The organism is Dellaglioa algida DSM 15638 (assembly GCF_001434695.1).
Classification (GTDB): Bacteria; Bacillota; Bacilli; order Lactobacillales; family Lactobacillaceae; genus Dellaglioa; species Dellaglioa algida.
In genome coordinates, this window is sequence record NZ_AZDI01000007.1 from 1 (window position 1) to 57,671 (window position 57,671).

General features: G+C 35.5%; 54 protein-coding genes and 1 tRNA gene (1 of these 55 running past the window's edge). 16 read left to right on the forward strand and 39 right to left on the reverse strand.

The genetic code is table 11. The features are described from left to right. Together FC66_RS05395 and FC66_RS05400 are read right to left on the reverse strand one after the other, a co-directional pair. On the reverse strand, window positions 1-622 hold a 622-nt coding region (locus FC66_RS05395), incomplete at its 3' end, for a glucosaminidase domain-containing protein (protein WP_191978438.1). Window positions 623-762: 140 nt separating this feature from the next. After that, window positions 763-1,614, reverse strand: a complete 852-nt coding sequence (locus tag FC66_RS05400; RefSeq protein WP_057974370.1) for a competence protein ComK — start codon at window positions 1,612-1,614, stop codon at window positions 763-765. Window positions 1,615-1,879: 265 nt separating this feature from the next. Here FC66_RS05400 and FC66_RS05405 point away from each other — a divergent pair, with 265 nt between their 5' ends. The 4 genes from FC66_RS05405 to FC66_RS05420 all read left to right on the forward strand — a co-directional run bounded on the left by FC66_RS05405 (window position 1,880) and on the right by FC66_RS05420 (window position 4,405). Further along, the gene (locus FC66_RS05405; RefSeq protein ID WP_057974371.1) at window positions 1,880-2,443 is read left to right on the forward strand and encodes a sigma-70 family RNA polymerase sigma factor; all 564 of its coding nucleotides are present in this window, start codon (window positions 1,880-1,882) and stop codon (window positions 2,441-2,443) included. A 100-nt stretch (window positions 2,444-2,543) separates the two neighbouring features. Further along, window positions 2,544-2,744, forward strand: a complete 201-nt coding sequence (locus tag FC66_RS05410; protein ID WP_057974372.1) for a DUF1659 domain-containing protein — start codon at window positions 2,544-2,546, stop codon at window positions 2,742-2,744. A 22-nt stretch (window positions 2,745-2,766) separates the two neighbouring features. Continuing rightward, window positions 2,767-2,994, forward strand: a complete 228-nt coding sequence (locus tag FC66_RS05415) for a DUF2922 domain-containing protein (RefSeq protein WP_057974373.1) — start codon at window positions 2,767-2,769, stop codon at window positions 2,992-2,994. Between the two features lie 118 nt (window positions 2,995-3,112). Further along, the gene (locus tag FC66_RS05420; protein WP_057974374.1) at window positions 3,113-4,405 is read left to right on the forward strand and encodes an APC family permease; all 1,293 of its coding nucleotides are present in this window, start codon (window positions 3,113-3,115) and stop codon (window positions 4,403-4,405) included. A gap of 47 nt (window positions 4,406-4,452) precedes the next feature. On the opposite strand, the gene FC66_RS05425 is transcribed toward FC66_RS05420, so the two are convergent. From FC66_RS05425 to map, 22 genes are all read right to left on the reverse strand, one after another. Then, entirely contained in the window at window positions 4,453-5,265 is an 813-nt protein-coding gene (locus FC66_RS05425; protein ID WP_057974375.1) for a TIM barrel protein, read from the reverse strand. Window positions 5,266-5,425: 160 nt separating this feature from the next. Then, complete coding sequence (gene rfbD, locus FC66_RS05430; RefSeq protein ID WP_057974376.1) at window positions 5,426-6,286, reverse strand: dTDP-4-dehydrorhamnose reductase; 861 nt, start codon at window positions 6,284-6,286, stop codon at window positions 5,426-5,428. Window positions 6,287-6,326: 40 nt separating this feature from the next. Next, window positions 6,327-7,382 carry an acyltransferase family protein gene (locus FC66_RS05435; protein ID WP_057974377.1) on the reverse strand — a complete coding sequence of 352 codons (1,056 nt, stop codon included), beginning with the start codon at window positions 7,380-7,382 and terminating at the stop codon, window positions 6,327-6,329. A 32-nt stretch (window positions 7,383-7,414) separates the two neighbouring features. Next, a complete protein-coding gene (gene rfbB / locus FC66_RS05440) occupies window positions 7,415-8,443 on the reverse strand; it encodes a dTDP-glucose 4,6-dehydratase (protein WP_057974378.1) in 1,029 nt (342 codons plus the stop codon). A gap of 18 nt (window positions 8,444-8,461) precedes the next feature. Further along, window positions 8,462-9,043: a dTDP-4-dehydrorhamnose 3,5-epimerase gene (gene rfbC, locus FC66_RS05445; protein WP_057974379.1), complete on the reverse strand. Its 582-nt coding sequence runs from the start codon at window positions 9,041-9,043 to the stop codon at window positions 8,462-8,464. Between the two features lie 2 nt (window positions 9,044-9,045). Next, window positions 9,046-9,918: a glucose-1-phosphate thymidylyltransferase RfbA gene (rfbA, locus tag FC66_RS05450; protein WP_057974380.1), complete on the reverse strand. Its 873-nt coding sequence runs from the start codon at window positions 9,916-9,918 to the stop codon at window positions 9,046-9,048. A 181-nt stretch (window positions 9,919-10,099) separates the two neighbouring features. After that, complete coding sequence (locus tag FC66_RS05455; RefSeq protein ID WP_057974381.1) at window positions 10,100-11,503, reverse strand: MATE family efflux transporter; 1,404 nt, start codon at window positions 11,501-11,503, stop codon at window positions 10,100-10,102. A gap of 117 nt (window positions 11,504-11,620) precedes the next feature. Continuing rightward, on the reverse strand, window positions 11,621-12,514 hold the full coding sequence (locus FC66_RS05460) for a glycosyltransferase family 2 protein (protein WP_162253176.1): 894 nt from the start codon (window positions 12,512-12,514) through the stop codon (window positions 11,621-11,623). A gap of 32 nt (window positions 12,515-12,546) precedes the next feature. Then, entirely contained in the window at window positions 12,547-13,815 is a 1,269-nt protein-coding gene (locus tag FC66_RS05465; RefSeq protein WP_057974383.1) for an O-antigen ligase family protein, read from the reverse strand. 12 nt (window positions 13,816-13,827) lie between these two features. Further along, window positions 13,828-14,523: a glycosyltransferase gene (locus FC66_RS05470; protein WP_057974384.1), complete on the reverse strand. Its 696-nt coding sequence runs from the start codon at window positions 14,521-14,523 to the stop codon at window positions 13,828-13,830. A gap of 20 nt (window positions 14,524-14,543) precedes the next feature. After that, window positions 14,544-15,377 carry a glycosyltransferase gene (locus FC66_RS05475; protein ID WP_057974385.1) on the reverse strand — a complete coding sequence of 278 codons (834 nt, stop codon included), beginning with the start codon at window positions 15,375-15,377 and terminating at the stop codon, window positions 14,544-14,546. Between the two features lie 30 nt (window positions 15,378-15,407). Beyond that, complete coding sequence (locus tag FC66_RS05480; protein WP_057974386.1) at window positions 15,408-16,238, reverse strand: NAD-dependent epimerase/dehydratase family protein; 831 nt, start codon at window positions 16,236-16,238, stop codon at window positions 15,408-15,410. A gap of 15 nt (window positions 16,239-16,253) precedes the next feature. Further along, window positions 16,254-17,294 (reverse strand): WaaS/CpsH family glycosyltransferase, encoded by a 1,041-nt coding sequence (locus FC66_RS05485; protein WP_057974387.1) that lies wholly within the window; start codon window positions 17,292-17,294, stop codon window positions 16,254-16,256. Window positions 17,295-17,803: 509 nt separating this feature from the next. Then, window positions 17,804-18,430, reverse strand: a complete 627-nt coding sequence (locus FC66_RS05490; RefSeq protein WP_057974388.1) for a sugar transferase — start codon at window positions 18,428-18,430, stop codon at window positions 17,804-17,806. Beyond that, window positions 18,427-19,353 carry an NAD-dependent epimerase/dehydratase family protein gene (locus FC66_RS05495; RefSeq protein WP_057974389.1) on the reverse strand — a complete coding sequence of 309 codons (927 nt, stop codon included), beginning with the start codon at window positions 19,351-19,353 and terminating at the stop codon, window positions 18,427-18,429. Before FC66_RS05495 ends, FC66_RS05490 begins: the two co-directional genes overlap by 4 nt. 26 nt (window positions 19,354-19,379) lie before the next feature. Continuing rightward, window positions 19,380-20,105, reverse strand: coding sequence for a CpsD/CapB family tyrosine-protein kinase (locus tag FC66_RS05500; RefSeq protein WP_057974390.1), 726 nt, complete (start codon window positions 20,103-20,105; stop codon window positions 19,380-19,382). Window positions 20,106-20,129: 24 nt separating this feature from the next. Continuing rightward, a complete protein-coding gene (locus FC66_RS05505) occupies window positions 20,130-20,873 on the reverse strand; it encodes a YveK family protein (protein WP_057974391.1) in 744 nt (247 codons plus the stop codon). Window positions 20,874-20,886: 13 nt separating this feature from the next. After that, window positions 20,887-21,867, reverse strand: coding sequence for an LCP family glycopolymer transferase (locus tag FC66_RS05510; protein ID WP_057974392.1), 981 nt, complete (start codon window positions 21,865-21,867; stop codon window positions 20,887-20,889). 333 nt (window positions 21,868-22,200) lie between these two features. Continuing rightward, the gene (locus tag FC66_RS05515) at window positions 22,201-23,943 is read right to left on the reverse strand and encodes a hypothetical protein (protein WP_057974393.1); all 1,743 of its coding nucleotides are present in this window, start codon (window positions 23,941-23,943) and stop codon (window positions 22,201-22,203) included. A gap of 52 nt (window positions 23,944-23,995) precedes the next feature. Next, on the reverse strand, window positions 23,996-24,925 hold the full coding sequence (locus FC66_RS05520) for a YihY/virulence factor BrkB family protein (RefSeq protein WP_057974394.1): 930 nt from the start codon (window positions 24,923-24,925) through the stop codon (window positions 23,996-23,998). Between the two features lie 98 nt (window positions 24,926-25,023). Beyond that, a complete protein-coding gene (galU, locus tag FC66_RS05525) occupies window positions 25,024-25,893 on the reverse strand; it encodes a UTP--glucose-1-phosphate uridylyltransferase GalU (RefSeq protein WP_057974395.1) in 870 nt (289 codons plus the stop codon). Between the two features lie 215 nt (window positions 25,894-26,108). Continuing rightward, window positions 26,109-26,891: a type I methionyl aminopeptidase gene (gene map, locus FC66_RS05530; RefSeq protein ID WP_057974396.1), complete on the reverse strand. Its 783-nt coding sequence runs from the start codon at window positions 26,889-26,891 to the stop codon at window positions 26,109-26,111. A 150-nt stretch (window positions 26,892-27,041) separates the two neighbouring features. Here map and FC66_RS05535 point away from each other — a divergent pair, with 150 nt between their 5' ends. The 7 genes from FC66_RS05535 (at window position 27,042) to FC66_RS05565 (ending at window position 36,146) form a co-directional block, all read left to right on the forward strand. Further along, window positions 27,042-27,500: a flavodoxin gene (locus tag FC66_RS05535; RefSeq protein WP_057974397.1), complete on the forward strand. Its 459-nt coding sequence runs from the start codon at window positions 27,042-27,044 to the stop codon at window positions 27,498-27,500. A gap of 3 nt (window positions 27,501-27,503) precedes the next feature. Continuing rightward, entirely contained in the window at window positions 27,504-27,917 is a 414-nt protein-coding gene (locus tag FC66_RS05540) for a GtrA family protein (protein WP_057974398.1), read from the forward strand. A gap of 35 nt (window positions 27,918-27,952) precedes the next feature. Then, complete coding sequence (locus tag FC66_RS05545) at window positions 27,953-28,915, forward strand: glycosyltransferase family 2 protein (RefSeq protein ID WP_057974399.1); 963 nt, start codon at window positions 27,953-27,955, stop codon at window positions 28,913-28,915. Between the two features lie 19 nt (window positions 28,916-28,934). After that, window positions 28,935-31,772 carry a YfhO family protein gene (locus tag FC66_RS05550; protein WP_057974400.1) on the forward strand — a complete coding sequence of 946 codons (2,838 nt, stop codon included), beginning with the start codon at window positions 28,935-28,937 and terminating at the stop codon, window positions 31,770-31,772. Between the two features lie 30 nt (window positions 31,773-31,802). After that, window positions 31,803-33,593, forward strand: coding sequence for a hypothetical protein (locus FC66_RS05555; RefSeq protein ID WP_057974401.1), 1,791 nt, complete (start codon window positions 31,803-31,805; stop codon window positions 33,591-33,593). A 127-nt stretch (window positions 33,594-33,720) separates the two neighbouring features. Further along, window positions 33,721-35,466 (forward strand): glycosyltransferase family protein, encoded by a 1,746-nt coding sequence (locus tag FC66_RS05560; RefSeq protein ID WP_057974402.1) that lies wholly within the window; start codon window positions 33,721-33,723, stop codon window positions 35,464-35,466. A 302-nt stretch (window positions 35,467-35,768) separates the two neighbouring features. Then, window positions 35,769-36,146 (forward strand): hypothetical protein, encoded by a 378-nt coding sequence (locus FC66_RS05565; RefSeq protein WP_057974403.1) that lies wholly within the window; start codon window positions 35,769-35,771, stop codon window positions 36,144-36,146. A 226-nt stretch (window positions 36,147-36,372) separates the two neighbouring features. Here FC66_RS05565 and udk read toward each other — a convergent pair whose 3' ends face one another. After that, window positions 36,373-37,008 carry a uridine kinase gene (udk, locus tag FC66_RS05570; RefSeq protein ID WP_057974404.1) on the reverse strand — a complete coding sequence of 212 codons (636 nt, stop codon included), beginning with the start codon at window positions 37,006-37,008 and terminating at the stop codon, window positions 36,373-36,375. Between the two features lie 18 nt (window positions 37,009-37,026). Beyond that, entirely contained in the window at window positions 37,027-38,169 is a 1,143-nt protein-coding gene (wecB, locus tag FC66_RS05575; protein WP_057974405.1) for a non-hydrolyzing UDP-N-acetylglucosamine 2-epimerase, read from the reverse strand. Window positions 38,170-38,320: 151 nt separating this feature from the next. On the opposite strand from wecB, the gene FC66_RS05580 reads away from it, so the two are divergent. Then, complete coding sequence (locus FC66_RS05580) at window positions 38,321-39,556, forward strand: aminopeptidase (protein WP_057974406.1); 1,236 nt, start codon at window positions 38,321-38,323, stop codon at window positions 39,554-39,556. 254 nt (window positions 39,557-39,810) lie between these two features. Here the strand turns inward: FC66_RS05580 and FC66_RS05585 are convergent, their stop codons facing one another. The 5 genes from FC66_RS05585 to FC66_RS05605 form a co-directional block, all read right to left on the reverse strand. Beyond that, complete coding sequence (locus tag FC66_RS05585) at window positions 39,811-41,736, reverse strand: copper-translocating P-type ATPase (RefSeq protein WP_057974407.1); 1,926 nt, start codon at window positions 41,734-41,736, stop codon at window positions 39,811-39,813. Next, complete coding sequence (locus tag FC66_RS05590; RefSeq protein ID WP_057974408.1) at window positions 41,736-42,008, reverse strand: cupredoxin domain-containing protein; 273 nt, start codon at window positions 42,006-42,008, stop codon at window positions 41,736-41,738. The genes FC66_RS05585 and FC66_RS05590 overlap by 1 nt, the downstream gene beginning before the upstream one ends. A gap of 21 nt (window positions 42,009-42,029) precedes the next feature. Next, window positions 42,030-42,404, reverse strand: coding sequence for a cupredoxin domain-containing protein (locus FC66_RS05595; RefSeq protein ID WP_057974409.1), 375 nt, complete (start codon window positions 42,402-42,404; stop codon window positions 42,030-42,032). Between the two features lie 138 nt (window positions 42,405-42,542). Then, entirely contained in the window at window positions 42,543-43,745 is a 1,203-nt protein-coding gene (locus FC66_RS05600; protein ID WP_057974410.1) for an MFS transporter, read from the reverse strand. Window positions 43,746-43,833: 88 nt separating this feature from the next. After that, the gene (locus tag FC66_RS05605) at window positions 43,834-44,493 is read right to left on the reverse strand and encodes a transcription repressor NadR (protein ID WP_083478971.1); all 660 of its coding nucleotides are present in this window, start codon (window positions 44,491-44,493) and stop codon (window positions 43,834-43,836) included. On the opposite strand from FC66_RS05605, the gene FC66_RS05610 reads away from it, so the two are divergent. Next, window positions 44,466-44,539, forward strand: a tRNA-Arg gene (locus tag FC66_RS05610). The genes FC66_RS05605 and FC66_RS05610 overlap by 28 nt on opposite strands. Window positions 44,540-44,578: 39 nt before the next feature. Here the strand turns inward: FC66_RS05610 and FC66_RS05615 are convergent. Beyond that, complete coding sequence (locus FC66_RS05615) at window positions 44,579-45,142, reverse strand: TetR/AcrR family transcriptional regulator (protein WP_057974411.1); 564 nt, start codon at window positions 45,140-45,142, stop codon at window positions 44,579-44,581. A 115-nt stretch (window positions 45,143-45,257) separates the two neighbouring features. On the opposite strand from FC66_RS05615, the gene FC66_RS05620 reads away from it, so the two are divergent. Beyond that, window positions 45,258-46,289: an SDR family oxidoreductase gene (locus FC66_RS05620; RefSeq protein ID WP_057974412.1), complete on the forward strand. Its 1,032-nt coding sequence runs from the start codon at window positions 45,258-45,260 to the stop codon at window positions 46,287-46,289. A gap of 78 nt (window positions 46,290-46,367) precedes the next feature. Here FC66_RS05620 and FC66_RS05625 read toward each other — a convergent pair whose 3' ends face one another. The 7 genes from FC66_RS05625 to FC66_RS05655 all read right to left on the reverse strand — a co-directional run bounded on the left by FC66_RS05625 (window position 46,368) and on the right by FC66_RS05655 (window position 56,031). Then, the gene (locus FC66_RS05625; RefSeq protein WP_057974413.1) at window positions 46,368-47,798 is read right to left on the reverse strand and encodes a 6-phospho-beta-glucosidase; all 1,431 of its coding nucleotides are present in this window, start codon (window positions 47,796-47,798) and stop codon (window positions 46,368-46,370) included. A gap of 1 nt (window position 47,799) precedes the next feature. Further along, a complete protein-coding gene (locus FC66_RS05630) occupies window positions 47,800-49,773 on the reverse strand; it encodes a beta-glucoside-specific PTS transporter subunit IIABC (RefSeq protein ID WP_057974414.1) in 1,974 nt (657 codons plus the stop codon). Between the two features lie 136 nt (window positions 49,774-49,909). Beyond that, a complete protein-coding gene (locus FC66_RS05635) occupies window positions 49,910-50,755 on the reverse strand; it encodes a PRD domain-containing protein (RefSeq protein WP_162253177.1) in 846 nt (281 codons plus the stop codon). Window positions 50,756-50,908: 153 nt separating this feature from the next. Next, window positions 50,909-52,348 carry a glycoside hydrolase family 1 protein gene (locus FC66_RS05640; RefSeq protein ID WP_057974416.1) on the reverse strand — a complete coding sequence of 480 codons (1,440 nt, stop codon included), beginning with the start codon at window positions 52,346-52,348 and terminating at the stop codon, window positions 50,909-50,911. Between the two features lie 11 nt (window positions 52,349-52,359). After that, window positions 52,360-53,517, reverse strand: a complete 1,158-nt coding sequence (locus FC66_RS05645) for a GNAT family N-acetyltransferase (RefSeq protein ID WP_162253178.1) — start codon at window positions 53,515-53,517, stop codon at window positions 52,360-52,362. Window positions 53,518-53,646: 129 nt separating this feature from the next. After that, window positions 53,647-54,927, reverse strand: a complete 1,281-nt coding sequence (locus tag FC66_RS05650; protein WP_057974418.1) for a DEAD/DEAH box helicase — start codon at window positions 54,925-54,927, stop codon at window positions 53,647-53,649. A gap of 102 nt (window positions 54,928-55,029) precedes the next feature. Then, complete coding sequence (locus FC66_RS05655; protein WP_057974419.1) at window positions 55,030-56,031, reverse strand: Gfo/Idh/MocA family protein; 1,002 nt, start codon at window positions 56,029-56,031, stop codon at window positions 55,030-55,032. Between the two features lie 182 nt (window positions 56,032-56,213). Here FC66_RS05655 and FC66_RS05660 point away from each other — a divergent pair, with 182 nt between their 5' ends. Further along, on the forward strand, window positions 56,214-56,609 hold the full coding sequence (locus FC66_RS05660) for a DUF4828 domain-containing protein (protein WP_057974420.1): 396 nt from the start codon (window positions 56,214-56,216) through the stop codon (window positions 56,607-56,609). A 105-nt stretch (window positions 56,610-56,714) separates the two neighbouring features. Then, window positions 56,715-57,671 carry the 5' portion of an APC family permease gene (locus FC66_RS05665; RefSeq protein ID WP_057974421.1) on the forward strand. 363 nt of this gene lie beyond the right edge of the window, so 957 of the gene's 1,320 nt are visible here — the first part of the coding sequence; its start codon is at window positions 56,715-56,717; the stop codon falls past the right edge of the window.

The following is a 57,671-nucleotide window of genomic DNA, read 5'->3' on the forward strand; positions in this document are numbered from 1 at the left end:
ATTCAGAACCTGTTGCGTCGTTGAAGGTTACTTTTGAATAACTATTATCTAACTTATCTAATCGATACTTACTAATTAATTTATTCAAAGAATCGTGATAAGAACTACTCGTTGAGTATCTTGAACTCAATGCCTTTGTTGCAGCTTTATAATCCTTTGCGTTTTCACGCCATACACCAGAGTAATAGTTATGGTCCCAGCTCACACCGTGACGCATATGGTAAGCATAGTCATCGATTGATGCCTGTGCTGAAGGATACTTCTTAAATTTTGAAACGGCATAATATGGTTTTCCATTTTTATCGTACTCTAACGACTTTTTAGAATATGACGCCCCATAATAACTACCTTTAATTCCAAAATAATTATTTGCTTTAACTGCTAACTCACTTTGTCCATATGAACATTCAAGTAGCATTTGTGCCAACGTCACTGATGAATATAAGTTATTTTTTTTAGACGTACTTTGTATGCTAGATGACATTTTATTAATAAATTCATCTGCTGTACTTGCTTTTGCCACAGATATGTCTTGATTAATCAATGGCAAACTTGTAACCCCGACCCCAACGCCCGCTATAAACGTCGCTGTAATAATTTTTGCTATTTTTCTATTTCCCAAAATAAACTCCCCTTATTCAAATAGATCTTAATATTTTAATTCGTAACTTTGATTATATCAAAATGTGTCTCAAAATGATATGCCATTTTCTTATAATCTAATGAGAATTATATTTATATATTGCCCGATATTCCTTTCTCTCAATAACGAAGAATTCCTCTATTCATATGTGTCCAACTACATGTTTGCCTAATAAGTGAATCATCAGATGATTCGTCAGCATACCCTTTTAACGTATACGCAGCCAGCAAGTGTTTAACCTCCTTGATAAAATCAATCTTATCCACATAAATCTCACGTCTGTTCTGAACTAAAGACAAAATAGCATCATGGTATCTGAATAGAGGGATAGGATTTTCATATCCCATTTCAGCCGCAACCTTACCAGCTAAGGAAACTTGAATATCCGTAAAGAGATGGGCCAAATTCAATTGCTTAAGAAACTGTGAATAACTACTCTGAATTCGAATTCTTAATCCGTTATTAAAAAATAAATCTGTTCCCGTCTTCACATCAGAAATATTAGCTAAATGATGCCCTGCCGTCCACGATGCATCCCGTTTTGACGGTCCACAATCTGGAAACAATTGATAAAGACCACACGAATAAGGTAACGCCTGCTTCTTATTAACTAACGATCCAATCGCACGCATCGCCACATAAGTCAGAATCTTTTCATTAATTAAGCGATTCACAAAATTCGTGGTGGTGTACTTACATAGTAAAATCCCCTTATGTTTATCAAAAATAATTGAACGTAACTCATCGCGTTTATCTCTAATATGATGAATATACAACGTTGTTTCCATATTAACTTGATAATTATCCGTCACAATCCCATGTTTCGTGAAAAAATCATAATCTGTAACATCAATAATTGGGTGGTTCTCCAATAATGTCCGCCAATATTGCGCACCAACCGATAATAACCGTGTTTCCGGATAATCAATAATCTCCTCAAAATCCTGTTTTGCCTCTTCTTTCCAACTCAATAGCCCTTACTCCCTTTCTTACTTCCAATGTAATCAACAACTTGATTAATGTTACAGATTTAATCGCCCACAATCTTGTGTGAACTTAAGTGTAATTATTAAATTTATCTTAAGAAAACAATAAGTCTAGACTTTACCGGTAAACCCTCATCAAAAACCCATAAATAACGTGATTACGTTGGGTGTTTTCTGTCTTACTATCTTCGTATGCTAATTAAGAACCTTGGCCAAGGGATCTTAATTAATGAAGCGGAGTTAAACCCATATGACAAATCAATCCAATGAAGGCTTAACCTTTTTACTACAAAATAACCGAGAGAAACTAATCTTCGGTGTCTTAAAAAAAATGACCCTCAATCAATCACATCCTTCATATGATGATTTCGTACAAGAAGCACGATTAGCATTCAGTGCCGCTTACGATCATTATCCTAAAAGTATTGAAGCCAATGAACAATCTTTTATGGTTTACGCGTATCAACGGGTTTACTGGCGACTACTAGATTTAATTAACCGTCAATCGAATCAGCAGGCCCATTTAGAACCAACTGGTGACGATTCTGTTGATATAACGGATTCCATCATTGACCTCACACTACAGACTCAAGATACGATTGCTGAAAAATTATTCACCGAGCAACTTTTTAAGACCTTGTACGATTTATGCTCTAACGTTGAACAACATTATTTGGTAGATTGTTACATCAGACATAAGTCAGTCACCGAAATTGCCGCAAGTCACCACGTCAGTCGACAAACTGCCTATAACTGGCGTAATAACGTTGGTAAAAAAGCCCTACTAGTCATCGCCCAAATGAATCAAGAATAAAATTTGCCGATTTACTTTACAAACTACCTAGTTGATTCTTTATTATCTATGTAAGGCGTCGCGGCACTTATCAAATATAGCAACATGGAGGAGAACATAAATGAGTAAAACTTGGGTAAAAACAAACGTTATCGTTGAGGGATTAAGTACTGACGGGGTTGAACGTAAACGTTCATTCGCTAATATTACTGAGAATGCCTCTAACGAAGCAATTGCACAACTTGGCGCAACCGTCGCTTCACTAACAGGCGACAATACCGTTAAGATGACTATCCGCACGGAATCAAGTATTTTGGCTTAATTAAAATCAAGGGGGAACTAATATGAAACAATTAGCTTTAGCATTTAAAAATGAAGCAGGTAAAACACGTCACATGAAACTCCGTTACGTCAATACGGATTTAGATCCAGCTACAGTTAAGAAAGCCATGGAAGAAATCACGGGTTCCGACTTATTCCATCGCGATAATGAAAAAATGTTTGTGACACCAATTTCAGCACAGTTTGTTGAAACAATTGAAACACCAATCTACAAGAACGACCTAGTCTAACATTGGAGGCCAACTTAATTGTTGGCTTTTTTTGTACGCTCATAATGGCTATCCATTGCGTTTTCATATGATATTCGCTATGCTGAAATTAATCAGTTATTGGATAGGAGCAATACATATGAATAAAACAGCTAACAAAAAGATGACCTTTTTTACCGTTTTTCTACTAGGTATTAACGGCATCATTGGATCAGGAATATTCTTACTGTCCGGTCAAATATATAACGATATTGGTGCTTTCAGCATTTTCACAATCATTCTTGCAGCGTTGGCTGTCACAATGATTGTGCTTTGCTACGCCACATTAGCCAGCAAGTTTTCAGAAGACGGTGCCGCTTGGCTATACGCTTATAATGCGTTCGGTAAATTCACCGGTTTCCAAGTCGGTATTTTTACTTGGGTCTTAGGTGTCGTCACATTATCTGCTGAAATTGCCGCCTTGTTGACCGTGCTTAAAATGCTCTTTCCGGCGCTACAACAAGCACCCATTTATAATCTAACAGCGATTACCCTAGTCACTATTCTAGGCGTCATTAATTATTTTGGAACAGCAATTCTCGATCTAGCAGATAACTTGTCTTCTGCGGCAAAGGTCTTTATTATGCTACTCTTTATCATTGCCGGCGCTTTATTTGTTAAAAGTGGGCATTTTACGCCAATGATACCAGCTAATATTCAAGGTGGCACCCAACTCTTTACGAGATTCAATGCCGCATTTGGCGTGATTTTTTATATGTACACCGGCTTTTCATTCTTACCAATTGCTGCAGCTAAGATGGATAATCCTGAAAAGAATATCCCGAAGGCATTATTAAGCGTGATTGCAACGGTGACGTTACTCTATGTGTTACTTCAAACAGTTGCCGTTGGCATCCTTGGGCCAAAACTTGGTGCGTCTTCACTACCAATTGCTGAAGCGTTCAGAAGTATTTTTGGTGAATGGGGCTACACGGTCATTATTGTAGGGATGATTATTTCAATTCTTGGTGTCGCAATCTCAGTTTCTTTTAATACACCAATCGTTGCTGCTTCTCTAGCCAATGAGCACCAATTATTACCAAAAATTATTGGTAAACAAAGCAAACACAATACGCCATTTGTCGCAATTATCGCCACTTCCGTTACAAGCATTTTATTATTACTCAGTGGAAGTTACTTATTCTTGGTTTCATGTATTGTCTTCGCATCATTTGTTCAATATGTACCAACTATCTTGGCCACATTTAAGTTTAATAATGATCCAAAGTTGCCAAAGGGCTTCAAACTTCCCGGTGGTCCGATTATCCCAAGTATTGCGTTGATTGTATCGCTTTACTTACTACTTAGTTTCACTTGGAAAATTATTTTATTTGGGATTATTGTTTTAGTCTTAGGTTCTTTATTATATTGGTTTGATAATCGAAAAAAATAGACCTTAGTTTTGAAAGTTATAATTGTAGTGAGCTTTCAAAACTAGGTCTATTTTTCTATTAAATTTTGTAGATAATCGTGACTTTCAAGCATTTCACGACAATCATTCTGGTCTACTAAATCAATCTCGTATATCGAAGTTGCATCAGGATTCAATAAGGGATAAGCCTGTTTCCAGTCAATTTTTCCTTTACCTAATGTCAAACTGTCATGAAATTTACCCATTGAATCGACCAAATGATAATGCACAATATTTGGCATTAATCGTTTTAAACTTGCCTGTAAATCAGCGTTACTTCCCGATTGTTTAATAAATGCATGAGATGTATCGAAAGCTAATCGATACCCTTTTTGAAGAATAAATCGGTCCATCTCTTCAGAACCAAAATAAAATAAATCTGAAATAGAATTCTCAAACATAACGTTATTTTGACCATATTTTTGGTAATAGTCCATCCGATTAAATAACGCTGACTGCGCCTCATCAAAATTGGCATACTTGGCAATGATTGTTGGTGTTTGCTGGTTATAAGAACCATGTATCAAAGCTTGAATTGATTTATCTTTTGCTAGCTGAATTAACGTCTCTGTGCTCTCTCTAACGAATCGATATAAGTTAGGATCAGCTACTTCAGAAACGTCTAGTTCAACAGATTGCTCCCCAACCTTCATTGGATGATGCAATACGATTTTCTTCGTTGTATCTTTTACTTCATCAATCTCGTCCGATAAACGTTTTAACCCATCACCAGAAACATCATATTCGTTTAGATAGAACTCGAAGACATCTGGTTGATGTTGTAACCGATCATGAAGTTGAATCGGTTCCGTTCCTGCTTTTAAGCCTAGTGGAATTGTCATTCGAATCATCTCCTTAGTGCTATATTAGCACGAAAGATGGGATAAATAAAAAAGAACAACTTTTAATAATTCGATAAATCAAATCATTAAAAGTTGTCTCGTACTTATTCTAATATTTCAGAAGTGAGAGGCATAAATAAATTTACTTAAAATTAATACACTAATCTATCTGATTTTGCATACCCATTAATGCGTCTTTCCACGTACTTATTTCAAAACCTGTTTTTTTTGCCTTACTTAAACTCATTACAGAATATTTCGGACGTTTCGCTTTTTGCGGAAACATATCACTTGATACCGGAACAATTTCCGTATCACTATCTTTTAAAATCTCACTAGCGAAATCAAACCATGTAATTCCGCCTTTATCACTATCATTAGTCAAATGATAAATACCATATGGTACATTATCGGCACCTTCATTCGCAACTAGATACACCATGAATTCAGCCAACGTACGCGTCCATGTTGGACGTCCATGCTGATCATCAACAATCGATAAAGTTGAATGTAGTTTCGCCAATTTTTTCATTGTAAATACAAAGTTACTGCCATAATTTCCGTACACCCAAGCCGTTCGTATGAGGAATTTTTTTGAAACATTATTCATTACGGATTCCTCACCTAAAAGTTTTGCACGACCATACTCGTTGTTTGGTTTTGGAGTATCATCAACCTCGTATTCGGCATCTTTAAGTTGTCCGTCAAATACATAATCCGTAGATATATATACGAATGTTGCTCCAACTTTTTCGGCCGCAGTAGCAACATTTTTAGTTCCATCAACATTAACTTCAAAGTTAAGCTTCTTTCCCTCATCTTCTGCTTTGTCGACCGCCGTATAAGCGGCCGTATGGTAAATCACATCAGGTTTAAGCTCAGACACAAACCTACTTACCGCCATTGCATCTGTTATATCTAATTCGTTAGTACCCGTAGCAACGTACTCTGTACCCAACTCATCTAGTAAGTACCGAAGTTCAGAACCTAGCTGCCCTCTTGCACCCGTAATTAAAATCATAATAAGTCACCTCTATTTAGTATACTTCAGATAATCTTCATTATTTCAACATCATCGCTTTCTTTTCAACCAGGTTCCACGAAAGATATGCAAAAATCGAAGTAAGTAATAATGATTCTATAAATATTATTACTGGATTTACCCCTCCGCCTTGTATTAAAATCAAAACTTGCTGAATTGGAAATGCATATATATATAAACCGTATGAAAAATCACCGTAGTCTATAACTTTTTTGAAATACATAGGCAGTGCATAAGAAATATAAAAAATTATATACGTACCAAAAAAAATAAAAATAATTTGAAAAATATCAGAGTTATTACTTAACAATCCTAATAACAAAAATAATAATGAAATAACAAACCTTTTTTTAGATAATATAAATTTATCTTTATAAAAATATACTATCATTCCTACAAGAAAGGCACTCATCAGGTTAAGAACCGTTATTATCGGACCGGACATTGAAATTACATGGATTTTCAGAATCACTATGCCAATAATTGACATGATAAACAAAAAAATCGAACTTTTAAGGTTGAATTTTTTCATTAACCCTAAAACCATAATACCGATGTACGCAGCAAATTCATACTTAATGGTCCATAAAGACCCGTTAACTCCGCTGGTGTACACATTATTTTCAAATACTCCCGGCAAGTGATTTGGCAATCCAAATACTAACTCTAAGAATCCAATCCATGTTTGGCGGTTTAATAAGTAGTTACTACTCTCAAGCGTTGTAAACGTGGATCCTATGATGAATGCAACAAAAAATGCTGACACAATTAATCCAGGAAATATGCGTAGTACCCTGGCTCTTAGATATTTTTTCCAACTTTTCGTTCTGTCAAAACTCATGGAAATCAAAAAACCGCTAATAATGAAAAAAATCATAACCGCTATTAATCCCACGCTAATATTAATTTTTACTTCTGAATAAGGTAAAGTCATAGGTACGTTTAATAATGCCCATGAATGTGTCCAAAGAACTAATATTGCAGCAATTAAACGTATTAAATTTAAATTATTATTTTTTTTAACTCTATTAAAATACTCACCCAAATATTTTTTTTCATCGTTTTTATTTTGCATTTACCGTCTCCAATGTCCTTTTGTCATCCTAATTATTGTCCATTTTTAGCATAGTTAGCTTCGACTGCATCCTTCTCAGCTTTCCACCATGATTCATTATTTCTGTACCAGTCAATCGTATCTTGTAAACCAGATTTAAAATCAGTAAACTCTGGCTTCCAACCGAGTTCTTCACGTAATTTAGATGAGTCAATTGCATAACGTAAATCATGTCCAGGACGGTCTTTAACGACGTCATAGGCATCTTTAGATTGACCCATTAATTCTAAAATTAATTCTAACACGGCTTTATTATCTTGTTCGCCATCCGCACCAATTAGGTAAGTATCACCGATTTGACCTTTAGTTAAAATTGCCCAAACGGCACTTGAGTGGTCATTAGTATGAATCCAATCGCGGACATTCTTACCAGATCCATACAACTTGGGACGAATTCCACTTAAAACGTTCGTAATTTGTCGAGGAATAAATTTCTCAATATGTTGATAAGGACCATAGTTATTAGAACAATTAGAGATAGTCGCTTGTAAATTAAATGATCGTACCCATGCACGAACCAATAAATCAGAACCAGCCTTTGTTGATGAATAAGGACTACTTGGATTATAGCGCGTTTCAGGCGTGAATTTCTCGCCTTCACCCTCCCCATGTCCCGGTAAATCTTCTCGCAACGGTAGATCACCGTACACTTCATCAGTTGACACGTGATGATAACGAACATTATATTTACGACAAGCTTCTAATAAAGTATATGTTCCAATAATATTCGTCTGTATAAATGGAGAGGGATCCTTTAAAGAATTGTCATTGTGGCTTTCTGCAGCGTAATGAACCACTGCATCAGTTTTACTGACAAGTTCATCGACGAGCTTAGCGTCAGTGATATCACCGACTACTAGTTCAACACGGTCAGTAGGTAGCCCGGCTAAATTTTCTTTATTTCCAGCATAAGTCAATTTATCTAATACTGTAATATGAATATCCGGATGATTGTTGACCACATAATGAACAAAGTTAGAACCAATAAATCCAGCTCCACCTGTTACGATAATATTTTTCATTTAAACTACCTCTCCTATTTAGATTTCTCCGTATACGAACGGATTATCTTTTTCAAACTCCGTAAATGTTGGTTGCGCCGCATCTTTATCAGATGTAATTGCTTGATCAAAATCAATGGGCCAGTCAATATTTAATTCTGGCGTTTTAAATGAGATTCCACCATCCGCGGCCGCATTATAATAGCCATCGCACTTATAAAGAAAATTAACATTGTCGGTTAACGTCACAAACCCATGCGCATAACCTTTCGGTACCAATAATTGACGGTGATTACTTGCGGAAAGAATGTATCCTTCCCACTGCTTATAAGTAGGTGAACCTTCACGGACATCTACAATAACGTCCAATACGGCACCCGTTACGACGCGAATTAATTTCGTTTGTGCAGCTTCTCCACGTTGAAAATGTAACCCTCTTAAAACACCAGCTTGTGTTGATAATGAATGGTTATCTTGAATAAAATCAATATCAATCCCGGCATCTTTAAAATCTTTATCTGAATAGGATTCAGTAAAAAAGCCACGATTATCCCCGAATACTGCTGGTTCAATAATCTTAACATCTTGTAGTTTAGTTGTTGATACTTTTAATTTTCCCATTTTTATTTATCCTCTTCCGCTATGCGTAACAGATACTGACCATAGTTATTTTTTTTCAACGGTTGAGCCTGTGCAATTAATTGCTCGCGAGAAATATATCCCATTCGGTAAGCAATTTCTTCTAGGTTAGCAACCTGCATATTTTGCATTCGCTGAACAGTCTCAATAAATTGACCCGCTTCAAGCAAACTTGCATGCGTACCCGTATCTAGCCAAGCGAACCCGCGTCCCATAATTTCAACGTGTAGTTTTTCTTGTTCCAGATACACCTTATTAATATCAGTAATTTCAAGTTCACCACGAGGCGATGGCTTAATATTTTTAGCAATTTCAACGACATCATTATCGTAAAAATATAACCCGGTTACAGCAAAGTCACTTTTTGGATGTTCCGGTTTTTCAACGAGCGAAATTGCTTTATAATTTTCATCAAATTCAACAATCCCAAAACGTTCAGGATCTCGTACTTGATAGCCAAACACAGTTGCTCCCTCTGGTTTAGTTACAGCCCGTTCAAGCATTTTAGTTAAACCAGTACCGTGATAAATATTATCCCCTAAAATAAGAGCCACACTATCGGTACCAATAAATTTGGCACCAATAATAAAGGCCTGAGCTAATCCCTCTGGTTTAGGTTGGACTGCATATTCCAAATTAATCCCAAATTCAGAGCCATCTCCCAGTAATTCTCTAAAACGCGGAGTATCTTCGGGCGTCGAAATAATTAAAATATCCTTAATTCCAGCCAACATCAATGTCGATATTGGGTAATAAATCATCGGTTTGTCATAAATTGGCATAAGCTGTTTACTTGATGCACGTGTCAGTGGGTATAAACGTGTCCCACTACCTCCTGCTAGTACTATTCCCTTCATAATAACTTCCTCCTGTGTATAACAATTAGTCTTTCATCTTTATTCTAACACAATATTTTGGTACTTCATTTGATAATATTTTATATAATTGATTTTAAGCATTAAATTAATACTCAAGAAGGATATTTAAACAAAGTTCGGACTATTTAAATAATTAAGTTAACTTCTTAAAAAAATAATACTAAATTTCATTTTTAATATTGTTTATTGCAATTATTATTGACTTCTTCTTTACCAAGAAATAAATAATTAACATTACCGTATAAATTATTATTGAAATTTTCATAGATAAATACCACGTAGTTAAAATAAATCCAGCAACCATTGTCGTTTCAACTAGTATTTCAAAAATTACGTTAACATTCAACCTCAATTGAATATACAACTCAGAAATTATACTTCTAAATGCCATAACAACTATTATAGAAAACATCGTCATAGTTAAACTATGATAATATAACACACTAATAACGGTTAGCATGGCGCTTAGACCTACTGACATTAAATTAATAATTAATAATTGTTTCTCCATTCTCAAAGTTTTGAAAAAAGTGTTCGATAGTATTTCGAACTTTCCCTGGTAAATAACCATCGGAAAAAGAATAGATAAATACATTAAAGCATCATCGTATCTAGGTAACCATCTTGGGATAATCCAATTAATTGGAAAATACAGAAGCACACCAACGAGTAAAAAAAACATTAATAAATCACGAATTCCCGAGTACACTTGTGCCATATTATCAACATTTATTCTTCTCAACGTAGGAAATAAAACCAGGCTAATTGCCGTAATAAAAATCATCAATAAATTTGATATGCTCAACGTTAACGAGATTTTCCCAAAGGTTTCGACGTCCCAGCCACGCTGAATTCCAAATCTAATAACACCAATAATTAACATCGCTGAAAAATTTGCTAGTAAAAGTTTATATCCAACTTTCAAATTTTCTTTTGTTTCCTCGAACGTCATATGATTAAATTTCCATGATGCCCGTAATATTTCTCTACACTGAAATGCAACATATATCGTCGAAAATAATACGGCAATAATATAACTAATAATGAATATTTTAAAATTTTTAAAACCAAGTATTAGAAATAAAATTATTAATATGCTATACGTTACTGACTGAATCATAGTACCAAACGCATATTTTGTAATTCTATTTGTGGCTTGCAAAATATACAAAAAAAACGTTTGAATATTTTGAATTACAATTGCAATTGAAATCATATACCAAATAAATTGAGTATTCCCTTTATATACAAGGCTTGTTATAAGAAAGACGGTTAACCCAAAGAGAATTAAAACAATAGACAATAATTTTAATTGCGCGTTAAATAGCTCCTTATCCAACTTGTTATATTTTTCACCACCATAACGTAAATATATCCCATCAAGCCACCCTAAATGTACCAATCCTACATATCCAACATAAAAAATAAATAGTTGAAACAATCCATATTCTTGGACGCCAACTATCTTAGGAATAATTAAGATTACAAGTGTTGATATAATCATTTGAATGAGGTTAGAGGCAATAGTATAAGAAAAATTTTTTATTAAAGTTGATAGTTTCATAGAATATTCCTTTCTTACGGTATCTGCCTATTTTTATGTCAATGGTGTTGTCTCCCGTCATTAATTAACAGCTCGCCCCAAAAGCCAGCAACTTCAACATTTTTTTAATCATCTAGTCTAGATTATTTTAATAATAAAAAATAAATTTTGTAATACTCCGTGAACACGTTTTTTTGAGAGGAATTTTAATTTTAAACCAAAATTTATTTTTTTCTTTTTTAGAATAATATCAAATAATTTTCTAGTATTCAGATCAATATCATCCTTGTATAACTCCCAAAAATATTGGGCTTGTATAAATGTTCCTTCAACGTCTTTTTTTGTATTATCAATAAAGTAACAAATTTTATTAACTTTTTTTAATTTAGAATATCGTGATACGCTTGCTCCCAGCACATTGGCATCATGCTGTCTATACATCATAGTATCCTCGTCTAAAAATTTAACAACCCCGAATTGACTTGCCACTAGCGTTATCCACCAATCATGCATAGAGATGAAAGAGGTGTTTAAATTTTCTGTCTCCATAACTTTATCACGCAGTGCCTTATTTCCTATTATTGTCGCCCCTGTCACTTGATTCTCAAGTAATAATTTTTCAAATGTTATATCCTTAATTTTGACCCTTTTAGAACTTCTAATTTTTTTCAAATTTACGTCAACAACACATAGACCCGTAAAGCCTAGTACGGGCACGTCATCAAAATCTTTAATTAAATTAATTGACTTAACAATCTTGTCTTTCTTCCAAACATCATCCTGATCCGAGAACATAAAAAAAGGAGCTGTACTACGCCTTAATAATTGAAAGAAAGAGCCTTTTGCCCCGATATTTCCCTGCTTCTCAATTAATTTAATACGTGAATCTAATTTCAAATAATATGCAATAATATCCATTGTATGATCAGTTGACCCATCGTCCCGGATTAATAACTCCCACTCTTGAAATGTTTGATTTCTAATTGAATTTATTTGCTCTTTTAAATATTTTTCCCCATTATACGTTGCCATTAATATTTGGACCTTTTTTTGAATTACAATTTTCATATATTATTCTCCACCCTGATTACGTTCAATATTGTTAAACTTATAACTAAATATCCTATCCCAATCGGATTATTTAAAACCGGATTGAACCAATTTACAATTGATAATGATACCATGCTTAAAAAAATTGACAGTCCTAACATACGAATTGTTGTATCGCTATTCTTTAATTTTAAAAGTCCATCATAACTGGCTCGGACAATAAGTGACCCATAAATAAATAAACCAATAATTCCTGTGTTCATAAGTAACTGTATCCAGGCCGATTCGAACTGGGACATTACTCGAGTGCCCATAACCGTTGATAATACTACTTCTTTCCCCAGTCCCATACCAAAGAAAGGATGTGACTTCCATAAATTTAATAAAACTTGCCTTTGTTGTTTTTTTACTAATGAGCTGATATCTTTCGATCCCGTTCTTAATTGGAAAACCTTCATTATTGTATCTTTTTCAAAATAAGCCACACACAACAATGCTATGATTCCTATTACAATTGTACTCATTTTCAAGCGTCTCCACTGCAATATCAAAACTATCAATAAAACAACAGCTGCACCCAGCCATATACCCATTGTGTAACTAAATATGGTTGCCAACCCAAGAATTACAAGCTTTACGGATGATCTAATTAAATTTTTCTGATAACTATTAACGATAATTAATAATTGATTGCCAAAAGCAACCATTATTAATATTGACCCTTTAAAAAATACTCTTGGCGTTGTTCCGGAATAACCAATGAGTCCCAATCCATATTTTTCCATGAAGTTTGCCAAAATGGTGTAGCTGTATCCAGCATTCAATGCGATATTCAAAATTATTATAAAAATTGATAATATAACCGCGCACTCATTAAATACGTTAAATACTTTCAATGCCTGTTCTTTAGTTCTTATTACACTCGCAAAGGGAAAGAAAAGTAGTAAAAATATATATGCTTGAAAATTACCAATAATATTAGTAATACTATTACTGTAAAAAAAGCCGATAATACCAGCCACCATTAACATTAAAAACACCAAAATAATATGTAAACTATATCTTGTATTTGTTAATGCACTTTTTGTTAATTCACTGCTTGATGACGTCTGGCTTTTGTATCCTTCATTGTATATCCAGTAAAACATACCCAGTCCGAACAATATGTATCTTTCAGATATGCTATTATCTCCAATAATAATTAATCTGCCCGCGCCACCTAATACCAACTCTACAACGATTAATGTGAATAATATTGGTACTTTAACATCTTTTTTTAGCATTCTACCACCTTTTCAATGTACATTAGAAATAAGAACTCTAAACATAATTTGTGCACCAATTATTACCCTCATAATAACTTTTTTAAGAAACGTATTTTTTTTTGTGCCGGTTAAATTGTCACCATGTCTTCGATAATTCACCAGAGGTTCTTTTATAAAAGTAACCTCCTTATGTTTTAATTCTGTCATTAATCCAATCCACCAGTCATGCATCGGAACATGCCCAGGAAAGGGCATTATCTCAAACAACCATTCTCGTCGAACTGACATCATTGCACCAATATAAGTATTTTTTTTTAGATTACTTAAAAATCCACTACGCCACTCAACATGTTCAATGAAGCCATTACCGTTACTATATATATTTTTATAATCAGTAATAACAACATCAGAATAATTCATAGCCTGACGTATTTTTTCAACTCGCTTTAATTCCCACAGATCATCTTGATCGGAAAAAATAATTATTTCATTTTCAGATGTTTTGATGGCATTTTCAAAGTTTTTAATAACTCCTTTGTGTGGTCCATCCACTAACTTTATTCTCTTATCCTTAAATGACTTCACAATTTCTTTCGTTTTATCGTTAGAACCATCATCTGATATTATAATTTCATCATTTCCATTTAATTGTATCAATATGCTGTTTAGTTGATCAAAAATATATTTTTCACCATTATATACTGCCATTACTACCGATACATTCATATTAATTTTCCTTACAAATTTTATTTTAACCTTATCATTTTAAATATCTCGTTCAAAAACGAAACATTTTTATGCAACACACCGAGACGGAGTGCCCTATAAAATATCTTCATCCAAAAATAACATTTACTGCCGGAAACATTTTCGGTGAAAATCTTATAATCCACAATATATTTCGAAAATCTAAATATATCACCTTGATAATTATTATGATTATCATTCGAAAATTTTTGTCTTAACACATTACTGGAAACAAAAATGTCTCCAAATTGATTGTTATACCTTATTACTAAATCATGATCCAGATAGTCGATAAACATTCTGTCATCATACGTACCTAGTTCAATAAATGTATTAATTTCAATTGCCAAGCCAGAATTAATTGCCGTTAATTTTTTTTTAAATCCTAATCCCTTAACGGGGTTTGTTATTTTAGATCTTTTATATGACCTCGGAGACATTTGCCCCCTATCAGAATACACGGTCGGCACAATCAGTTTTGCCGCTTCATTATTTTGAATATCCGTCCGTAGTTGTTCAAGATAATGACCCATTAAAGTCGTATCTTGATCCCAAAATACAACCCAATTAAATTGAGATTGAAAGTCTATAACTCGATTATACGCCTTGCTTAATCCTAAATTACCGCCCGAATTCAGATAATTACAATACGTGCTTAAATCAGCCGTTTGTTTATTTTCTCTGGAAATGTTTTCATCAGTAGAATTATCAACAATTAAAATTTGAGTATTCTGTTCTAATTCATTTTTTATACCTTCAAAAATTGGGGAATCAGTAATTAATAAATTGTAAATGACGATAACATTTATTATTTTAATTTCACCATAGCGCATTTATCTAAGTACTCCTTTGTTAATGATAGATTACCTTATATTTTTCATTATGATTTCTAATTTATCATTGTTCCCCCAAATTGCTTTAGAGTCATAAGGTCTGTCAGGGAAAACCCCATAATTTAGTTTGATTTTTATATTATTTTCTTTAATAAACTGTTCAACTCTATCAGCTAATTTCATTGGTGAACCACTAGCGATGTTTATAATGCCTAGAACCTCAAACTGGATAACTGTTTGTGCAACATACTCGACAAAATCTGGATAATCTAAAAAATCAAATTGATTCTGCCCCATCGTAAATGGAAATTCAAGATTCCCATTTTGCTCTGCTTGAACAATTTTCGAGAAAATCGAATTTCCGTAGGCACCGTTTGATACGATGTAAAATCCGCGTAACCACTGAACACTGATATCTAAATTATTAGTTAGAACGTCTACCGCATTCCTCAGAGCATTTTTAGAAATTCCGTACATATTAAGTGGGTTTGCAGGTGTATTTTCATTGACACTCCCTTCATGAAATCCGACTTCATGCATGGAACCCATAATCGATAAATGTTTTAGCCCACCATTGACTAAATCTTGTATAAACTTTACGTGTTTTGGTAAGTCAGCTATATGTGAAATAGCATTATGTTTAAATCCATCTCTCCAGGCCAAATGAACTACTATATCTGGATTTCCAAAAAAGGTCATTGGATCTGACTCAGCAAATAAGTCAGCATTTATAATTTGAGAAACGTTTAAATCTGAGGGCACCTTGAAACCCGTAGCAACGACATAATGACCCATTTTTTCAAGCTTTTCGGCAACGCCTCGTCCAATAAATCCACTAGCACCAGTAACCAATATTTTCATAACACTACCTTCTCTCTAGTCAGTATCTTTATTTATATAAAATTTATTTTCATCAAAATTTTCATCGAAAATATCCCTTATCCAGTGTTGAATTGAATATTCATCCAACACTTTCTGGTCGATCGGTATAAATTCGGTTTTAAAGAACGAATCGGGAATTCTAATGTGTTTTTCCTCACGATTAAAATAAAAAATATTATTTTCATTATAAAAATTATAATTAACTATATATGAATTCGTGGTTATTATTTTTTTTTGAGCAGCCGTCATTTCAAAGGTTCTCATAGTAAGTCCAACGTTTTTTGGGTGCTGAGCGTCTAATATTGCAACAGTTTCTTCTGAAACTCGCGCAATATCTTTGGAATCCATTTTTATAAATGAAAATTCATTTACATTGGCACTCCGATATTCATAATTTAGTATCTTTTTAAAATAAAATACCCATTTTTTTTGAAGATAGTTAAATTCAAACATTTTTTTATTGTTTTCAATTGCATATTTCCTAATTTTTTTTATAATCGCGTACCTATCGGAATGTACAGTCCCAATACTAGAAATATCGTATTTCTTATGCGAAATATGCTTATCATCATTAGTATATTCATCAATATAAAATAGTGGTCGAAATATAAACTTTTTATACTTTTTACAATCAAGTTGATCATATGAATATATAGTGTCAAAATATCGAAACTTATTTTTAATGCCCTTAATATTGCTGACAGAATCCCATAAATACAAAATTGTTTTTATATCAGGATTATTTTTTTTTATTTTTTTCATTATATTAATTGGGATCATTTGTCCCTCAATAACAAACAGGTAATCAAGCTTGTTCGTATTATTAATTATTTTAGAATAATATACTTGGCTTTGTATCGCTAACAGACGAGGGTGGATTTTTAAAATAGATCTCCCAATGGTCCCTTGAACCGATCTTTGATCAAACCATTCTACATTTGCGCCCATCTTTTCCAATTGTTTTGTAATTTCATTCTCATATTTAAAAAAGCGGGGACAAAAAAATAATATATGTCTTCCTTTAATATCATCCATGAATCATCACTATTCCTTTTCTACTATGATTTACTTTCAACCGCACAAGTCGTTCATTACTTTCAGATATTCGGTTTAATTTTAGTTACACATCTTTATCTTTCTCTTCTCATGCGCATTAATTAAATTATGTTGACCCATATTATTAAACCAAGTAGTCGAGAAAATAGTACAAACGAATTATATTACCAATGAGATTAATTTTAAATACTGCAGCGTTTGGATGTCTCATACACTTTGCCACGTAATCTAATTGAGAAACCAACATTGTTCCATGATTTAATCAATTAAATATCCGCTCGATTACCACAATTATGTCTTGAACTTTGATTCGTATAATATTAAATTTAAATCTTTTAACATCTGAAGTCCTTTTATTTTAAGATTCCCTCATTATCTATAAAAACCTTAAAAAAATACAATTATTATCTAGAAAATAGATACGTTATTGTTATCTCCGTAAATATAATGTTATACAATATCCTCGTTTTATAATATTTTACATTTGATCATCGTGCCCCATCACCGGTAAGTACGACTGTTATTGTTCGTATAAAGATACTAAAATCTAGTCTCAGAGAAAAATGTTCCATATAAAATAAATCTAGTTTTAGTTTCTCGGCAGGCGATATATCATATCCTCCATTTACTTGAGCATATCCACTGAGTCCTGGTTTGATTAATAGTCTCTGTTCAAACCCTTCAATTTCATCTGAAAACTGTTGCGTAAAATTAGGTCGTTCAGGTCGTGGTCCGATTAGACTCATTTGACCCACTAATACATTAAATAATTGAGGCAACTCATCGATACGTGTTTTCCTCATAACTTTACCCACTCTGGTAATTCGCGGATCTTCTTCCTCTGCCCATTGTGCACCATTTGCTTCAGCATCGTTTCGCATTGATCGTAGTTTAATAACTTTAAACCGTTTACCCATAAGTCCGACCCTCTCTTGAGAATAGAATGGACCTCCTTTTGAATCAACTATGATAATTACTGCGAATAAAAACACCACTATACTTACCGGAACCAGTGCAAGAATCGATAATACCACATCAAAAATTCGTTTTAAAATAATATAAGGATGTTTAAACTCAGTATTTAATTTGTTTAGGTATGCTTCTTTTTTTATCATTTTAAATATACCTTTAATCCTTGTGAGATAGAGTATACCGGCTTGAATCCAGTACTTAATAATTTATCTATTTCTGCATAAGAATATTTTATGTCCCCGGTCCTAGATTCAACGTACTCTATCGAAATGTTTGAGTTTAATATTTTTTGAAAATTTTTAATTACGGCGTTTAAGGACGTCTTTTTACCCGTGCCTACATTGTAGACTTCGTGAACACATTTCGGCGATACGGCCAAATGAATAATAGCTCCTACTACATCATTTATAAAGATAAAATCTCGATATTGTTCTCCATCACCAAATACTTTAAAACTCCTATCCTTGTCTATGCTATCTTTCAGAATAGATAAAACTCCAGAATACGGAGACTTGGGGTTTTGTTTAGGTCCGTAAACATTGAAAAATCTAACTGCAACCGTTTGAATATCATATAATTCACCATACCTTAAAACGAATTGTTCTGATGAAAACTTATCAATAGCGTACGGAGTCATAGGTTTAATAAGAGATGTTTCCTTTTTTGGTAAAGCCGGATCGTTCCCGTATACTGCTGCTGAAGACGAAAACAGTAATTTGGTAATTGGTAAATCATTTTCTCGTATAGTTTCTAAGATATTTAATGTGGACTCCAAATTGACTTTATGCGTATAACTTGGCCTTTCTATGGAATCTGCAACACTCGCAACGGCCGCCAGATGATAAATGTACTCAAATTTTTCATTTATTAATAATTCTTCCATGAATTTATAATCGCAAACGCTTTTCTCATAAAATGATATTTTTTCAGAATTAGGAATATTTTCCCGTTTCCCCATTGAAAGGTCATCTATAATTGTGATTACATTGTCTTTATCTTTTATTAATTCATCAACCAATGATGACCCGATAAATCCCGCCCCACCAGTAACTAATATTTTTTTCATTATAATTCTCCTCAAAAAAACTAATCTTATTTATAATAACCGTAGTACCCGCCATAATAACCTGATTCGTCACTACCCGAAACGTCATTCAAAATAGTCCCAATTATTCTTGCATGAACAGTATCTAATAGTTCTTTTGCTTTTAAAACGGCGCCTTTTTTTGCTACACCTTCCCGAACAACCAAAATCGTACCATCAACTTTAGTTGCAACAATCTGCGCATCGGTCACAGAAATCAACGGCGGCGTATCGATAATCACCATATCCATTTGCTCCGCAACGGCCATTAAAATAGCATCCATTCGTTTTGTATTTAATAATTCTGAAGGATTTGGCGGTGTGGGACCAGCCGGCATGACATACAAATTTTCAATCGGTGTTTCCTCAACTGCCTTTGCAATATCAATATCTTTTTCAGTTAAGCAATTCGTTAACCCGGTTTCATTACTTAAACCAAACGTTTGATGCGCAGTTGGACGACGCATATCAGCGTCAATTAATAGAACTTTCAGACCCTGATTAGCATAGGTAACAGCTAAATTCGTGATGACAGTTGATTTTCCCGCAGATGGTCCTGAAGAAGTCGCCATGATTACTTTCATCTCTTTATCAATACTCGAAAACTGGATATTAGTTCGAACTGTTCGAAATTGTTCAGCAATTGTGGATGTCGGTTGTGTAACTGTTATAAGTCCTACTCCATTATCGATACTATCGGTTGATAATTTTTTATCTTTCTTAAATAAACTCATTTTAATTACTCCCATTCACTTAGTTTAAATTTTATGTTTTCGTACTCTCGGCTTTGATTGCCCAAACAAACCTTGACTTTTCTTTGTTTCATCAATATGGTTAATCATTCCCAGATTTGATAGTCCAAGGTCTGTTAAGAATTCAACACCTTTAACAGTTTTATCAAAAACTGTTATTGCCAATGCTATCGCTACCCCTAGTATCGCTCCAAGCATTAACCCAATTATGACGTTCATTTTTTTGTTTGGGGATACGGCATTTGGCTTTGCAATCGCGTCGGCCACAATTGTTACATTATTTACTTTCATCATCTTTTTAATTTTACTCTTAAAAGTATCAGCCACAGAATTAGCAATATCAGCGGCGCGATAGGCATTAGTATCTTTAACTGTCACACTAAATACCTGTGAATTTTCTTCACTAGAAATACTGATTTGTCCTTTTAAATCATCACTTGAACCAACAAAGTTATCCTTCTTCGCAATTTCCTTTCTAACTGGGTCTAAAACAATTTTATTTTGGATAATATCCTTGTATGTATTAATCATCTGGACATCCGCCTGTTGTGTATTATATGCGGCACCATCATTATTAGCCTGTTCTGTTCTATTTACTAAGATTTGGACCGTTGCGTCATACTTTGGTGTCATAAAGAAAGTTGTTGCTAAAAATGCAACAACTACTCCGGTGATTGTTAATCCACCTATTAATTTAAGATGTTTCTTTAAAATATTAAATATTTGTTCAAGATTGATTGATTCTTCCATTGGTATAAGTCTCCTAGTCTAATTCTAATTGTTTTCTGATCATTTGTGATACCTTTGTTACTTGTTCTGATGGTACAACCTCGTACGACACGCCGTTAATCATCTGTGATTGCCCTTGGAGTTGAATATCTTTAATCGTCCCAATTGCACCACGATACTTAGTTGCAATTGCCTTGATATCATCAAATTTTAAATCCGTCTTCATGTTACTTTCTAATGCGCTCAAAATTGATTGATATTTAGTTATACCATTAATTGAAACAATGTTCTTACCTAATGCAGTTACGACTGAACGTTGACGCTTTTGACGTCCATAATCACCTTTCGGATCATCATGACGCATTCTAGAAAAAGCTAACACGTTGCTTTCGTTCAGTTCAATTTCACCCTTGGCGTAACTACCAAATGCAAATGGATTGTTAACTGTGATAGGTCCAACTGCACCCGTTATTTCTTCTAGCCCTTTCATATTCATCTCAACATAGTAGTCGATTGGAATATTTAAGTAGTTTTGAATGGTATCCATGGCCAATGAGACATCCCCATACGCGTATGCGGCATTCAACTTGTTCTCTGTCCCATGTCCGGTAATTGGAATTTTCGTATCACGTGGCAAGCTCGTTAACGTTGTCATGTTCGTCTTAGGATTAATCGTTGCGACCATCATTGTATCTGATCGTCCTTGATCTGTTCTGCCATCCTCGCCCGTATCAACACCCAAAATTAGAACTGAAAAAGGCGCTTCTTTTTTAAGTGATACCGTACCCGTTGTTCGCTTGTTTTTAACATTTACTTTTTGATATGTATTATCTACCACATCTTTTGCATCCAGGTAGACCTTAGCCATTAAGCCCCCACCGATAACTAACAGTGTGGCAATAACAACTCCAACACCAATTCCCCATTTTTTTGGTGTGCTCATTCTTTTATTCTTATGATGATGATGACGATGTTTCTTGTGACTACCTTGTTGCTGACTTTTATCTTCGTCCATAATTAATTACCCCTAAATATTTTTTTAGATGTATACAATGACGCAATAATTCATTATACATGTTAGTATCCTTAAATGAAACTTAAAATGGATTGTCTAATCATTGTTTAATCTTGTTGTCAACCAATAGGCTTTGATTTAACTTTTGTTTTCGTTTTCAAAGCTTGACTGGCCTACTTTTTTAATTATACGTTAGATTTAACTTCCTTATATTTCATTTTTAATACAAAAAAGTGCATAAACAAAGATTATACGTTTTTCAAATTATCTTTTACCAAAATTTATATTCATTTTAAACACGTATTAGTATTAATATACTATAGAAGATATATATCAATCTAATTTATTTTTACGCCTTACTATCATTCTACCGACAGCCCACAAACTACTAACAACCCAAGTTAATACAACAATCAATAATCTCAACTTGGTGACTATTTTTGATTTGTACCCAACGGATAAGGTATTTATACCTTCATTAGTAGATTCAACGGTCGGACTACCCATCGTTGATACCCTTATTTTCTTTAGATTAATCTTTTTTCCATTTAGTTTAAGCGTTGACCCATTGTAAATAATAACCGGCAGAGATGTAGACTCTCCTTTTTTTATCGTATTCCAGTGAACGATCAAATCGCCACTCCTATTTACCGTTTTATTAACCCTAAATTTATTTATCATCATATCCCTTTTGTAGTCAACATAAGGATCTTTGCTTGTCACACGATTATCGGGTAAATAGTCAGGTGTCGCTTTCGTGACAAGGTCCAATCCTGCTCCTAACCTAGGACTAGTAAAGGCATGCGTAATCTGTTTATTACTCTTACTACTTACGACATTAACGTTTTCGGCAGATGCCAGCGGCTGCTGATTATTCCAAATTTGATTGCTTTTATTTATTTCTGAATAGGCTTGTAACCCAATTGAAAGACTACCCGCTAATAATAAAAATTCACAATATTTTCTTGAATCCTTGAACGGTAAAGTTGATAGTGTTGCACCAAAACCGGCGAACAGTAACACCGAAGCGAATCCTTCAAACCGGCGGGGGAATTGTAAAAAGCGTTGCAATTCCGGAATGGAAGCCGCTATTTCAGTCCACGGCATAATATTGGAAGCTAAAATTAAAAATAATAATCCTAGAATTGTTACGACTTTATTGGTTAAGGGTAATTGATCCCTTTTCATAAATAACCAAAGAATTTGTAAGACAAAGATAATGCTTATGACTAAGCCTATTTGAGTTAATGTTGGATTTCCCGCTGATAAGTTCATGGTCGACTCTGCCATGTCGGGATTGTCATATGGTGGATATAACTGGTTTTTTGTCATGACGTCTAGCATGGCGCCCCAAACATTAAATGTTAGTACTACCGATAGTAAACTTGCCCAGATGCACTTTAGCACAAGTTGTCGTTTTTTATTCGTTTGTATGAAACCCACTATAAAAAATACTATTAAGACACCAATTGACATTAAGGCGCTCAACAAATGAACTTGGATCATCAATGAAACAACCAGTGCTAAGGGGATAATTCGTAAGTCTTCGGCATTATTCTTAATCATCTTTAATGCCATTACAACGACTAACGGCATTAAAGCAACACCCCAGGCCATAAAATTCTGTTCAGTCGACCAACGTGTAATCCATAAACTAGTCATGAAAAAAGTAGCCGTAAGCAGAGAAATCCGCTTAGTTGACGCCATCTCTCTAGATAAGATATACATTAAATAGCCGCTAATAAAAAAAATTAAGAAATTAGAAATAATCTGAAATTTTATCCAACTATGTACGATTAACAACAATCCACCTAAAAGATAGGCGAAACCGGGTCCATATAAGGCATTTACAATACGTCCTCCTTGTTGAAAACCGTAATTAGTTTGAAAATAACTAAAATTACCCGTTTTAAATTGCATGTAGGTATCGTATACACGATTAAAATGGAACAGGGAATCGGATCCTAAAACTAAACTATGATTAAGTATTTGAGGTAGTACCAACAATAAACTCACACTAAAAATAAGACTAAAGATTATTCCTTGATTTTTAAAATAGCTAAACTTATTTCCCAATAGATTAACTCCCAAAAATATTTATTTACTATTATGCAAGACGCCAGAACTGTCATTTTTTATGCTGTTTATTTTTTTTCTTATTTCTTCGTTTTTTCTTTGTCGATCTGCCCGTGTATTGATCAACTAAGATATTCAAACGACTTGACTGTTCCTCAACCTCACCGTGTCGCATAATAGCAATTGACGCATTCAGAACTGCACCCAGCATAATTATCCACGCACCAAAATTTAACCAGAATAACATAATCATAACAGTCCCAATGGCCCCATAGCTACTGAATGAACCCCCAAAGTATCGGACATAGATTGAAAAGACTTGTGTTAACATAATCCATCCAAACGTTGTCAGAACTGTTCCAGGTATAACGGCCTTAAACCTCAGCTTCACGCTTGGTACAATCCGATATAACAATAAAATAATAATAAAAATACCGATTAAGGCAATCGGCCATTTAACCGTTGTAATAACCGTCAAAATGGCTCCCGGAAGATGAAATATTGGCGTTAAAAATTCAACAACCATCTGACCAAACCCAAGGAACAAAATAATGGCACCTAAAGTTGCAACTAAAGCAATCGTCAATATTAAGGATGCGATTCGTCCAATAATAGCATTCTGTTTGGTTTCAACACCATAGGCTTGGTTAAACCCTTTCTTCAAGGCATTAATCCCTTTACTTGTCGTCCATAGCGTTACAATGGCGCCAATTGATAATAATCCACCATTTCCATTATTCAGGAATGATTCAATTAATGGTGCCAATATTTTGTAGATTGCGGATGGCATGACAAGTTTTAAATATTCCAGAATGACGGTTACTCTTAAATGAAGCAATGGTAATAAATTTCCGATAAAAATAATGGCTGGAAAAATTGATAACAGCGTATAATACGCAATAATAACCGAGGAATTACTCACGTCGGCATTAATGAATTGAGTTTGAAATGTTTTAATAAATTGTAAGCATCTATTCTTCATGTGATTCCTCCGAGATTTGTATCCATAAAATAAATTGTATCACATTTAGGCAAAAAAATAGATTGGGTCATCGTTATCGACCCAATCTTTTAATTCGATTATAATTTTTTAGATAGTTCTTTGATGTATTCTCTCAATTCATCTTTAACTTCTGGATGTTTTAATCCGAAGTCGATACTTGTTTTTAAATAACCAAATTTATTACCGACATCATAACGATCGCCCTTAAATTCATGCGCAAAAACACGTTGAACTTTATTTAAACGGTCAATTGCGTCAGTTAATTGAACTTCGTTACCTTCACCGGGTTCTTGTGTTTCCAACATACCAAATATTTCTGGTGTTAATAAGTAACGACCAATGATTGCTAAATCACTTGGTGCATCGTCAACTGCTGGTTTTTCAACAAATTTTTCAACATCGAATAATCCTTTTGACACTTCACTTTTAGGCGCAATGACCCCATATTTTGAAACTTCTTTATGTGGGACTTCCATTACGGCAAGTGTTGAAGCGTGCGTTTCATCGTAACGATTCATTAATTGTTTTGTTAATGGCACTTTGTCTTGCATAATGTCATCACCCAACATGACAACGAATGGTTCATCACCAACAAAATCTTTAGCCATTAAAACGGCATCACCTAAACCTCTAGGATGCGATTGACGAATAAAAAATAAGTTAATATCTGTTGTTTCTTCAACGATTTTTAATAACTCCGTTTTACCTTTAGCCGCAAGGTTAGCTTCCAATTCAGGAACTGAATCAAAATGATCTTCGATTGGTCGTTTCCCTTTTCCGGTAACAATTAAAATATCTTCAATTCCGGCCGCTCTTGCTTCTTCAACAATGTATTGAATCGTTGGCTTATCAACGATTGGTAACATTTCCTTGGCCATTGCCTTTGTTGCTGGTAAAAATCTCGTTCCTAATCCCGCCGCAGGTATAATTGCTTTTCTAACTTTCATATTACTTCTCCTTTTATTTCGTTCTTTATAGCTTAATAAAGAATCTCATTATTTTAATAAACTTAACTTCGAGCGTCATTGTTAAATAGAATTTATTTTTTAAATATTATTTTAAGTTTATTAATAACACTATAATTTTACCATGAATTGCCTAAATTACCACAAAAAAAGGGAATCGCTTTAAATTAAGTAAGCGATTCCCTTTTTTATTTATTTTATAAATATTTTGCGTCAAACTCTGGATCTTGAGATGTTAATATTTTAGGACCATCTTTTGTGATGACAATAACATGTTCATATTGACATGAAAGACTGCCATCAGCCGTTCTTGCAGTCCAGCCATTAGGATCGTCACTCTCTGATTCCCAACCACCAACGTTAATCATGGGTTCAATCGTAATTGTCATTCCTTCTTTAAGACGTAAACCCTTACCAGCTTGACCATAATGGGGAACCGAAGGACTTTCATGCATTGTTGGGCCGATACCATGTCCAACAAATTCACGAACATCCCCATATCCCATTTGATCTTCAGTATAGGTTTGAATGGCATTACCGATATCGCCAATACGGTTACCGATAACGGCTTGATCAATACCTAAGTAGAGTGCCTTATGCGTCACTGCCATTAACTTATCTATCTCTGGTGTTGATTCACCAACGACGTAACTCCAACAAGAATCACTCATCGCACCATGCAAACTAACAACAGTATCAACTTTAACTAAGTCGTTATCTTTTAAAATTAAGCCTTTACGAGGGAAAGCATGACAGATTTCGTCATTGATACTAACACAAGTTGCGTATTTGTAACCTTCAAACCCGATTTGTTCCGCAATACCGCCATGGCTTTCAATATATTTACGTGAGAAAGTTTCAATTTCCCAGCTTGAGATACCTGGTTTGATAATATCGCGTAAACCTTTGTGCATACCAGCAATAATAGCACCTGAAGCACGCATTTCTTCAATTTCGCGTTCTGATTTTAATGTAATCATTTAATTTGTTTCCTCCTATTTAAATAATTCTTCTAAACTATTATACCGCAATTGTTGAAAATTTGTTACGAGATGCTTAATTCCTTTCACAATCAATTTCTTATCTGATATACTTTGAATAATATTTAATTATGGAAGAAGGAATTTAGTTTGGTTTCAGCTAAAGTTATTTTTGCAACAATTACAGGTAATAATGAAGACGTCGCCGATATTATTACAGAAGCACTCGAAAATTTAGGCGCAACAGTTGAGATGGAAGAAATCTCACAATCAGATGCATCAGATTTAAATAACTTCGATATTGGTATCGTAGTTCCTTATACTTACGATGAAGGTTCCCTTCCCGATGAAGGCCTTGATTTCTATGAAGATTTACAAGAACTTGATTTAACTGGGAAATTATTCGGTGTTGCCGGATCTGGTGATACATTCTACGCAGAGTACTTCGCTACCGCCGTTGATGACTTTGGTACAGCTTTTGAAGAAGCTGGCGCAACTAAAGGATCAGCTAATCTAAAGATTAACCTGGAACCCGAAGAAGAAGACATCGCCAACCTAGAGATATTTGCAAAGGAATTATTCGATAAAGCGAATACTGGCGAGGATTAATAGATGAAAAAAATTAATGAGCTATTTCGAGCGCACTACGCATTAATTTCATATTTAATTTTTGGTGGGCTAACAACCTTAATTAATATCATTACTTTTGTTATTTTCCAATCATATCTTGGCGTAAATTATCAATTTGCGAACGTAATTGCTTGGTTCGTTTCCGTCGTTTTTGCATTTGTGACTAATAAGCTTTGGGTCTTCGGCTCCAAAAACGTTAACTTTTCAGGTTTCATGCGAGAAATTTTATCATTCTTTGGATTTAGAATTTTATCCTTGGTAATCGATCAATTAATTATGACAATTGGCGTCTCTGTCTTACACTTAGATGCGGCACTCGTTAAATTATTTGATCAGGTATTCATTGTTTTAATTAACTACGTTTTCAGTAAGTTATTCATCTTTAAAAAATCATAAAATAAACTTATTAATTTTACTAGGGGGCACCACTCATGACAAACAAAGTTCTTTCAATTGTCGTTCCATGTTACAACGAACAAGAATCTATCCCACTTTTTTTTGATGCGGTTGAAAAAGAATCAGTTAACTTACCAAATGTAGCATTAGAATATTGGTTTATTAACGATGGCTCATCTGATAATACGCTTAAAGAAATGCGCAAATTACAAAAAGCACACCCAGAAACAGTTCATTATGCATCATTTTCTCGTAATTTCGGTAAAGAGGCTGCTTTATATTGCGGCCTTCAAAAAGCAACCGGGGACTATGTCACAGTGATGGACGTTGATTTACAAGATCCAACTAGCTTCTTACCTAAGATGTTAGCTATTCTAGAAGATCCTGAAAATGATTACGACTGTGTGGGTACACGCCGAACGACTCGTGAAGGCGAACCCGTTATTCGTTCCGCTTTTGCGACTCTTTTCTATAAGTTAATTAACCGTATTTCAGATACTGAAATTGTTAATGGTGCCCGTGATTACCGCTTAATGACACGTCAAATGGTTGATGCTGTCTTATCAATGTCTGAATACAATCGCTTCTCAAAAGGTATTTTCAGCTGGGTTGGTTTTAACACAAAATACTTAGAATATACAAATCAAGAACGCGTTGCCGGTAAAACAAGTTGGAATTTCTGGGGATTATTCAAATACTCTTTAGATGGTATTATCGCTTTTTCAGAAGCACCTCTTTCAATTGCTACTTTTGTTGGATTTCTATCATTTGTTGGTTCTCTTTTCGCTATTATTTTTATTATAATTAGAGCCTTGATTTACGGAGACCCAACGGCTGGCTGGCCATCAACTATCTCAATCGTCTTAATGATGGGTGGCATCCAACTTTTCTGTATTGGAATTCTTGGTAAATACTTAGGTAAAATTTTCTTAGAGGTTAAAAATCGTCCTATTTATATTGTAAAAGAATCAGATATATTTAGTTCAAAAAAGGATTAGTTACAGGAGGATTCTGGTTATGTATAAGTTTCACTTCGATCTTAAAAAATCAAAAATGATGTACCTTTATTATCTTATTATTTTTGCAATTTTAGCCGGTCTTATTTTTGGGACTTACAAAACATCTGGATATTCTTTAATTCAAAGTCATGATCCTGCAGAACAACATCTACCTATACTAGAAAATTATCGTCAGCTCCTTGGTAATTTCATTACCCACCCTTTCCAACCATTAAAAATGTGGTCTTGGAACTTAGGTATCGGGGCCGATCAATTTCAAACATTCGCTTATTATGTTATTGGCGATGTTTTTGCTTATATTACGTTATTATTTCCCTCAAGTGCCGTGGTAACTGTTTATCAGTTCACACTCGTCTTGAGGTTATTTTGTGTTGGTTTATCTTTTATTTTCTTTGCACGACATTTCAAACTAAGTACAAGTGCAATTTTAACGGGAACGTTCATTTACCAGTTCACGTCATTTTCACTTTATTCGTCTGTCATGCAACCATTTTTTCTAACACCTTTTATTATTTTTCCGCTGTTAATTATTGGTATTGAGAAAATTCTACAAGGGGCTAGACCTCACTTCTTTATTCTCGTGTTAACTTGGACGTTCATCAGTAACTTCTATTTTTCCGTCGTTTTAGGTATCGGTGCACTGCTATACCTCATCTTACGTTACGTTATTTACTACCGAAAACGGTTGAAATTTTTTAAAACAGCCGCCATTTTCTTGTTTAGTGCCATAACTAGCCTACTAGTTTCATCAATCATGTTATTACCTGCTATGATTTCCGTGTTAGATTCGACACGATCTGGTGGTTTATTCGCTAATGGATTAAAGGTCTTCCCTATCTATTACTATATTAATCTTCCCGCCCAACTAATTGCGAGTGGCCAGTCGACCTTTTGGACCAAATTCGGATTTAGCAGTTTTGCCGTTTTAGCGATTATTCACATTATTTACAATCGTAAGAAATATCCATTATTAATAACGACTTTTATAATGGGTTTAATTATGCTTTTATTTCCATTATTTGGGGCCTTATTTAATGGTTTTCAAGCACCTTCCAACCGCTGGATTCTCTTGTTATTTGTCCCAGTCGCATTAAGTAGTTCATTATTCATTGATAGCCTTAAAAAAATGGACCTAGCGGAACTTAAATTTATGGGGAAATGTCTTGTTGGTTATTTAATATTAGTTACCGTTCCTTTTTACATTAACGGTGAGACAGAAATTTTTATCCCTATCATTTTTTTAATTTCTTTCTTTGCAATTATTTTGTTATATCGTCTACGACGTTATTCCGGGCGGATTCTATTAAGTTTGGTTCTCTTAAACCTAGCTGCCACTGGAATTTCTTATGCTTCTCCATTCACGAATACATTTAGTCATACCTTAATGCCCAGTGATGGATACCAATCTTTGTCTAAAAATATCTTTGCCGATTTAGACAAGGACATCCCTAAATCTAATGCATTTCGCGTTTCAACAATTAGTCGCAACTACAATTTTGGCGCTGATTTTATGTTACGTAATAATTTAAATCCTGATGTAAATCTCATTAATTCTTACTATTCCATCCAGAATGGTTCCTTGAGTACTTTTTCAAATAATCTCCAAAATTCGCAGTATAACAATAATGTTCCCCTTGAAAACTTCGATGATCGAACGATTGCGAATAACTTTTTAGGTGTAAAATATCTTTTCACAAAATCAGGTGAATTAAATGACACAAAAATTCCTTATGGTTATCGCCTGAGTCGCTCTAACCTTTCAAAGGACAAAACTGAACAAACAAATCTTTATGAGACGAAGAATAATTTTCCGTTAATATATTGGCAACCCAATGTCATTTCAGATGCTCGTTATACTAAGTTATCAGCTTCAAATAAAGAACGCCAGTTGTCAAAAGCAGTTAGTATTGCTGATACTTCTGATTTCAAACAAACTGAACCAGTATCTGATGTCAAAAACGTCTCCTTTACGGTTGAAAAGACGAAGAATACGGGTCAACTGAACGAGTCAACTATACCCGTCATTGGCAATGAATATCACAATAACCCTGTTTTGGATACTTACCACATAAAAATCAAAGATGCTAAAAAATATCAGAATTCTGAATTACATGTTTCTTTGACTAATATTAAACACGAGGCACTATCTGTTAAAGATCAAATGAACTTGGCCGTTCTAAATAACAAAATAGGTTCTGATAAACAGCTATTAGATACAAACGCATCATTGGCCTCACAAAAGTCACTCAGCAAACAATTAACAACAGGTTCTTCAGGCACCAGTTATTCCATCGGTCTCAAGTCCAAAAAAACAACAAATAAGATTAAACAATTAGGTGTTGATAATCTCTCTTTCTTCAAGATATTGTCTGATACTACCTTAAATATGGGTTATCAAAAAAAGATGCCCGAAAGTTTGGAGTTACTTCTATCGAATTCAGGTACTTACTCATTCAAAATTAAAGTTACCGCCGTACCACTTGGTAAGACCTACATGAATGAAGTGAAAACTATTCAAAAAAATAAACTGCATTCTTTAAAATTTTCAACAAATAAAGTTGGGGGTTCAATAACGACTAAGGAACCAGGTATCTTAACTTCATCCATCCCTTACTCTGAAGGTTGGATAGCAACAGATAATGGTCATACCGTTTCAGTCATTAAAACAAATGAAGCGTTTATTGGCCTAAAGTTACAAAAAGGGACTCACCATATTGTTTACAGTTACAAAACACCTGGGTTGACCACTGGTGCTATACTCAGCGTCCTTGGGTTGCTCATTTGGTTTGTGTCAATCCTTGTACCCGTTGCTTGGGCTCGTTTTAAAAATCATTAGTCTTTATAGAAATTTTGGGGGATTTATATTTTGGTAAGTAAGTTTAGCTATCTAAAAAATCACGGACCCGTTCTCGGTGTGATTTCTGCAGTAAGTTTATTTTTAGTTTTACCTCAAATACTTAATCACAGCTTAATATTAGGTGGTGATTCTTTATTTCATCTCAATCGCATCTACGATATATACATGCAATTTAAAACGGGGAACTTTAGTTATTTCCAATCAAACTATGGATTTTTACAGAGCGGTCGTATCATCAATGCACTGTACGGACCGGGTTTTGCCTACCTCTTAGGTGCACTCTTAGTTCTTGTACACAACTGGATTAACTTTCAAATTATAACGTCGTTCTTCGCTTTTTTCATTAGTGGTTATACTATGTTCTTTTTATCCAGAGAGATGGGATCAACAAAAAAAATATCTTTACTCACGGCTACCCTTTTTATGGGTAGCTTTTGGATTACTAGATGGTCAACCAATCAATCCTTCATGACCTGGGGCGTTATGCTCATGCCCTTGATTGTTCTAATTGGTATTAAAATGCTTAAAAATGATTCCGAGAGCTTACATGTTCTGCCCTTTGCATTAATCTTTTCACTATTAATTCAGGTTCACGTATTAAGCACTTTAATGTCGATTATCGTTTTAGGTATCTTTTTTATATTTAGTATGATTAAAAACAAAAAAAGAAATCAACTTTTATTAAAATGTTTTTTTGCGGGAATGTTAACGTTACTTCTTACATTTAACGTTTGGGGGGCAATGTTAGACGTCTTCGGTTCTGAAAAGCTCTATTCTCCATTTTCAGAACTCAGTATGTCCAATTTTACAACTGATATCTCTGTATCAACTTACGATACCACGCATATAGGATTCGTTTTAAGTCTTATTTTTCTTTTACAAATTGGTTTATATTTTTCAAAAAGTGTTAAATTTACAACACCTAATAAATTAGTTACTATTCTTGGTACATTTTTTTTAATCTTATCATCAAATCTTATTCCATGGACTAAATTAAGTAATCTTATTCCCCAACTACAGAGCTCTTTACAATTTCCATACCGTTTCATCGGGTTTACCACGGTTTTATTATTAGCAGGGTTTGGAGTAACTATAACTTCACTACCATCCGTGCGACTAAAAAGATATTTTGAAATTTCCATGGCCATATTAAGTAGTTTTTTACTGTTCCAATCCTATATGGACTTACAAAATAAAAGCACATTATGGAACACAGATCGCCCTATTATTTCTAAATCTCTTAATGATTTTAAGAGCGAGTATGGGAATGAACAAATTAAACATATTTTTGTTTCATCACACCTAGGAAAAGGCCTTCAAATAGTTACAAATGAATCATCGGACTACCTACCTAAATACTATTCTGCCGATGCCACTTCATATAATCAGCGTGGTACAAATGGATACCGAAATAAGGGAGATTCTGAAGCCTACGCTGCTTATGGTAAATATATTAATCGAAATACATCAGCCATTACTAAACGGGTCGTAAACGATAAACTTATTATTTCTTGGAATGCTATAAAAAAAGCAGACAAAATACAGTTGCCGATTATTATTTATGCAAATTCGTTAATAACTTTAAATAACCATCATTTAAATAAAGATAAAATGACATTATCAACAATTGGAACACCCACTATTACCTCACCAAAAGTAGGTAAGAATACATTAATTTTGTCATACCATTCAAATTTAATCACAACGAAAAGTATACTTATTATAATTTCTGCTTGGATAATCAGTGTTATAGCGCTCATCATTCTCACTATAAAAAAAAGGCACAAACCACATCTTTAGTAGCGTAATGATTGCTACGACTCAATCTTAGGTAAGTTTATTACTTAAAATTATTATTGTTTCATAATAATAAAAATGATATTCTTATTATTTGATAAATTAAATAAATTTTCGGGGAGTTAATATTTTGGTAAATAAATTTAAACATTTAAAAAGTAATTGGGCTATATTCGGCATCATCTTTGCGCTAAGTTTATTTTTGGTTCTACCCCAATTACTCAATCATAGTTTAGTTTTGGGTGGGGACTCACTATTTCATTTTAATCGTATCTATGATACTTATATGCAATTTAAAACCGGTAACTATAGTTATTTTCAGTCTAATTATGGTTTTCAGCAAAGTGGACGGGTAGTTAATGCTCTATATGGACCCGGAATGGCCTATTTGTTAGGTTCTTCATTACTAGTACTACAAAGTTGGATAAAATTTGAAGTTATGACCTCTTTTTTTATTTTCTTTGTAAGTGGTTATTCAATGTACTTTCTATCGAGAGAACTGAATTCAACAAAGAAAATCTCATTATTAACGGCCAGTCTTTTTATGGGTAGCTTTTATGTTACCCGTTGGTCAATTGATCAAAATTTCATGACTTGGGGCGTCATGTTGATGCCGTTAATTGTTTTAATTGGTATTAAAATGATTAAAAATAATGCACAGGATCTTAAGATACTTTCTTTAGCATTAATCGTTTCATTGATCATTCAAATTCACCTGTTAAGTGCTTTAATGTCAATTGGGGTATTAGGTGTATTCTTTATTATTGGTTTTATTCAAACTAATCAAAAATTACAACTCTTTTTAAAATGTCTCTTTGCTTCTTTGTTATCATTAGTTTTAACATTCAACGTTTGGGGCAGCATGTTAGACATCTTCACAACTAATAAATTATATACAACATTTGCACACGTAAATATGTCTAGTTCAACCATGAACCTCTCTACAGCGAATTATAGTCCTTCACAAATTGGATTAGTAATAAGCCTTATTTTTATTTTACAAATTGTACTATTATTTTCGAAATGGCATGAAATATCATTAGCTAATAAGACAGTTACTATTTTGGGTATTTTCTTCCTTATCTTAACTTCGAGTCTTGTTCCTTGGAATAGATTGGCTGCTTTAATTCCACCACTTCAAAATTTCTTACAATTTCCTTTCCGATTTGACAGCTTTGCCACTGTCTTACTTCTTGGCGGATTTGGTGCCACAATTTCCACAATATCTTTACCAGGAGCAATTAAAAATGGTGAACTCTTTTTAATTATTGGAAGTATTTTCATATTAGGACAATCATATATTGATATTCAACATCAAAATGAAATATGGAATTCAGATAGTCCAGTCGCTTATAAAGGTAGTATTGTTTTTTCAAATCACCCAAATAAAAAGCAAATTAAACATGCATTCACCGATAATGATCTATCGAAGGGGCTAATACTTGCTAAAAAAATAGCACCCGATTATTTACCCAACAATAACTCTAAGAAAATAGATTTTCATAATAACACCTATATAAAAGACGTTATTATGCATCAACCCAATGTTATAAAAACAGTAACAGATAAAGGAAATTTAAATCTCAAATGGGTTGCAGCTAAAAAAGGAGAAAAAATCTCCTTACCTATTGTGCTTTACAGTAATTCAGAGATTACGCTAAATGGTAAAAAACTTAGAACGCAAGATATTAAGTTATCATCACTAAGTAGCCCAACTGTTAAATCAACTCAAAAAGGGATAAATACATTAACCCTTGGCTATCATTCTAAGATAATTACTAAAACTAGCCTAACTACGGTTATTTTGACTTGGATAATCAGTATTCTGGCCGCTATTACGTTAACTTTCAAGAAATCTAAAAAAGAAATCAGTTAACTCAAAATTAAAAACTGGCATCCATACGTTATGGGTGCCAGTTTTTAATTTCAATTCATTGTATTTAATCTCCTCGCTTATACTCATATGCGCCAATACTAATATCAAATCATTAAATATTATATTTTTCCGTTAAATAATAAAATATAAATCCATTATTAAGTAAGCCTTTCCATTGAGCTCCGGTTTACGTTAACGCAATATATTTAATATCCCCCTCTATTCTTTTATAAAAAAATTTTATGTAATTGATTTAAATGTATGATAGAATATTAAAATACTTTGGAAAATGAGAATTACAATTGAAAGAAAAAACTTTAGTTGTTACTAATGGGATTGTTGGTTTAATCGGGGGAATATTTTTAATTTTTGCACCTATATTTTTAGCTGGAAGTGTTGTGTCAGATGCTGTTTCTAGTGTCAATCATGATACAATATCAGCGTCTTCAACTTCAGGCGCTTCAGTATTCATTCTTATCGTTAAAGTTGCGGTATTAGTTTTAGGAATTATGGGCGCAGTTAAGTTCAAAAATTCAGATAAAATTGCTGCTGCACCAAGCGTTTTATTAATTGTTGGTGGCGCCGTTTCTATGGTTCCATTCTTAGGCTGGGCTGGCGGAATTGTTACAATCGTCGGTGGTTCAATTTACTTAGCTAACATTAAAAAATTCAACGATTAACATTTAAATCTTAATAAAAATAAGGCGTAATTTCGATATTCCATCGAAATTACGCCTTTTATTGTATTTAAATATGTGGCAAGTCACCGGCAAAAAAATTAATTATATCAGAACATCCCCGATAATTAAAAAACGCCTTTATGAATAGACAGGAATTTATCTCTAGCCCGTCCACACATAAAGGCGTTCGCTAAAATGCATCTTGTCACTATACGTACTTTTCTATCTAATCTTTTTGTAAAATGTCGCGAACTTTAGTTGATAATAAATCAATTGCAACGGTATTTGCGCCACCTTCTGGCACAATGATATCTGCATAACGTTTGGTTGGTTCAATGAACTGGTTGTACATTGGTTTAACCGTCTTAACATATTGATTAATAATTGATTGTAATGAACGATCACGTTCTTTCATATCGCGGGTAATACGACGAATAATACGTAAATCATCATCCGTATCAACAAAGACTTTAATATCCATCAAGTTTCTAAGTCTTTCATCCCCAAGGATTAAGATTCCTTCAACGATAATAACATCTTGTGGTTCCGTTTTGATTGTTTCACTTGAACGCGTGAACTTTGTGTAATCGTAAACTGGCATATCAATTGCTTCATTATTTAGCAACTGTTCTAAATCACTAATCATGCGATCATTATCAAAAGCAAGCGGATGATCGTAATTAACTGCCTTACGGTCGTCCATGCTCATATCAGCTTGATCGTTGTAATACGTATCTTGCTGTAAAATCATGATCGATTCACCAGCTAATTGTGAATAAATGGCGTTACTAACTGTTGTTTTACCACTACCAGTACCACCGGTTACACCAATAATAATGGGACGCTTTGTTCGTTTACTCATTCTTTAGAAATCCTCCATTTATTCGAAACGTTCTGGTTCTTGCTGACTATCTCCAAGTTGGTAAGCAATCGCATCTAAAATTCGTTTAGCGGCTTGCCCATCTCCATAAGGATTTTTCGCATTTGCCATTCGTTCGTACTCTCTCTTATCAGTTATCAATGATATCATGGTTTCTTTAACTTTTACAGGGTCAGTTCCGACTAGCTTCAAGGTACCTGCATCAACACCTTCTGGACGTTCTGTATTATCACGCAAAACGAGCACTGGTTTACCAAGCGATGGCGCCTCTTCTTGTACGCCACCGGAATCTGTCATAATAAAATAACTTTTGGCCGCTAAGTTATGGAAATCAACCACATCAAGCGGTTCAATCAAATGAATACGAGCTTCATTCCCCAAAATAGCATCAGCTAAATCTTTGACGACTGGATTTAAATGAACTGGATACACAACTTCAACGTCCGGTTGGTCATTCACAACTTCTTTGATGGCTTCGAAAACACGGCGCATGGGTTCACCTTGATTTTCACGGCGATGCATCGTTAACAAAATCATCTTATTTTCAGGATTAACTGATGTTAGAACATCGTGATTGTATTCTTTTTGAACGGTTTGTTTCAAGGCATCAATTGCCGTATTACCCGTTACAAAAATAACATTCTTTGCATGATTTTCTAATAATAGATTGGCTTCACTTTGTGAGGTTGGTGCAAAGTACATATCCGCTAAAACATCGGTCAATTGACGATTCATTTCTTCTGGAAATGGGGAATATTTATCCCAGGTTCTGAGTCCCGCTTCAACGTGCCCAATCGCAACTTGGTTATAAAAGGCAGAAATACTTGCGGCAAAAGTCGTCGTTGTATCGCCATGAACTAGGATAATATCTGGTTGTTCTTTTTTAATAACGTCATCTAGTTTCTGCAAAACATTACGTGTCGTATCGCTCAATGTTTGGTTAGCATGCATGACGTTCAGATCATAATCTGGTGTAATTTTAAATATTTCTAAAACTTGGTCCAACATTTGACGATGTTGTGCCGTTACAACGGTCACCATATCAAATTCTGTAGATCGTTCTTTTAACTCTAAGATAACTGGCGCCATTTTAATTGCTTCTGGACGTGTACCAAACACCGTCATCACTTTCACTTTTTTCATGATTGGCCTCCTCAATAATGATTCTATCTAACAGTATACCAAAGAAACGTTAAAATTCTGATTATGTTAACAAAAATTTAATTGCTAATCATTCATCATTTTCTCATTAATATGTTATCCTTACTTAATTAATAAATTTGGAGGTTTTGATATGTCAAAAATGAATTTTAAAGAACAACTTAAAAAGTATGCTGAATTAATCGTTAAGGTCGGTGTGAACGTGTCAAAAGGGCAAACCATTGTGCTACAAATTTCTGTTACACAACAGGAACTAGCGCATTTAATCGTGGACCAAGCGTATGCTGCCGGTGCCAGTGAAGTAATCGTCAAATGGGCGGATAGTCATGTTGCAAAATCATTCCTTGAATTTGCGCCACTTGATCGTTTAGTGAACGTTCCTGGTTACACAACTTCTGAAGTCGAAGATTGGGTGGCTAAAAAAGCATCACGTATTTCAGTAATGTCAGATGACCCCGATGCGTTTGCTGGTATTTCTGCTGAAAAGATTGCCTCACGCCAAAAAGCCATGGGCCAAGCCTTACGTCCTTTACGTAAAGCAACTCAAAATAATGACGTTAGTTGGACTGTAGTGGCCGCTGCCGATACGGCTTGGGCAGAACTTGTTTTCCCAGAATTAAAAGGTGACGCAGCCGTATCACGCTTATGGGAAGAAATTTTCAAAACAACTCGAATTGATCAAGCTGATCCAATAAAAGCTTGGCACCAACATGATTTAAAATTACGGACAAAAGCAGAAGAATTGAATCAGGAACAGTTTTCTGCCTTACATTACGTTGCTCCAGGGACTGATATCGTAATTGGCCTACCCAAGAACCATTTATGGGAAGGTGCGGGTTCGTTTGATGCACAAGGGTTTGAATTTATGGCAAATATGCCAACTGAAGAAGTCTTCACTGCCCCTGATTCTAGACGGATTGATGGCTACATTTCTTCAACGAAACCCTTAAGTTACGCAGGAACAACTTTAAGTGGCATGAAATTCACTTTTGAAGCAGGTAAAGTCGTTGAAGCAACTGCTGAACAAGGCGAGGACGTTTTACAACACTTGCTTGCTACTGATGATGGTGCCAAATCATTGGGCGAAGTTGCTTTAGTTCCGGACCCTTCTCCAATTTCACAATCAGGAATAACATTCTACAACACATTGTTCGACGAAAATGCGAGTGATCATTTAGCACTCGGTTCTGCATACCCATTCTCAATCAAAAATGGCACAAAAATGAACGATAAAGAATTAGCAGATGCTGGTTTGAACTTAAGTCAAACGCACGTTGATTTCATGGTTGGCTCCGCCGACATGTCAATTGATGGTATTCGTGAAGATGGTAGTAAAGTTCCCGTTTTCCGTAATGGCGACTGGGCATAACTAGATAAATAAAAAAGAAACTAACAGATTTTGTTAGTTTCTTTTTTATTTATTAACAGTTCTAATCTATTTAGTTGTAAATTTGCTTTAAAATAACCGTCCTATTAGCTTTTGACGAGATAACGGTTATTTTATAACATAAGTCTAGTTACCGTCTTTAACGGTTCTATAAGAGAAGTCCTGTTGACGCAGGGCTTCTTTTTCTTTACATCAGTATACCATCTAATTGTATATTCTTTTATCCCAAATTATTTTTAAACTATACGTGTTTGTTGACTAATCTTGACTTTGTTTAATAAAACAGAACTTGTCACGACCGACAATGAGCTAAATGCCATAGCTAACCCTGCCAGTTCTGGGCTAAGAACTAATCCAATTCCGTAAAATAAGCCTGCGGCAACCGGAATTCCCAGCACATTATAAACAAACGCCCAAAATAAGTTAAGTTTGATTCGATTCACTATTTTGTGACTCAAGATTAATGCGCGATTAACATCACGAAGGTCATTTTTTACCAGAATAATTCCACCAGATTCAATTGCAATATCTGTACCGGAACCCATCGAAATACCAACATCAGCCGTCGTTAAAGCGGGGGCATCATTAATCCCGTCCCCCACAAAGGCAACTTTACTCGTTTTTTGTAGCTCACGAATATGTGCAGCTTTATCTCCTGGAAGGACATCGGCCACTACTTCGTCAATCCCGACCTGGTTGGCAATTGATTGTGCAACACGTTCATTATCCCCCGTTAACATGATGGTTTTAAGCCCACGTGCCTTCAACGCACTAATTGCAGCCTTCGAAGTTGCTTTGGGTTCATCTTGAATGGCCATTAATCCAACAACCTCATCCCCGCGTCCAACGAACACAACTGTTTTAGCTTCATCTTGTAATTGTTGCACTTTAACAGCCATTTCAGCACCAATTTGATAATCGCCTAATAACTTATCGTTACCAACAAATACTCGTTTCCCATCAAACATTGCCTCAACGCCCTTACCTTCAATCGCTCGAAATTCAGTTATTTTAGGTGGTATAATCTTATTTTCTGAAGCTCTAACCATAATGGCTGATGCTAGTGGGTGTTCTGATGATTCTTCTAAACTAGCCGCCATTGAAAGGACGTCTTGTGGATCACCAATAATATCCGTGACAACTGGCTTACCAACCGTGATTGTTCCCGTTTTATCAAAAACAACCGTTTGTAAATCATTAGCTGCCTCAAGCACTTCCCCATTCTTAATTAAAATACCCATTTTTGCGCTTAATCCGGTCCCAACCATTAGGGCAGTCGGCGTTGCTAGTCCTAACGCGCAGGGACATGCGATGACAAGAACGGAAACGGCGAAGATTAGCGCGTTGGAAACTGTTGCACCGAGAACCACATACCAAAATAAGAAAGTCATAATCGAAACGATTAACACCACTGGAACAAAAATATCTGAAACTTTATCCGTTAATTTTTGGATTGGCGCATGGCTTGTTTGCGCTTTTTTAACTAATTCCACAATTTGCGCGAGTAAGGTATCATCACCAATTTTTTCAGCACGGAATGTAAATGCACCATTACTATTAATGGTTGAACCGATTACTTTATCACCAACTTTTTTCATCACAGGCATACTCTCTCCTGTAACCATTGATTCATCAATCGTTGAAACACCTTCGATAATGACACCATCCACCGCCACTTTTTGACCCGGGCGGACGCTAATCACATCCCCAACAATAACTTCCGACAATGGAATTAATATCGTCTCACCATCACGAATAACCTCCGCATCTTTTGCCTGTAGATCAACTAATTTTTCAACTGCATTTGATGCGCTACTTCGCATACGTTCTTCAAAAACTTGACCAAGTAAAACGAACGTTATTACTAAGGCTGCACTTTCAAAGAAGACAGCTTCATGAATGACCATTGCATAAATACTGTAGATATATGCCGTAATTGTCCCAATCGCAACCAGAGTGTCCATATTAGCATGATGTTTTTTAAAAGAGGCCCAGGCACTTTGCAGAAATGGCCCTGCCGCAACAACCATGATGATTGTCGTCAACCCAAATTGTAACCATTTACCACCTGGCATCATAACGCCAAACGGCATCAAAATCATATTCGCCAACATTGGCGTTGATAGGATTAATGCAATCCAGAACCTTTTCATCACTGACATTATTTCACCACCACTTTCCCAAACACCATATCCATTCCACAACTAAACGCATATTCTCCGACCTTATCCGTTGAGATAGTTATTGTTTGTGGTTCATTCAAAGGCAAGTCTGTTTCAAACGCCATTTCGCCGCTATGTATTGTCTCCAAACAGCCTTGCGTATTAATACGTGTCACTACAATTTCGGCGGGGATTCCTTGTTTTAATTCTATGACGCTAGGACTGTAATTACCTGCTACTGTTACCTGAACCTGCTGTTTCATTTTACTCATTATTAACCCTCCATAGATTTATTATTTTTCAATAATGACGTTGCCTCGGAACATATCCATCCCGCACGCCCATTGAAATTTTCCAACTTGACTTGTATCAATTTCAATCGTTTCTATTTCACCTTTTGGTAATTCACGATTAATACCAAATTCCGGAAAAACGACGTGGTCTAAACAACTTGATGAATCTAATCGTTTGAAATTAAGTACAGCCGGAACACCCTGCTTCAAGATAACCGTCTCAACCGAATAGCCACCGTTAACCTCAATATCAACGCTTTGCGTGTCAGCCTTAACATCCGCAATCGCAGTTGACTGTTCATGCTTACCAAAAAACCACCAGATAATAAATCCGACCACCGTAATACCAATCATTGATACAATTAATTTTGACATTTTTCTTTCCTCTCAAATTAACGTTTAGTTAGTTTACAAATGTAAACAATAAACACATTATAATTCTATCGTTTACACTTGTCAACAAAAAAAGAAATTAACCCAGAAAATTTCTTTCCAAGTTAACTTCTTTTAAGTTTAATCTAAAACTTTTCCTTTAGTTTCATCGCCTAAAAAGAAAACTGCTGTTACGCCAAGCATAATGGCAACACAGAAAATTGTAAAAATACGGCCGACAGTAATCTGATTACTAATCAGATACCCAACTAATGCTGGTCCAACAATCCCACCAATTCGGCCGAACGAAGCCGCCATTCCTGTTCCTGTGCCCCGAATAATGGTTGGATATTGTTCAGGCGTGTAGGCATACATTACGCCCCACGCGCCGAGATTAAAAAATGAGAGTAGCGCGCCGTATGTAACTAACGCCCCAACACTCACGGCATTCCCGAAGAGAAAGGCAAATACTGCTGTTCCCAATAAATAACCGATTAAAACTGGCTTTCGCCCTAATTTCTCAATTAACCATGCTGCACTAAAATAACCCGGTAATTGTGCCAAGGTCATAATCATGACATAACCAAAACTATGCACAAGATCGAACCCCTTAATCACCATTACGCTGGGTAACCAGAGAAACATCCCATAGTAAGAAAAAACAACCGTGAACCATAGAATCCATAACATTAAAGTTTGACGACGGTATGCTTGAGACCAGACTTCTCGTATTGAGGTGAAAAATGACAGTCTCTGCGCTTTTCCGATAATCGCGGGTTCTTTTACATCTCTCATCCCCAAACGCATGAAAATCGCATAAATTGCCGTTAACGCAGTTCCAACCGCTGCTACACGCCAACCATATTTTGGAATGACAAATGTTGCTACAACGGCTGATACAATCCAACCGCCAGCCCAAAAACTCTCTAACAAAACGACAATTCGACCGCGTCTCTCGGGTGCAACATTTTCAGAAACAAGCGTTGACGCAACCGGTAATTCACCACCTAACCCGGCGCCGATTAAGAAACGCATAATTAAGAAAAATGATAAACCCGTTGCTAATGCCGACAACCCACTACCGATGGAGAAAAATAATAGCGTGACAATTAAAATAATTTTACGTCCCATACGATCAGCTAACATCCCAAAAATCAAAGCACCAACCGCCATTCCAATTGAGCTAACACTACCGATCCAACCCATTTGAACTTCTGATAACTGCCATTCTTTTTGAAGCGCTGTAATGATGAATGATAACAATCCCACATCCATGGCGTCAAATAACCATGCAAATCCGGCTACAGCCAGTAATTTGTGTTCTTTCTTTTTCTGAATATCCATCTGCTAGCATCTCTTCTCGTTTAATTTACGAGGGTGTCTTTACACCTTCTAAAGTAGAGTATGCCAAATATCCGGGTGTCTTGTCAACCTAATCCGTTTGATAACCAAGACCAGCATCAAATAGTTCTTGTTGAATTTTAGTAAAACTTTCTTCTGATGCTACTTTAATGAGATGCGTATGAATACCAGCCGTTAATTCTGATAGCAATCGGCCTTTATGTCCATTAAGTTTTGTCATAAATTCATTAATATCATTTTCCGTTTTAATCAGTAACGTTCCTGATAATTCCCCATAGATCTCATGGTTAATGGTTACATTTTGAACCTCTGCACCGTTTCGAATTAAGAGCTCTAATTCTTCTTGCACACGGTCAACTCGATGTTTACAAACAATCATTTTAATGATTTTATTAGGTGCTTGATCGTAAGTATAGCCGTTGAATGAGGCTAATATTTGCTCACCCTGTGCTCTTAACAAAGCAATATCACCCACAATTGTTTGTCGACTAACTTTGAATTGTTGCGCAAATTGATTCGCACTAATTGCATTCGCATTATTATATAGCTGCTCTTTGATACTTTCTTGTCTATCTTTTCCGTTCATGCCGCTCACATCCTCACTAATCGTTAGTTGTATTCTACCATAATTTTGAATACTTCTATGTAAAATCAAATTGACTTCTTTATTGTCGCCATTTACAATGAAGTAGCTAGTCTTTTGTCTCTGTAGCTCAGCTGGATAGAGCAACCGCCTCCTAAGCGGTAGGTCATCAGTTCGACTCTGATCAGGGACATACCAAATAAGCCGCAACCATTTCAATTATGGTTGCGGCTTATTTATATTTAATCGTCGATGCAATAAGTGACGCCTGAATATTGGTAATCAAACGTTGGATATTAACGAGTGGTTCTTTCTTTCCACTCAACAGCCATTCACGCCAAATACCATAGACACCAGCCGCCATAAAGTTTGTATAATATTTTTGATTGTCTGGCACTAATCCCGACCATATATTTTGTTTCTGATACATCCGAATGATATTTTCATTAAATATTTGTTGAACGATGGTTTCGAATCCCTGCTTCATTGCTAAATCCAATGGATCCGACAGTTCATCAAATAGATGTGCCATGGCTCGCAGTTTATCTTCTTGGGTTAAACCCTTACTCACATCGTCGAAACTCTCATTGAAAATGGGCGTTAAATAACGAATAAGAATATCATCAAGCGTTTTATAATTTCTATAAAATGCCATTCGACTGACACCTGCTCGCTTAACTACCTGAGTCACGCTTAAATCAGTTAGTTGATTCGTTTTTAGTAATTGCAACAATGCCGTAGTTAAGTAGTCTTCAGAATCTTTTTTTATTAGTTGTGAGTGGTTGGTCGCTGACATAACACATTCTCCATTCTGTCACAGATGCTGACTCTTCACTTGAATTTTCCTGTCATTTAACCTAATATATCGTTATTGACGTTACAAGTGTAACGTAACTTAGGAGGTACTTCAAATGAAAAAATTAGTTTTGGTCACAGGTGGTAGTGGATTTATCGCTTCACATATTATTTTACAACTATTACAACAAGGCTATGCCGTTAGAGCAACTGTCCGTTCAATGGCAAAAGCCGACTATATTAAAGAAATTATGCTCAGCAGCGGTATTCAAAATAACCAAGATTTATCTTTTATTGAAACGAATTTAACCAGTGAAAAAAATTGGCCGGCAGCAATGGAAGGCGTCTCATACGTGATGCACGTTGCATCGCCCACGCCAAAACTAAACTTCAAACATGAAGAAGAAATGATTAATCCTGCTGTAAATGGCGTCCTCATGATTTTACGGGCAGCACAAAATGCTAATGTTAAACGCGTTGTTCTAACATCAGCTTATGGTGCCGTTTTTGCCGGTCATCATAACCGTCAAATGCCTTACACTGAAAAAGATTGGTCTAATTTACAAGATACTCATATCCATCCTTATCAAAAATCAAAAACATTGTCAGAAAAAGCCGCTTGGGATTTCATTCAAAATGAGGGTCACAATTTAGAACTCTCTGTTGTAAATCCGGTTGCCGTTATGGGACCCGGCTTAGGATCTGTTTACTCACATTCAAATATTCAAATTCAACAAATGATGGATGGCGACATTAGAGCAGTTCCAAATGTTAACTCGGGTTACGTTGACGTCCGTGATGTTGCCAGCTTGCACATCCTCGCGATGACTTCGGAAAAAGCAAATGGTGAACGTTTCTTGGCAACGACTGGGGAAACACTTTCTATGCTAGATTTAGCTCACATTTTAAGAGATGCTTTTCCAAGTTATGCCAACAAATTACCTAAGAAAACAATTCCTAATGGCGTCGTCAAATTTGCGGCTATCTTCCGTCCAAATTTACGGATGGTTGCCTCTTTAGTTGGTAAATATGCCGATACAAGCAACGCAAAATCTATCGATTTATTAGGTTGGCACCCTCGTTCCGCTAAAGAATCCGTCATTACAACCGCACAATCTATGATTGATTTAGGTATTCTAAAAAAATAAAATTTACGCTCGTAGTTAATTTATTGACAAATAAAGGATTGAACGCGTTTTTTAATCGCATTCAATCCTCTTATTTGTTTATAATTCTACGCCATTTGTTTTAATGACGTCTTGATACCAATAGAATGAATCTTTTCTTAGTCGGTTCAACGTTCCGTTTCCATCATTGTCTCGATCGACATAGATGTATCCGTAACGTTTTGCCATTTCTCCGGAACCGGCACTGATTAAATCAATACAGCCCCATGATGTATAGCCTAAACAAACGACCCCGTCCGCAATTGCCTCGCCCATCGCCTGAATATTCTCACTAAGATAAGAAATCCGATACTCATCATGAATCTTATCGCCATCTTCCACAATATCTTTTGCGCCTAATCCATTTTCAACTACAAATAAAGGTTTCTGATAACGGTCGTAGATTTGATTCATGGTTGTTCTTAACCCAAGACCATCTGTTTGCCAACCCCATTCGCTCGTTTTCAAATAAGGATTTTTTAAACTTTCAAAGACGTTCGCTGCAGTTGTGTCCGTCATCTCAGGATCAGCACTAGCTAAACGTGATGAATAGTAACTGAACGAAATAAAGTCAACCGTATTTTCAAGTAAGTCTGCCGCATCAGTATCAGCCATTTCAATAGATACACCCATATCTTTGAACAATCTTGCCGAGTAACTTGGGTAGTAGCCACGTGATTGAACATCGATAAAGAAATAACCTTCTCGATCTTTAGTCATTGCTTCAAAGATGTCTTTTGGATTCGGCGTATTAGGATAAGTTACTCCGGCTGCCAACATACATCCAATTTGGAAATCCGGATTAATTTCATGCGCCATCTTAGTCGCTAATGCGGAGGCCACCAATTGATGATGCGCCGCCTGATATTTAACTTGTTCAGGATTATCGATACCTTCTAAATCTAGCCCGCCACCCAATAATGGAATGTGTAAAATCATATTTATTTCATTAAATGTCAGCCAATATTTAACTTTATCTTTGTAACGCATGAATAATACGCGCGAAAAATTCAAATAATTATCAATCATTCGACGATCAGCCCAACCATTCATTTTCTTCAACATACCCAGTGGCGTATCAAAGTGGTTAATCGTCACAAGTGGTTCCATTCCCAATTCAATACATAAATCGATCACTCTGTCATAAAATTGTAAGCCTTTTTCATTTGGTTTTTTTTCATCACCTTGTGGAAAAATTCGTGGCCAACTAATTGACATCCGGAATGTTTTGAACCCCATTTCCGCCATTAATCGTAAATCTTCTTCGTAATGATGATAAAAATCAACTGATTCATGACTAGGATAGAAGTCTTCTTCCATTTTCATTGCTTCTTTTGCGTTAAATAAGTAATCCCAACGACCATGATGGGCATCTGGTAGGATATCTACTAATGATAATCCTTTACCATCAACATCATATGCCCCTTCAAATTGGTTAGCCGCCGTTGCGCCACCCCATAAAAAATTATCTGGAAAATTTGATTTTGTCATTCTATTTGCCCCCTAAGTTAGTTTCTAAATCCAGTAAATCATCGCCAACAATCACATTTGATTGTTCTTTAGCAATTGGGTTAACTTCTTTATATCTTGGTGTATTCGTTACAATAATCGGCGTAATAATTTCATATCCGGCTTTTTTAATTTCATCAATATCAAACTTAAGTAACAAATCGCCCTTTTTAACGACTTTATCCATTTCAGTTTGAATTTCAAAGAATTTACCACCTAATTCAACCGTATCCATCCCAATATGCATCAAGATTTCAGCACCACTATCTGTTTTCATGCCAACCGCATGCCCTGTTGGGAAAACGAGTGAAATGACACCATCGGCTGGTGCATATAGTTGACCTATCTCAGGTAAAATAGCAATTCCGTTACCCATTGCACCAGAATTAAAGACCGGATCTTTCACGTCAGCTAAAGGTAATACTTGGCCTTTAAGTGGGCTAACAAGAACTTCTTCTTCAACTTGTTCTGATTTCACTGGAGCTGAAGCAGTTGTCGTAGCGTTCGTTGTTTCAGCCACAACAGGGACTTCTTGATCCGCTTTTGTTAACCCGAACATCATTGTTAGGACATATGATAAAACGAATGAAACTACAATTGCGATTGGTACGGCGTAAAATGACATATCAATCCCTGTTTTAGGATTTAAGTAACTTGGAATTGAGAAGATTCCTAATCCACCAAGTAGGTAACCTTTTGTTCCAAATAACCCAAGAATCATCCCACCGATAGCGGCTGAAATACATGTAATGACAAATGGTTTTTTACGAGGCAAGGTAATCCCGTAAATAGCGGGTTCCGTGACACCAAATATACCTGAAATAAATGATGAATAACCAAGTGCTTTCAATTTATTATTTTTAGTTTTAATTGTGATCGCTAAAACGGATCCGATTTGGGCAAATGTTGTACCCAGCATCAAAGCTAAAATTGGATCTGACCCTTGTGTTGAAATATTGAGAAGTGCGAGCGGAATAAGTCCCCAATGTAACCCAAAAATAACAAGGACTTGCCATAAACCACCAAGCACTGCCCCAGCAGCAATTGGACTAAGTGAATAAACTGCCGAAAATCCGGTTGCGACGATATCGCTGGCCCAAGTTGTAAGGGGGCCGATGAATATAAAGGTAATTGGAACGACTACAAGTGCTGTTAACATTGGTACCAAGAATGTTCGAACAACTTCTGGAATCCTTTTTTGGAAAAAGGGTTCAACTTTTGATGCAAACCAAATTGACACAATAATAGGTACAACTGACGATGCATAACTCATCATAATCACCGGAATACCTAAGAATGTCATGTAAATAGGTGATTCAAAAATGGTTCCTGCAAATAAAGTATAAAGTGCCTTACCACCCGTTGCGGCCAGTGTTGCTGGTAATTGGGCCACAATTGTTGGATAGACTAGGGATGCCCCTATCACCATTGCCAACAATGGATTAACGTGGAATTTCTTACTTGCGCTGTAAGCCAAAATAATTGGAAAGAAGTAGAAGAAAGAATCTCCCAACGCATTTAAAATGATATAAGTTCCAGATGTTGCTGCCACCCAGTTAAATGCGACAAGCATGGCAACTAACCCTTTGATCATACCTGTTGCAGCTAAGACACCTAAAGTTGGTGCGAAAATACCTGAAATCATATCGATGAACGCATCAAGCGGTTTCATTTTTTCGCCGTCATCATCTGGTACAATTCCGTCTCCGGCAAGTCCGCTCCCTTTGACCAATTCATCATAAACTTCTGGTACTTGGTTACCAACCACCACTTGGTATTGGCCACCACTTTTAACAACTGTAACAACGCCATCCATATCTTTTAAAATATCCGTGTTAGCTTTGTCTTCATCTTTCAATTTAAATCTTAGTCGCGTTGTACAATGGACGACACTGTTAACGTTGGCTTCCCCACCCACGTTTTTTAGAATATCTTTAGCTAATTTATCGTAACTCATTATAATCACTCCTTTTATTTTTTTGTAAATGAAAACCCAGCTATTCATTCCGACTCAAAAAAAGCTGAGTCTGAAATAAGTAACTGGGTTTATGCTTGCTTATAAATGGCAATAACACACCTAATTATCGATTTATTTAATTTTCTTCTTGCCTGTGGGTCACGCGCCAAATGTGTAGCACTAAGTAAACTTGTTCATCCGCTTGTAAATCCCAATTGGCACGTTCTCTAATATAATGCACAATCTTTTCCACAGTCTTATAGACTTCTGGGTAACGACTAATCATCATCGCGAGTAACTCGGGATCAAGTTCTGCACGGTCAATCTCGGTATTATTAAAATGTCTAATGAATAAATAACGTAAATGTGACACAAACCGACTATAATTAAAGGTCTTTTCGTCGAGAATAATACCAGTATCTAATTGAATAATATTAATAATTCCTGAAATAAGCTCTGACATTTTCATCGAATCTTGGACGGCATGTCCGCCTTCTTTGACGTTAATGAGATGGTATGTCAGTAAAATAAGTTCATTTTTTTGAACCGAAAGATTGAACTCCGACTCAATTTTTTGAATTCCGGCCTCTGCAGCATTAAATTCAACTGGAAATAATTTTTTTATTTCCCAGTGAACAGATTGGTCATTCAAAAACATTTCATCACTGTTCTTTTTGAGCGAGTACTGCAGATGATCAACCAAAACTAAGAATTGAACGTCGTCAAACTTAACGTTAATTAAAGGTTCAACCACATTAACAAGTGCTGAAGCAACCTCTAAAACCTGCGCATCAAATCCTGATATGAGTTTCATTGTATCTGAATCTTCCTCAGCCTTGAAACGGCGGTCAATTTTAGCGTCATCAATGATATCTCCAACGTGATAGCCGAATCCAATCCCATTACCGATAACGACCCACTCAATATTATCGGATGATTCAACTAAAGCCGCGTTGTTATTAAAATTTTTAACAAACTTCACATTAAACCACCCCCCTTTCCATAAAAAAAGACCCATAAATACAGACATTTACACATCTCCATCAATAGGTCATGCCTGATCGAATCAGTAACACTCATTTCATCTATTAGTGTACCACCATATGTAAGCGCAATCAACAATAGCTTTATTTTTTTATAAATATTGACCGTTCTCCTGAATCACTTTTTGGTACCAGTAAAACGAGTCCTTCCTATAACGTTTTAATTCTTTCGCACTTTCTTCATCGCGGTCAATATAAACAAAACCGTAACGTTTTTGGTACCCATTTGACCAACTTAGCAAGTCTGTAAAGCTCCACGTTGTATAGCCTATTACTTTAACGCCATCAGATATGGCTTCTTTAATCGCCTTGATATGTTCATTAATAAAGTAAATTCGGTAGTCATCATGAATCTGATGGTCTTCTTCTAATTTATCGTAAGCGCCAAGTCCATTTTCAGTAATCAGGACGGGTAAGTCATAGCGACTATCAATTCGTCTTAAAGCAATTCTTAGTCCCTCGGGATCAATATTCCAATCCCAATCGGTTTGTTTTAAGAATTCATTATTAGTTGTCTTGAACATCCCTGGAACACCACTTTCAGAACTGGTCCCTTTTTTACCTGTATTATTTTCTGCTGCAAGTCCAACACCACCAACTAACGGATTAGCCGCAATTGTCTGCGTCTGATAGTAGTTTAATCCCATAAAATCTGGTTTTCCAGCAATTAACAAGGCCCGATCTGCTTCGGTAATCACAGGTGCCGTTCCACGCTCAGTTAACCATTTATAAATCATTTTGGGATAACGACCGTAAACGTAGACATCCATCCAAAAATGAGCAGCATAATCCTCGTAGTTAGTTGCTGCAACTTGATTTTTAGGGTCGCCATTAACCGCATAACCCGGGCTATAAGCGAAACTGGGTCCGATTCCACCTTGATAATGGCCATCATGGAATGTTTTAATCGCTGAGGCATTTGCTAAATTAGCAATATGATTTGCGGCGTACATCCGTTTTTCATCATTAACTGCTGGGGGATGACTTTCCATTTGGTAGCCATGTGAAATAAAGACATTTTGTTCATTCAATGATACCCAATAATTAACACGATCACCAAATGCATCAAAACATGTTTTGGCGTAGTTCGTAAAATCGGTCACAATTTCACGTGACTCCCAACCGCCATACTCATCTTGCAAAGCCTGAGGTAAATCCCAATGATAGAGAGTCACAACGGGTTCAATCCGATTGGCAATCAGTTCATCAATTAACCGATTATAAAAATTGATTCCCTTTTGATTAACTTGTCCTTTTCCTTCAGGAAAAATTCGTGTCCAAGCAATTGAAAAACGGTAAGCTTTTAATCCCTGTTCTTTCATTAAAGCAACGTCTTCTTTAAAACGGTGATAATGGTCAACGGCAACATCACCGTTGGTTCCTTTAAAGGTTTTTCCGGGAATTCGAACGAACTTATCCCAAACTGATAAACCCTTCCCGTCTTCTCGGTAGGCACCTTCAATCTGATAGGCCGCCGAAGAAGCACCCCATAAAAAATCCGTTGGAAAATGGCTCATTTTTTTATATTCCATTCGTTATCTCCTTAGAAGTAATCACTTAGTATCGGTTGATCTTTAATCAACGCATGATCAAACACAGTTACGTCACCCAATAAAAACCCATACTGTTTTAATTGTTTCATTGTTCGATAACCCATCATACTACGCGTTAAATTCTGAATATCAGTGACTAAAGTTGGCTCTTTATCCGTTATTTTTTCTACTGTCGTCTGCCCGTTTATATGGCTAACTTGCCATTGACCTTCATTGTCGGCAATATTGGTATCTTTAACTTGAATCACAATCGCATCAAAATCATGTTGGTAAGGATAACGCATCAAAAAATCAGCGACATTCACAATTCTTGCCATCATATATGGTTTTATTTTCACGTCAACTTGTGGATTAGCCAACAAATCTGGTAACGGTTGACCAATTGGGCTCTCATAGCTAAACCATTCATATGCTGATTGATGTTTAATCACGAAGTTTTGTAATTGAAGCCAACTCTCACTTGTTTGATAAACCCATTCGACTATTTTAAATTCATTAGCTTCTCTTTGATATACGAGGTATCCTTCTAGTTCATTTGCCTCGTTATAATAAACGGCCGTCTCCCAATTAGGATGTTTTTCGGCAGAATACGTTAGCCACCATTCTGCCCGTTCAATTCCACCTTGTTGTGATAATTGATTCTTTTTGTATATTTCATTAAGGTCATTTTTAACTTCTGAATATGGGTGGCGTTCAACATGGCCAATTGCCTTCACTTTTAATCGAGGCAAATCCTTCGCATTCATTCGGTAAACAGTTTGGTCAAACGTTGCTTCATACCCAAACTTACGATAGAACGGATATGAAAATGGGGCTAAATAAGATAGCGTTGTTCCATCTTGATACATTTCATCTAAAGCTAAATTCATTAATTGACCAATACTACCTTGCCCAGCAAATTCAGGATAACTTGCGACATAACCAATTCCACCCATTTTGAACGAGACACCATGAAAATTAGTCATTAACGGTGTATTAATCACCCCACTGACCACTTGACCCGACTCAACGGAACCCCAGTCAGATGAATGGTCATATAACTTTTTGAAAAAGGTTTTTCTTTCAGCTGAAACGGTTTTATTAAATGCATAAATTGATAAATCAAAGTATCCGTCAAAATGATTTTTATCTAACTTAATATTTGTCATGGCCATATGTAACTCCTTTTATGTCTAGATTAACTTCTTTAAATATAGCACGGTAACGCCACTCTTGCAATCGCTTACAGATGAGGGCAATAAAAAAATCACCCAAATAACTTTGGATGATTACTCTCATTAATCGAAATGTTCTGCTTTAGGTTTACGTCTTTTTCCTTTATTCTTTTGATTTCTCAAACGAATTTTACGGTGCGGTTTCTTAATTGGTTCATCAGATTCTTTTTGGCCCACAGCAGTTTTAGCTTTTACTTCAACTGGTTTAGGCTTTTTAACTTTAGGTTCAACCGCACGTTCTGGACGTTTAGTGACAATAGCACCCTCGTATAAGTAGCCTTTTTCAATTTCAAATGGCGTATTTTTTAAATCTTGTTTTAACGTTCGTAAATCATGTTCGTTTCCAAGATTAATAACCATTCCTTCAGCACCCATCCGTCCCGTTCGGCCGACACGGTGAATATACGACGTAATATCTTTTGGCATATCATAATTAACAACTGCTGGTAACATCGGGATATCTAGGCCTCGAGCAGCAACATCCGTTGTTAACAACAGTTTGATCTCATGTTTATGCAATTGCGATAAGGCATTTGCCCGGTTAACTTGGCGTTGTTCACTGTCTAAAACAGCAACTGGTACATGATCGTATTTTAATTTCTGAGCCATATCTTGTAGGGATGATAATTGATTAAAGAAAACTAAGGCATAGAAATCATCTACATTTGCCAGACGACGTAACGTTGACTGACGTTTACGAGTTGGTGTTTCAATTGCATAATGGTGAACGATTCCCTGCGTTTGGTCAACGTCACGAACATCGTAAGTCGTCACATCTGCGCCAAACCATTTTTTTAAATCATCTAAAATTGCTGTTTCAGTTGCAGAGAAGAAACTTAATTGAATACCTGCGGGAGCTTGGCTAATTAACTCACGACAAGTCGTTAATGTTTCGTCCGTTAATAAATCATCAGCTTCATCAATCACGACTGACATAACTTTGTGCAACTTAATTTTTTTATCTTCGGCCAAATTTAATAAACGACCTGGAGTTCCAACAATAATTTCAGGTTTTTTCTTTAAATTTTCAATTTGGCGTTTCATATTTGCGCCACCAATAATTGCTTGAACTTTTAAATCAAGTTCTTTAGCCCACGGACGGATTACGCCTGCTAATTGCATAGCCAATTCTTGTGAAGGCGCGATAACAAGTAACTGGATGCCATCCTTTGGTGTTAATCTTTCAAGTAATGGCAAGCTAAATGCCAATGTCTTACCTGATCCAGTTGGTGCTAAACCAAGGACATTTTCACCAGTTTTTAGGGGTTCATAAACTGCTTCTTGAATAGGTGACCGTGTTTCAAAACCTTGTTCTTTAAAATATGCATCAAATTTTGGATTCATTTTAGTCTCTTTCTTTTAACTTCTAGGATTAGTTTTAATAATTAAGTATAGCATATAAAAAATAAGCTTCCATTGATTCATGGAAACTTATCTCAGTAATTCTTATTTATGATCAGCTGGAAATTCAATTCCGGCACTTTGTCTTAAATCAAACAGGACTTGGTTAACCGCTATACTAAGTGCTTGCCACTTCTTGTAGTCCGCAATACTTGCAGCATCCCCAGGATTATTTATTACCCTAGCAAACGCATTTGCTTCAGCTAACATTGGATTTTTTGCTGGGAATTGGCTCAACATGTCTTCTTTATCAGAGCCATCTCGATAAACAACCTCATTTAATTCTGCGGCGTTATCCATCACAATAGTATCTTTCAACCCATATATTTCACTCATTAAATACGAATTAGCCGTCTTCCCGACGTTCAACGTGACATTGAAGTCTTTGTAAGTTAGAATTGCGACACCTTTACCGTCAACGCCCGTTGGTAACATCGTTGGGTAATATTGCACTTTGAGTGGTGCACCAAACCAAGCAATGGCATCATAGACAACATAGACGCCAAGATCTTGTAAAGCACCACCGGAGAATTTTGGTGAGAAAATATTAGGTTCTTCACCAGCTAAAATGGCATCATAACGTGATGAATATTTCATATAAGTTAAGGTTGCCCCTTGAATTGTTTCCATCACCGTTACTTTTTGTTCAATAATTTTGAAATTTTCTTGATGAATTTGACGCGCGGCTTCAAAAAGTTGGCTTTCAGGATGTTTTTTTAGAACCTCTTGAACTTCAGCCATTTCTGTTGGGTTCGACACCATTGGCTTCTCAGCTATGACCTTTTTACCCGCTTTAATTGCTAATTTAATTTGTTCAAAATGTAAGCTATTTGGGGATGCAATGTAGATGGCTTCAAATGAATCAGAAGCAAAAAAATCTGTCACATTATCATAGAAATTCGTTGCCCCATATTGTTCACCAAAATCTTTAGCTTTTGCTTCGGATCTTGAATAAACACTCGTTAATTTGAATTCTTTTGATTCATGAGCCGCTTCAATAAATTGACCAGTAATCCAATTCGTACCAATAATACCTAATTTAATCATATTTGCTACCTCCATTTTATTATTGGTTCCATTATAACAATAGTTAAACCGTTTTCATAATAATCTCTTTGTGTCAATTTTGTGACGATAGATTACATTTAGATATATTTGGGGCAATATATTCCGCTTGTTAGATAAAAGTGTTATATTTAAATAAAGTAGTTCTAATAGGAGGGGTAGGCGTGAAGAAGCGTAGTTTTGCACTATTGGGTGCATCATTTTTTATTGGATTAACGAAAGATATCAAATCAATAACCGCACCAAAAACTAAGGTTTCTTTACCTATTTTTTATGCCGGTCATTGGTTATTTTACGATGAAATTAGCCACCGACACCATAATCTAGATATTTCATCAGACCTCACGATTCGAATTGACGAGCGTGCACTTAACGGTGAAGTAGAGCGTTTAGACGAACGTGAACTGAGTTTCTTAGACGAGTATGGATTTCACCTAAGAATTGACGCGAATGATCAAGGTCCAATCAGTTTATTTGATGAAGCAGATAACCGCACCTATCCCATTAAATTAGCTCCGATTAAAGAACCTTCGGAACCTAAAATTGAAGATGAAGATTAACAGAATTTTGTTGATTTTCACCTTCAATTTTTTTGTTTCATTACGCGATTATATAGTCTAAAATAGTTAAATACGCATTCCAAATAGAAACGAGGATTTTTAACCATGAACAACGATCACTTAAAACGAGATATTGGCTTTTTTGCCGCGTTATCAACTGTCATGGGGACAGTAATTGGCGGGGGCGTCTTTTTCAAAGTCTCAAGTGTCACACAACAAACTCAATCCGCTAACCTAACCCTATTTGTTTGGTTACTTGGTGGCTTTTTAACCATTTGTGCTGGACTAACCGCCGCAGAACTTGCGGCCGCAATTCCAGAAACAGGTGGCGCAATTAAATATATCGAATATACTTATGGCCGCTTTCCGGCATTTCTACTCGGTTGGGCTCAAATCATCATCTACTATCCCGCAAATATTGCGGCACTTTCGATTATTTTCGGGACACAATTCATTAACCTGTTTCACCTTAATGCTAATTTGACTATTCCAATCGCTTTAGTGAGTGGCATTAGTATTACCTTAATTAATTTTTTAGGCGCAAAAGTTGGTGGCGCATTTCAGTCAATTTCATTAATTTTAAAATTACTACCTATTATCGTGATTGTTATCTGGGGACTTTTTACGCCAGCGCATGTTTCATTTAGCTTAATCCCCTTAACATCTGGCGCACACAACTCCTTCTTCACTGCTTTGAGTGGTGGCCTACTTGCGACTATGTTCGCTTACGATGGTTGGATTGGTGTCGGAAATATTGCTGGCGAAATGCATCATCCAGAACGTGATTTACCAAAGGCTATCATTTTTGGCCTATTCTCAATTACGATTATCTATACGTTAATTAACTTTGTTTTTCTTAAAGCATTGCCCATTTCGGAACTGGCCGGCAATTTAAATGCCGCTTCAGACGCTTCGTTGCAATTATTTGGCCGATTTGGTGGTAAATTTGTTACCATCGGTATTTTAATCTCGGTTTATGGCGCAATTAATGGCTATACCTTGACTGGCATGCGCGTTCCCTACGCGATGGCATTAGAAAACCAACTTCCCTTTAGTAATTGG

Bases quoted from the DNA above. Each gene is read 5' to 3' on its own strand.
- FC66_RS05580 (WP_057974406.1), top strand. From the start codon at position 38,321: ATGTCAAAAATGAATTTTAAAGAACAACTTAAAAAGTATGCTGAATTA.
- wecB (WP_057974405.1), bottom strand. From the start codon at position 38,169: ATGAAAAAAGTGAAAGTGATGACGGTGTTTGGTACACGTCCAGAAGCA.
- FC66_RS05645 (WP_162253178.1), bottom strand. From the start codon at position 53,517: ATGACAAATATTAAGTTAGATAAAAATCATTTTGACGGATACTTTGAT.
- FC66_RS05420 (WP_057974374.1), top strand. From the start codon at position 3,113: ATGAATAAAACAGCTAACAAAAAGATGACCTTTTTTACCGTTTTTCTA.
- rfbB (WP_057974378.1), bottom strand. From the start codon at position 8,443: ATGAAAAATATTATCGTAACAGGTGGAGCTGGATTTATTGGTTCTAAC.
- FC66_RS05650 (WP_057974418.1), bottom strand. From the start codon at position 54,927: ATGAATCCAAAATTTGATGCATATTTTAAAGAACAAGGTTTTGAAACA.
- FC66_RS05460 (WP_162253176.1), bottom strand. From the start codon at position 12,514: ATGGCAACGTATAATGGGGAAAAATATTTAAAAGAGCAAATAAATTCA.
- FC66_RS05495 (WP_057974389.1), bottom strand. From the start codon at position 19,353: ATGAAAAAAATATTAGTTACTGGTGGGGCGGGATTTATCGGGTCATCA.
- FC66_RS05630 (WP_057974414.1), bottom strand. From the start codon at position 49,773: ATGAGTTACGATAAATTAGCTAAAGATATTCTAAAAAACGTGGGTGGG.
- FC66_RS05470 (WP_057974384.1), bottom strand. From the start codon at position 14,523: ATGAATGTATCGGTAGTAATGGCAGTATATAATGGTGAAAAATATATT.
- FC66_RS05405 (WP_057974371.1), top strand. From the start codon at position 1,880: ATGACAAATCAATCCAATGAAGGCTTAACCTTTTTACTACAAAATAAC.
- FC66_RS05520 (WP_057974394.1), bottom strand. From the start codon at position 24,925: ATGAAGAATAGATGCTTACAATTTATTAAAACATTTCAAACTCAATTC.
- rfbC (WP_057974379.1), bottom strand. From the start codon at position 9,043: ATGGGAAAATTAAAAGTATCAACAACTAAACTACAAGATGTTAAGATT.
- FC66_RS05590 (WP_057974408.1), bottom strand. From the start codon at position 42,008: ATGAGTAAAATGAAACAGCAGGTTCAGGTAACAGTAGCAGGTAATTAC.
- FC66_RS05425 (WP_057974375.1), bottom strand. From the start codon at position 5,265: ATGACAATTCCACTAGGCTTAAAAGCAGGAACGGAACCGATTCAACTT.
- FC66_RS05480 (WP_057974386.1), bottom strand. From the start codon at position 16,238: ATGAAAATATTGGTTACTGGTGCTAGTGGATTTATTGGACGAGGCGTT.
- rfbA (WP_057974380.1), bottom strand. From the start codon at position 9,918: ATGAAGGGAATAGTACTAGCAGGAGGTAGTGGGACACGTTTATACCCA.
- FC66_RS05655 (WP_057974419.1), bottom strand. From the start codon at position 56,031: ATGATTAAATTAGGTATTATTGGTACGAATTGGATTACTGGTCAATTT.
- FC66_RS05410 (WP_057974372.1), top strand. From the start codon at position 2,544: ATGAGTAAAACTTGGGTAAAAACAAACGTTATCGTTGAGGGATTAAGT.
- FC66_RS05415 (WP_057974373.1), top strand. From the start codon at position 2,767: ATGAAACAATTAGCTTTAGCATTTAAAAATGAAGCAGGTAAAACACGT.
- FC66_RS05475 (WP_057974385.1), bottom strand. From the start codon at position 15,377: ATGCGCTATGGTGAAATTAAAATAATAAATGTTATCGTCATTTACAAT.
- rfbD (WP_057974376.1), bottom strand. From the start codon at position 6,286: ATGATTTTAATTACGGGTGCAAGAGGGCAGCTAGGTTCTGAACTTCGG.
- FC66_RS05620 (WP_057974412.1), top strand. From the start codon at position 45,258: ATGAAAAAATTAGTTTTGGTCACAGGTGGTAGTGGATTTATCGCTTCA.
- FC66_RS05500 (WP_057974390.1), bottom strand. From the start codon at position 20,105: ATGAGTTTATTTAAGAAAGATAAAAAATTATCAACCGATAGTATCGAT.
- FC66_RS05595 (WP_057974409.1), bottom strand. From the start codon at position 42,404: ATGTCAAAATTAATTGTATCAATGATTGGTATTACGGTGGTCGGATTT.
- map (WP_057974396.1), bottom strand. From the start codon at position 26,891: ATGATTACATTAAAATCAGAACGCGAAATTGAAGAAATGCGTGCTTCA.
- FC66_RS05490 (WP_057974388.1), bottom strand. From the start codon at position 18,430: ATGATAAAAAAAGAAGCATACCTAAACAAATTAAATACTGAGTTTAAA.
- FC66_RS05505 (WP_057974391.1), bottom strand. From the start codon at position 20,873: ATGGAAGAATCAATCAATCTTGAACAAATATTTAATATTTTAAAGAAA.
- FC66_RS05465 (WP_057974383.1), bottom strand. From the start codon at position 13,815: ATGCTAAAAAAAGATGTTAAAGTACCAATATTATTCACATTAATCGTT.
- FC66_RS05600 (WP_057974410.1), bottom strand. From the start codon at position 43,745: ATGGATATTCAGAAAAAGAAAGAACACAAATTACTGGCTGTAGCCGGA.
- FC66_RS05550 (WP_057974400.1), top strand. From the start codon at position 28,935: ATGTATAAGTTTCACTTCGATCTTAAAAAATCAAAAATGATGTACCTT.
- FC66_RS05435 (WP_057974377.1), bottom strand. From the start codon at position 7,382: ATGCAAAATAAAAACGATGAAAAAAAATATTTGGGTGAGTATTTTAAT.
- FC66_RS05640 (WP_057974416.1), bottom strand. From the start codon at position 52,348: ATGGAATATAAAAAAATGAGCCATTTTCCAACGGATTTTTTATGGGGT.
- FC66_RS05615 (WP_057974411.1), bottom strand. From the start codon at position 45,142: ATGTCAGCGACCAACCACTCACAACTAATAAAAAAAGATTCTGAAGAC.
- FC66_RS05545 (WP_057974399.1), top strand. From the start codon at position 27,953: ATGACAAACAAAGTTCTTTCAATTGTCGTTCCATGTTACAACGAACAA.
- FC66_RS05585 (WP_057974407.1), bottom strand. From the start codon at position 41,736: ATGTCAGTGATGAAAAGGTTCTGGATTGCATTAATCCTATCAACGCCA.
- FC66_RS05455 (WP_057974381.1), bottom strand. From the start codon at position 11,503: ATGAAACTATCAACTTTAATAAAAAATTTTTCTTATACTATTGCCTCT.
- galU (WP_057974395.1), bottom strand. From the start codon at position 25,893: ATGAAAGTTAGAAAAGCAATTATACCTGCGGCGGGATTAGGAACGAGA.
- FC66_RS05625 (WP_057974413.1), bottom strand. From the start codon at position 47,798: ATGACAAAATCAAATTTTCCAGATAATTTTTTATGGGGTGGCGCAACG.
- FC66_RS05510 (WP_057974392.1), bottom strand. From the start codon at position 21,867: ATGGACGAAGATAAAAGTCAGCAACAAGGTAGTCACAAGAAACATCGT.
- FC66_RS05485 (WP_057974387.1), bottom strand. From the start codon at position 17,294: ATGGATGATATTAAAGGAAGACATATATTATTTTTTTGTCCCCGCTTT.
- FC66_RS05540 (WP_057974398.1), top strand. From the start codon at position 27,504: ATGAAAAAAATTAATGAGCTATTTCGAGCGCACTACGCATTAATTTCA.
- udk (WP_057974404.1), bottom strand. From the start codon at position 37,008: ATGAGTAAACGAACAAAGCGTCCCATTATTATTGGTGTAACCGGTGGT.